Annotated in this window: 48 protein-coding genes (1 of these 48 only partly in view); 33 read left to right on the forward strand and 15 right to left on the reverse strand. The window is 72.7% G+C overall.

Translation table 11 applies throughout. The features are described 5' to 3' along the window. Positions 1–65 precede the first annotated feature (65 nt). From Sru01_RS07065 to Sru01_RS07080, 4 genes are all read right to left on the reverse strand, one after another. Positions 66–725: a DUF6879 family protein gene (locus tag Sru01_RS07065; protein ID WP_203983068.1), complete on the reverse strand. Its 660-nt coding sequence runs from the start codon at positions 723–725 to the stop codon at positions 66–68. A 261-nt stretch (positions 726–986) separates the two neighbouring features. After that, complete coding sequence (locus Sru01_RS07070; RefSeq protein ID WP_203983069.1) at positions 987–1,544, reverse strand: DUF1707 SHOCT-like domain-containing protein; 558 nt, start codon at positions 1,542–1,544, stop codon at positions 987–989. A gap of 25 nt (positions 1,545–1,569) precedes the next feature. Continuing rightward, complete coding sequence (locus Sru01_RS07075; protein WP_239137061.1) at positions 1,570–2,304, reverse strand: PadR family transcriptional regulator; 735 nt, start codon at positions 2,302–2,304, stop codon at positions 1,570–1,572. 156 nt (positions 2,305–2,460) lie between these two features. After that, positions 2,461–2,970 carry a CGNR zinc finger domain-containing protein gene (locus tag Sru01_RS07080; RefSeq protein WP_203983070.1) on the reverse strand — a complete coding sequence of 170 codons (510 nt, stop codon included), beginning with the start codon at positions 2,968–2,970 and terminating at the stop codon, positions 2,461–2,463. Positions 2,971–3,031: 61 nt separating this feature from the next. Between Sru01_RS07080 and Sru01_RS07085 the strand changes: the two genes are divergently transcribed. The 5 genes from Sru01_RS07085 to Sru01_RS07105 all read left to right on the forward strand — a co-directional run bounded on the left by Sru01_RS07085 (position 3,032) and on the right by Sru01_RS07105 (position 10,813). Then, on the forward strand, positions 3,032–4,396 hold the full coding sequence (locus tag Sru01_RS07085) for an MFS transporter (RefSeq protein WP_203983071.1): 1,365 nt from the start codon (positions 3,032–3,034) through the stop codon (positions 4,394–4,396). Between the two features lie 193 nt (positions 4,397–4,589). Next, positions 4,590–5,321 (forward strand): metal-dependent hydrolase, encoded by a 732-nt coding sequence (locus Sru01_RS07090; protein ID WP_203983072.1) that lies wholly within the window; start codon positions 4,590–4,592, stop codon positions 5,319–5,321. A gap of 220 nt (positions 5,322–5,541) precedes the next feature. Next, positions 5,542–8,337 (forward strand): aconitate hydratase, encoded by a 2,796-nt coding sequence (locus tag Sru01_RS07095; protein WP_275412143.1) that lies wholly within the window; start codon positions 5,542–5,544, stop codon positions 8,335–8,337. A 403-nt stretch (positions 8,338–8,740) separates the two neighbouring features. After that, the gene (locus tag Sru01_RS07100; protein WP_203983074.1) at positions 8,741–9,925 is read left to right on the forward strand and encodes a cytochrome P450; all 1,185 of its coding nucleotides are present in this window, start codon (positions 8,741–8,743) and stop codon (positions 9,923–9,925) included. A 162-nt stretch (positions 9,926–10,087) separates the two neighbouring features. Beyond that, positions 10,088–10,813, forward strand: coding sequence for a sulfite exporter TauE/SafE family protein (locus Sru01_RS07105; protein WP_203983075.1), 726 nt, complete (start codon positions 10,088–10,090; stop codon positions 10,811–10,813). Between the two features lie 77 nt (positions 10,814–10,890). On the opposite strand, the gene Sru01_RS07110 is transcribed toward Sru01_RS07105, so the two are convergent. Beyond that, complete coding sequence (locus tag Sru01_RS07110) at positions 10,891–11,799, reverse strand: LysR family transcriptional regulator (protein WP_203983076.1); 909 nt, start codon at positions 11,797–11,799, stop codon at positions 10,891–10,893. 113 nt (positions 11,800–11,912) lie between these two features. On the opposite strand from Sru01_RS07110, the gene Sru01_RS07115 reads away from it, so the two are divergent. From Sru01_RS07115 to Sru01_RS07135, 5 genes are all read left to right on the forward strand, one after another. Next, the gene (locus Sru01_RS07115) at positions 11,913–13,289 is read left to right on the forward strand and encodes an FAD-binding oxidoreductase (RefSeq protein WP_203983077.1); all 1,377 of its coding nucleotides are present in this window, start codon (positions 11,913–11,915) and stop codon (positions 13,287–13,289) included. Between the two features lie 231 nt (positions 13,290–13,520). Continuing rightward, a complete protein-coding gene (locus Sru01_RS07120; protein ID WP_203983078.1) occupies positions 13,521–14,636 on the forward strand; it encodes a sugar ABC transporter substrate-binding protein in 1,116 nt (371 codons plus the stop codon). 84 nt (positions 14,637–14,720) lie between these two features. Further along, positions 14,721–15,497: an ATP-binding cassette domain-containing protein gene (locus Sru01_RS07125; RefSeq protein ID WP_203983079.1), complete on the forward strand. Its 777-nt coding sequence runs from the start codon at positions 14,721–14,723 to the stop codon at positions 15,495–15,497. Beyond that, the gene (locus Sru01_RS07130; protein WP_203983080.1) at positions 15,494–16,747 is read left to right on the forward strand and encodes a sugar ABC transporter permease; all 1,254 of its coding nucleotides are present in this window, start codon (positions 15,494–15,496) and stop codon (positions 16,745–16,747) included. The genes Sru01_RS07125 and Sru01_RS07130 overlap by 4 nt, the downstream gene beginning before the upstream one ends. A gap of 91 nt (positions 16,748–16,838) precedes the next feature. Continuing rightward, positions 16,839–18,041: an ROK family transcriptional regulator gene (locus Sru01_RS07135; protein ID WP_203983081.1), complete on the forward strand. Its 1,203-nt coding sequence runs from the start codon at positions 16,839–16,841 to the stop codon at positions 18,039–18,041. Between the two features lie 169 nt (positions 18,042–18,210). On the opposite strand, the gene Sru01_RS07140 is transcribed toward Sru01_RS07135, so the two are convergent. Further along, complete coding sequence (locus Sru01_RS07140; RefSeq protein ID WP_203983082.1) at positions 18,211–19,029, reverse strand: neutral zinc metallopeptidase; 819 nt, start codon at positions 19,027–19,029, stop codon at positions 18,211–18,213. A gap of 94 nt (positions 19,030–19,123) precedes the next feature. Then, positions 19,124–19,921, reverse strand: coding sequence for a neutral zinc metallopeptidase (locus tag Sru01_RS07145; protein WP_203983083.1), 798 nt, complete (start codon positions 19,919–19,921; stop codon positions 19,124–19,126). 159 nt (positions 19,922–20,080) lie between these two features. Between Sru01_RS07145 and dxs the strand changes: the two genes are divergently transcribed. From dxs to Sru01_RS07160, 3 genes are all read left to right on the forward strand, one after another. After that, a complete protein-coding gene (gene dxs, locus Sru01_RS07150; RefSeq protein ID WP_373869497.1) occupies positions 20,081–22,036 on the forward strand; it encodes a 1-deoxy-D-xylulose-5-phosphate synthase in 1,956 nt (651 codons plus the stop codon). Between the two features lie 200 nt (positions 22,037–22,236). Beyond that, entirely contained in the window at positions 22,237–23,712 is a 1,476-nt protein-coding gene (locus Sru01_RS07155; protein ID WP_203983084.1) for an amino acid permease, read from the forward strand. A gap of 91 nt (positions 23,713–23,803) precedes the next feature. Then, positions 23,804–24,835: a LacI family DNA-binding transcriptional regulator gene (locus Sru01_RS07160; RefSeq protein WP_203983085.1), complete on the forward strand. Its 1,032-nt coding sequence runs from the start codon at positions 23,804–23,806 to the stop codon at positions 24,833–24,835. A 20-nt stretch (positions 24,836–24,855) separates the two neighbouring features. On the opposite strand, the gene Sru01_RS07165 is transcribed toward Sru01_RS07160, so the two are convergent. Both Sru01_RS07165 and Sru01_RS07170 read right to left on the reverse strand, forming a co-directional pair. Then, positions 24,856–26,127, reverse strand: coding sequence for an HRDC domain-containing protein (locus Sru01_RS07165; RefSeq protein WP_239137063.1), 1,272 nt, complete (start codon positions 26,125–26,127; stop codon positions 24,856–24,858). Next, positions 26,124–26,726: a DUF3000 domain-containing protein gene (locus Sru01_RS07170; RefSeq protein ID WP_203983086.1), complete on the reverse strand. Its 603-nt coding sequence runs from the start codon at positions 26,724–26,726 to the stop codon at positions 26,124–26,126. The genes Sru01_RS07165 and Sru01_RS07170 overlap by 4 nt, the downstream gene beginning before the upstream one ends. A gap of 698 nt (positions 26,727–27,424) precedes the next feature. Between Sru01_RS07170 and hemE the strand changes: the two genes are divergently transcribed. After that, entirely contained in the window at positions 27,425–28,462 is a 1,038-nt protein-coding gene (gene hemE, locus Sru01_RS07175) for a uroporphyrinogen decarboxylase (protein ID WP_203983087.1), read from the forward strand. A 202-nt stretch (positions 28,463–28,664) separates the two neighbouring features. Here the strand turns inward: hemE and Sru01_RS07180 are convergent, their stop codons facing one another. Continuing rightward, positions 28,665–29,879, reverse strand: coding sequence for a DUF4349 domain-containing protein (locus Sru01_RS07180; protein ID WP_203983088.1), 1,215 nt, complete (start codon positions 29,877–29,879; stop codon positions 28,665–28,667). A 299-nt stretch (positions 29,880–30,178) separates the two neighbouring features. On the opposite strand from Sru01_RS07180, the gene hemG reads away from it, so the two are divergent. The 3 genes from hemG to Sru01_RS07195 all read left to right on the forward strand — a co-directional run bounded on the left by hemG (position 30,179) and on the right by Sru01_RS07195 (position 33,245). Continuing rightward, on the forward strand, positions 30,179–31,642 hold the full coding sequence (hemG, locus tag Sru01_RS07185) for a protoporphyrinogen oxidase (RefSeq protein ID WP_203983089.1): 1,464 nt from the start codon (positions 30,179–30,181) through the stop codon (positions 31,640–31,642). Between the two features lie 103 nt (positions 31,643–31,745). Next, positions 31,746–32,453 carry a hydrogen peroxide-dependent heme synthase gene (gene hemQ / locus Sru01_RS07190; protein WP_373869498.1) on the forward strand — a complete coding sequence of 236 codons (708 nt, stop codon included), beginning with the start codon at positions 31,746–31,748 and terminating at the stop codon, positions 32,451–32,453. A gap of 234 nt (positions 32,454–32,687) precedes the next feature. Beyond that, positions 32,688–33,245, forward strand: a complete 558-nt coding sequence (locus Sru01_RS07195; protein ID WP_203983091.1) for a hypothetical protein — start codon at positions 32,688–32,690, stop codon at positions 33,243–33,245. Positions 33,246–33,251: 6 nt separating this feature from the next. Here Sru01_RS07195 and Sru01_RS07200 read toward each other — a convergent pair whose 3' ends face one another. Further along, positions 33,252–34,142, reverse strand: a complete 891-nt coding sequence (locus Sru01_RS07200; protein WP_203983092.1) for a Rossmann-fold NAD(P)-binding domain-containing protein — start codon at positions 34,140–34,142, stop codon at positions 33,252–33,254. A gap of 70 nt (positions 34,143–34,212) precedes the next feature. On the opposite strand from Sru01_RS07200, the gene Sru01_RS07205 reads away from it, so the two are divergent. Continuing rightward, positions 34,213–35,205 carry a GlxA family transcriptional regulator gene (locus Sru01_RS07205; protein WP_203983093.1) on the forward strand — a complete coding sequence of 331 codons (993 nt, stop codon included), beginning with the start codon at positions 34,213–34,215 and terminating at the stop codon, positions 35,203–35,205. A 162-nt stretch (positions 35,206–35,367) separates the two neighbouring features. Here the strand turns inward: Sru01_RS07205 and Sru01_RS07210 are convergent, their stop codons facing one another. Next, the gene (locus Sru01_RS07210) at positions 35,368–35,574 is read right to left on the reverse strand and encodes a hypothetical protein (RefSeq protein WP_203983094.1); all 207 of its coding nucleotides are present in this window, start codon (positions 35,572–35,574) and stop codon (positions 35,368–35,370) included. Between the two features lie 113 nt (positions 35,575–35,687). After that, a complete protein-coding gene (msrB, locus tag Sru01_RS07215; protein WP_203983095.1) occupies positions 35,688–36,089 on the reverse strand; it encodes a peptide-methionine (R)-S-oxide reductase MsrB in 402 nt (133 codons plus the stop codon). 381 nt (positions 36,090–36,470) lie between these two features. Between msrB and ligD the strand changes: the two genes are divergently transcribed. After that, a complete protein-coding gene (ligD, locus tag Sru01_RS07220; protein ID WP_203983096.1) occupies positions 36,471–37,475 on the forward strand; it encodes a non-homologous end-joining DNA ligase in 1,005 nt (334 codons plus the stop codon). Between the two features lie 141 nt (positions 37,476–37,616). After that, entirely contained in the window at positions 37,617–38,069 is a 453-nt protein-coding gene (locus Sru01_RS07225; RefSeq protein WP_203983097.1) for a hypothetical protein, read from the forward strand. A gap of 96 nt (positions 38,070–38,165) precedes the next feature. Here the strand turns inward: Sru01_RS07225 and Sru01_RS07230 are convergent, their stop codons facing one another. Next, positions 38,166–39,509 (reverse strand): aminotransferase class I/II-fold pyridoxal phosphate-dependent enzyme, encoded by a 1,344-nt coding sequence (locus Sru01_RS07230; protein ID WP_203983098.1) that lies wholly within the window; start codon positions 39,507–39,509, stop codon positions 38,166–38,168. 121 nt (positions 39,510–39,630) lie between these two features. Between Sru01_RS07230 and Sru01_RS07235 the strand changes: the two genes are divergently transcribed. From Sru01_RS07235 to Sru01_RS07270, 8 genes are all read left to right on the forward strand, one after another. Next, entirely contained in the window at positions 39,631–40,446 is an 816-nt protein-coding gene (locus tag Sru01_RS07235) for a transporter substrate-binding domain-containing protein (RefSeq protein ID WP_203983099.1), read from the forward strand. Between the two features lie 10 nt (positions 40,447–40,456). Continuing rightward, entirely contained in the window at positions 40,457–41,185 is a 729-nt protein-coding gene (locus Sru01_RS07240) for an amino acid ABC transporter permease (protein WP_203983100.1), read from the forward strand. Then, a complete protein-coding gene (locus Sru01_RS07245) occupies positions 41,182–41,940 on the forward strand; it encodes an amino acid ABC transporter ATP-binding protein (RefSeq protein ID WP_203983101.1) in 759 nt (252 codons plus the stop codon). The genes Sru01_RS07240 and Sru01_RS07245 overlap by 4 nt, the downstream gene beginning before the upstream one ends. Positions 41,941–41,958: 18 nt before the next feature. Next, complete coding sequence (locus Sru01_RS07250) at positions 41,959–42,261, forward strand: antibiotic biosynthesis monooxygenase family protein (RefSeq protein WP_203983102.1); 303 nt, start codon at positions 41,959–41,961, stop codon at positions 42,259–42,261. After that, on the forward strand, positions 42,258–43,430 hold the full coding sequence (gene solA, locus Sru01_RS07255) for an N-methyl-L-tryptophan oxidase (protein ID WP_203983103.1): 1,173 nt from the start codon (positions 42,258–42,260) through the stop codon (positions 43,428–43,430). The genes Sru01_RS07250 and solA overlap by 4 nt, the downstream gene beginning before the upstream one ends. Then, on the forward strand, positions 43,430–44,791 hold the full coding sequence (lysA, locus tag Sru01_RS07260) for a diaminopimelate decarboxylase (RefSeq protein WP_239137068.1): 1,362 nt from the start codon (positions 43,430–43,432) through the stop codon (positions 44,789–44,791). Before solA ends, lysA begins: the two co-directional genes overlap by 1 nt. Positions 44,792–44,825: 34 nt before the next feature. Continuing rightward, positions 44,826–46,355: an aldehyde dehydrogenase gene (locus Sru01_RS07265; RefSeq protein ID WP_239137065.1), complete on the forward strand. Its 1,530-nt coding sequence runs from the start codon at positions 44,826–44,828 to the stop codon at positions 46,353–46,355. Positions 46,356–46,494: 139 nt separating this feature from the next. Continuing rightward, positions 46,495–47,259, forward strand: coding sequence for a class I SAM-dependent methyltransferase (locus Sru01_RS07270; RefSeq protein ID WP_203983105.1), 765 nt, complete (start codon positions 46,495–46,497; stop codon positions 47,257–47,259). Between the two features lie 5 nt (positions 47,260–47,264). Here Sru01_RS07270 and Sru01_RS07275 read toward each other — a convergent pair whose 3' ends face one another. Further along, a complete protein-coding gene (locus tag Sru01_RS07275; RefSeq protein WP_203983106.1) occupies positions 47,265–47,747 on the reverse strand; it encodes an ATP-binding protein in 483 nt (160 codons plus the stop codon). A gap of 205 nt (positions 47,748–47,952) precedes the next feature. On the opposite strand from Sru01_RS07275, the gene Sru01_RS07280 reads away from it, so the two are divergent. From Sru01_RS07280 to Sru01_RS07300, 5 genes are all read left to right on the forward strand, one after another. Beyond that, the gene (locus Sru01_RS07280; RefSeq protein WP_203983107.1) at positions 47,953–48,780 is read left to right on the forward strand and encodes a helix-turn-helix domain-containing protein; all 828 of its coding nucleotides are present in this window, start codon (positions 47,953–47,955) and stop codon (positions 48,778–48,780) included. After that, entirely contained in the window at positions 48,771–48,971 is a 201-nt protein-coding gene (locus tag Sru01_RS07285; RefSeq protein ID WP_203983108.1) for a DUF397 domain-containing protein, read from the forward strand. Before Sru01_RS07280 ends, Sru01_RS07285 begins: the two co-directional genes overlap by 10 nt. A 5-nt stretch (positions 48,972–48,976) precedes the next feature. Further along, positions 48,977–49,216: a DUF397 domain-containing protein gene (locus Sru01_RS07290; RefSeq protein WP_203983109.1), complete on the forward strand. Its 240-nt coding sequence runs from the start codon at positions 48,977–48,979 to the stop codon at positions 49,214–49,216. 14 nt (positions 49,217–49,230) lie between these two features. After that, positions 49,231–49,425 carry a DUF397 domain-containing protein gene (locus tag Sru01_RS07295; RefSeq protein WP_203983110.1) on the forward strand — a complete coding sequence of 65 codons (195 nt, stop codon included), beginning with the start codon at positions 49,231–49,233 and terminating at the stop codon, positions 49,423–49,425. Between the two features lie 707 nt (positions 49,426–50,132). Next, positions 50,133–57,363: the 5' portion of a LamG-like jellyroll fold domain-containing protein gene (locus tag Sru01_RS07300; RefSeq protein ID WP_203983111.1), read on the forward strand. Its footprint extends 74 nt past the window's final position; only the first 7,231 of its 7,305 coding nucleotides appear in the window; its start codon is at positions 50,133–50,135; the stop codon falls past the right edge of the window.

The raw sequence follows: 57,363 nt of genomic DNA on the forward strand, positions 1-57,363 counted from the left end.
GGGTGCACGAGCCGGTCTTCGCGGTCCTCGCCCTGGAGTCCGAGCCGGTGGACCCGCGGCTGTGATCAGGCCGGCCGCCGCCCGGCGGCGGCGCGGACGGCCGGCGGCGGGAGCGGCTCGACGGCGCGGCGGACGTAGGCCGCCAGGTCCTCGCCCTGGGCGTACAGCGCGGCCAGTGCCGCGCGGCAGCCGGCGACCGTGCCGGGGTCGGTGATCCGGCGGCCGCCCAGGTGCGCCCCCCGCCGGTCGTAGCGCACCTCGTACATGAGAGGGGAGGCGAAGACCAGCAGCTCGGGGAGCGGCCCTGCCTCTTCCAGCGGGCCGATCGCGGTGGCGGGCAGCACCCGGGCCCGCTCGCCGGCCGCCACCCGGGCGGCCAGCACGTGCAGCTCCCACTGCAGGTAGGGGGTGAGCGGCTCGGCGACGATCCGGACCCGGCGGAACTCGGCGTACCCGGCGTACTCGGCGGCCAGCGAGCCGCGCCGCTCGTCGATCAGCCGCAGGGAACGTTCCCAGTCGCCCTCGGCCATCGCCACCCAGCTCGGCTCGTACGGTTCGTGGAACTCCTGCGCCCGTTCCAGCTTCCACACCACGCCCGAGGCGTTCTGGTAGGCGGCCTGGAACTCCCGGCCGTACTCCTCGCGGCCCAGCAGCGCCGCCGGGGCCCGCCGCACCTCCCGCAGCACGCCGGCGGCCGGCTGGTCACCCGTCGTCGTCAGGGCCATTCGGTACTCCCTCGTCGTCCGGTGGCGCGGGCGCCCCGGGGCGGAGCCGGGACCCGGTGGCACCGGCCGATCGCGGACCGTGCTCGCCGGCACGCGCGGCGAGCGGCGAGCCGGGACCGGGGATCACGCCGGTCGGCACGAACAGAGGGATCATGAAACGGCCGACCGGGACCGTCAAGGCCCAAAAGCCGGGCGTGCCCGCCCCGATGCGGGGCGGGCGGGCGGCCGTCAGCGCCGCGTCAGTGCCATGGCAGTGCCGCGTCAGCGCGCGTCAGCGCGCGTCAGTGCCGGTTCGGTGCCGGTTCGGTGCCGGTGGCCGTGCTGGAGATGGCGGCGGCGGGGATGGCGGGGGCCGTGGTGCCGGTGGCGGACGCGGCCGAGCACGGCGGTCACGATCCAGGCCAGGAACGCCAGCTTCAACAGGACGAACACCGGGACCGGCGACCCGGTCACCACCGCGGCCAGCAGGGCGGCGGCCAGCACGAAGGCCGCCACCGGCGACGGCCGCCGCGGTCCGGGCCGGACCGGGAACGGGCGGGGGCCCACCTGGAACGGGTGCGGGCCCTGCCACACCGGACCCTGCCACACCGGGCCGGGCGGCGGCGTCCGGCCGCCCGCCCGGGGCCCGCCCGGCGGGGCCGGGGCGCCGGGCAGGTCGGCCGTCACCCGCCGCAGCTCGCCGGCGGTGCGGGCGGCCAGGGCGGCGTCCAGCCGCTCGCCGAGCTCCTCGTGGGTGAGCCGGCCCTGCGCGAAGTGCTCGCGCAGGTCGGCCATCACCGCGTCGCGTTCGGCGTCGCCGACGCGCAGATCGTCGGTCATCGGCTCCTCCTCCGAAAGGCCGGGGTCACTCGTCCCCGGGGTCGCCGTCGGCCAGAATCTGGTACAGCTTGCGGCGGGTCTCCGTCAGGATCTGGCCGGCCTGGCGCAGCTGCGCGTCGGTGCCGGTCTGCGCGATCTGGAACAGCGCCGCGGCGGCCTGGCGGGTGAGGTCGAAGAGCTCGTGCACGCCGTCGTCCACGTCCGGGCGCATCTCCTCCCAGGGCGCGCGCACCTCGTCGGGGTGCTCGGCCACGTAGGCGCGGCCGGCGTCGGTGAGGCGGAAGGTCTTGCGGCCGTCGGTCTCCTCGGCGCGCACCAGCCCTTCGTCGGTGAGCTGCTGGAGGGCGGGGTACACCGCGCCGGGGCTGGGCTTCCAGCCGCCCTGGCTCCGCTGGGCGATCTCCTGGATGACCTGGTAGCCGTTGCGCGGCTCCTCGGCGAGCAGCGCGAGGATCGCCGCCCGGACGTCGCCGCGCTTGGCCTTGCGGCCGCCGCGGCCGAACGGGCCGAACGGGCCGCCGCGCCCGAAACCGGGACCGAACGGCCCGCGCGCGAAGTCCCAGGGGAAGGCGCCGGGGCCGCCGCGCCCGCGCCCGCGGCGCTGGCCCGGGGCGTCGTGCTCGCCGGGCGGGCCGGGCCGGCCGCGGTGGTGGGGTCCCTGGTGCCAGGCGGCGGACATCGCGGCGAGCGTGGCCAGGCCGCGCCGCAGCGCCCGGGGGTCGCCCCAGGGGCCGGCGTGCAGGGGATGCGCGTGGGTCATGGCACTCCTCCGGTCGGCTGCGAGCGATCGTTTCCTGACCGCTCTCGATGTCTCAACGATATATCGAGAACATTCGAAGAGCAATCCCCGGTTTCGAGACGGCCGGTGATCTCCCGGCCTGCCATCGCCTCCGCCGGGGGGCTGGACCTGTGCCGGTCAGGCCTGCCTGCGGGTGGCGTAGGCGCGGACCTTGGCGCGGTTGCCGCAGACCCGCATGGAGCACCAGCGGCGGGTGCGGCTGCGGGTGGCGTCCCAGAACACCCAGCCGCACTCGTGGTTCGGGCACTGCTTGAGGCGCGGCCAGTCGCCGCCCGCCGCCACGGCGACCCAGGCCGCGGCGATCTCGCCCACGGTGTCCGTCGCGGCCAGCGGGGTCCCGGTGTCCAGCCGTACCGGCAGCGGGAGGGCGTCCAGCACGGCGTGCGCCCGGTCCAGGGCGGCCGCGTCCACCTCGCCGCCGTTGGTGGCGAGCAGGCGTGCGCGCAGTCCGGCGCGCAGCGCCAGGGCCTGCTCGTGCTCCCGGCGGCCGGTCGGCCGGTCCGGGCGGCGGGCGGCGAGCCAGGCGCGCCAGCCCTCATAGGACGCGATGGAGTCGGTGCCCTCCTCGATGTCCACGGTGTTGGCGAAGTCGAGGAGCAGGGCGGCCGGCGCCGGCGGTTCGGTCACTCTTCCATCAAACCAGAAAGCCGGTTAGGCTCACACCATCTAACAGGATAGGTGGTTAAAAATGGCACAGGATGTCGCGACGGCCGGACGGGCGGCGCTGGACGGCGGGCCGGCACCGCGGCCCGCGGACGGGCCCGGAGCCGGCCGCAACGAGATCGTGCTGGTGACCTTCACCGCGGTCACCAACCTCGCCGACGGCGTCCTGAAGGTCGCGCTCCCGCTGCTCGCGGTGGGGCTGACCGGCTCGCCCGGCCTGGTGGCGGGGGTGGCGCTGACCCTCACGCTGCCGTGGCTGCTGTGCTCGCTGCCGGTCGGCGTGCTGGTGGACCGGTGGGACCGGCGCCGTCTCGCCGTGGCCGCCGGGCTGGCCCGGCTGGTGGCGGTGGGCGGGCTGCTGGCCGCCGTGCCGGCCGGGCTGCTGAGCCTGCCGCTGCTGTACGCCGCCGGCCTGGTGGTGGGGGTGGCCGATGTGGTCGGGACCACGGCGGTGAGCGCGCTGGTGCCGGCCGCGATCCCGCGGCGGCGGCGCGGCCGGGCCAACGCCTGGATCGCCGGCGCCGAGACGCTGGCCGGCGAGTTCTGCGGCCCGGCGGTCGGCGGCCTGCTGGCCGGGGCCGGGGCCGCGCTGGCGCTCGGCTCCTCGGCCGGCGGGTTCCTGCTCGGCGCAGTGCTGATCATGCTGCTCGCCGGGCGCTTCACCGGCCGCGCCGCACCGGCCGCGGACGTTCCCGTCCCGCCCGCCGGTTCGGGCGGCGGCGGGCGTGCGATGCTCGGCGAGATCAAGGAAGGTCTGGTCTTCCTGTGGCGGCAGCGCCTGCTGCGCACGATGGCGCTCACCATCTCCGTGCTCGCGGGCTGCTGGAGCGCCTGGCTGGCCCTGCTGCCCTCCTACGCGACCGGCGTGCTGGCCCTGGATCCGGCCGGCTACGGGCTGCTGATCAGCGCCATCGGCGTGGGCGGGCTGGCCGGCGCCGCGCTGACCTCCGTGGTCAACCGGCTGCTCGGCGTCCGCTGGGCGCTGTTCGCCGACCTGGTCGGCACGTTCCTCATGATGATCGTCCCGCCGGTGCTGCCGGTCGCCTGGGCGGTCGGCGCGGCGGCCTTCCTCGGCGGCATGGGCGGGACCCTGTGGACGGTCAACGCCCGCACCATCTCCCAGAACCTGGTGCCCGACCATTTGCTCGGCCGGTACGGCGCCGCCTCGCGGATGCTGAGCTGGGGCACGCTACCGCTGGCGGCCGGGGTGGCCGGGATCCTGGCCGAGCTGGCCGGCGTGCGGGCCGCCTTCGCGGTCTTCGCCGCGGCGGCGGCGCTGCTGGTGGTGCCGTTCCTGCGGGTGGTCACCCCGCGGGAACTCGCCGCGGCCACCGCGATCCCCGGACGTGACGTAAGTCACCCTCAGCCGGGAACACCGGCCGGGACCTGAGCGTTGTCACGGTCGAACGGGATCGTTCTGCGCTGGGAGGGCTGGGGGGTGCTCTCAGTGCGGGACGGTCCCGCTCTGCTTTCCCGGGGGTCGCCGGTGACCCCGCGTGTCCGGGCGACACGCCGCATCCGGCGCCGATATCTTCGCCGCTTGGCCGAGTTTTTGCCGTAGGGTCCCACTACGTGATCGACGCATGATGGGGCACACGCACGCGCTCAGCGGCGCGACGGTCTGGCTGCTGGTCGCACCGGGACTCGCCGCCCTGCCCGGCACCGGACCGTTCCCGGAATCGCTGTATCCCGCCGTGGCGGGCGTGCTGAGCCCGGGCGAGCTGATCGCCGGGGCGCTGGTCTGCGCCGGCGCGGCGATGCTGCCCGACCTGGACCACCCGCACGCCACGATCGCCCAGACGTTCGGCCCGGCCACCTGGGTGCTGAGCAAGGCGGTGAACTGGGCGAGCGGCGGGCACCGGCACGCCACGCACTCGCTGCTGTTCGCGCTGGCCGCCGGGATCGGCGCGCATCTGCTGGCCGGGGCGTACCCGGTGGCCAGGGACGTCATGGTGGTGCTGATGATCGGCCTGGCCATCCGGGCGATCGGCATCGGCGTGCCCGGCAAGGAGATCACCTCGGCGCTGGTCAACATCGGCCTGACCGCGGCGGCGTTCCTGATGTTCCGCTCGGGAGGCGTCGGCTACGCCTGGCTCGGGTTCGCCGTCGGCATCGGCTCGCTGGTCCACGTGGTCGGCGACTGCCTGACCGAGCGCGGCTGCCCGGTGCTGTGGCCGGTGAAGGGCCGCTGGGTGCTGCCGTACCGGATCGGCATCAAGACCGGCCGCAAGTTCGAGGTCCAGCTGGTCGGGCCGGTGCTGTCGGTCGTGGTGATCGGCCTGTTCGCGCTCCGGCTCACGCCGGCCGCCGGCTGAGGCGGCGGGCGCCCGCAGCCGATATTACCTGAGAGTAACTTGATGTCGAGATATGTGACCCGATATCTTGATGTCGAGAGATCTGTCGCGACGGAGGGGTTAGGACGTCCTAACGAGGCGGGCCACTTCGCCGGTGCGGCAGGATCTATGGGGCGAACCCCACTTTATGGGCGGCCCATCGTCGGTCGCGATGAGCGTGAATCAAGGGAGGCGAGTCTCCGTGTCCGCGAACAGCTTCGGCAGCCGTGACACACTCCGCGTCGGTGACGCGGCCTACGAGATCTACCGGCTGGACGCCGTCGAGGGGTCGGCACGCCTCCCGTACAGCCTGAAGATCCTTTTGGAGAACCTGCTGCGCACCGAGGACGGCGCGAACATCACCGCCGACCACATCCGCGCGCTCGGCGGCTGGGACCCCTCCGCCGCCCCCAGCGTCGAGATCCAGTTCACTCCGGCCCGGGTGATCATGCAGGACTTCACCGGCGTGCCGTGCGTGGTGGACCTGGCCACCATGCGCGAGGCGGTCGGCGACCTCGGCGGCGACCCGGCCCGGATCAACCCGCTCGCGCCGGCCGAGCTGGTCATCGACCACTCCGTCATCGTCGACCATTTCGGCGCGCCGGACTCCTTCCGGCGCAACGTCGAGCGCGAGTACGAGCGCAACCACGAGCGTTACCAGTTCCTGCGCTGGGGGCAGACGGCGTTCGACGAGTTCAAGGTCGTCCCGCCCGGCACCGGCATCGTGCACCAGGTCAACATCGAGCACCTGGCCCGGGTCGTCATGATCCGCGACGGCCGGGCCTACCCCGACACCTGCGTCGGCACCGACTCGCACACCACCATGGAGAACGGCCTCGGCGTGCTCGGCTGGGGCGTCGGCGGCATCGAGGCCGAGGCCGCGATGCTCGGCCAGCCGATCTCCATGCTCATCCCGCGCGTGGTGGGCTTCAAGCTGACCGGCGAGCTGCCCGCCGGCGCCACCGCGACCGACCTGGTGCTGCGCATCACCGAGATGCTGCGCCGGCACGGCGTCGTCGGCAAGTTCGTGGAGTTCTACGGCGAGGGCGTGGCGGCGGTCCCGCTGGCCAACCGGGCCACCATCGGCAACATGAGCCCGGAGTTCGGCTCCACCTGCGCGATCTTCCCGATCGACGAGGAGACCGTGAAGTACCTGCGGCTGACCGGCCGCACCGCCGAGCAGGTGGCGCTGGTCGAGGCGTACGCCAAGGCCCAGGGCCTGTGGCACGACCCCGCCGCCGAGCCGGAGTTCTCCGAGTACATCGAGCTCGACCTGTCCACGGTCGTGCCGTCCATCGCCGGGCCCAAGCGGCCGCAGGACCGCATCGAGCTGGCCGCGGCCAAGGACACCTGGCGACGCGACGTGCGGGTGTTCGTCCCGGACGCCAACGGGGTGGACGAGGAGGGCAAGGAGTCCTTCCCGGCCTCCGACGCCCCGGCCTCCAACCTGGGCGCCGACGGGGAGCGCGCCGAGGGCGACGAGCCGCACGCCGCCACCGCGCCCGGCGCCGAGGCGCAGGCGGGCCGGCCCAGCGCGCCGGTGCCGGTGACGCTGGCCGACGGCACCTCCTTCGAGCTCGACCACGGCGCGGTCGTGATCGCCGCGATCACCTCCTGCACCAACACCTCCAACCCGTACGTGATGATCGGCGCGGCGCTGCTGGCCCGCAACGCGGTCGACCGGGGGCTCACCCGCAAGCCGTGGGTGAAGACCTCGCTGGCCCCCGGCTCGCAGGTCGTCACCGGCTACTTCGAGCGGGCCGGCCTCACGCCGTACCTGGACAAGCTCGGGTTCAACCTGGTCGGTTACGGCTGCACCACCTGCATCGGCAACTCCGGCCCGCTGCCGGAGGAGATCTCCGCCGCCGTGCAGGACAACGACCTGGCGGTCACCGCGGTGCTGTCCGGCAACCGCAACTTCGAGGGCCGGATCAACCCCGACGTCAAGATGAACTACCTGGCCTCGCCGCCGCTGGTGGTCGCCTACGCGCTGGCCGGCAGCATGGACGTCGACCTGGACACCGAGCCGCTCGGCACCGGGTCGGACGGCGAGCCGGTGTACCTGCGCGACATCTGGCCGTCGGGCCAGGAGGTCGCCGAGGTGGTCGGCTCGTCCATCGGCGAGGAGATGTTCCGCCGGGACTACGCCGACGTGTTCACCGGTGACGACACCTGGCGGGCGCTGCCCATCCCGACCGGCGATACCTTCGAGTGGGACCCCGCCTCGACCTACGTCCGCAAGGCGCCCTACTTCGACGGCATGCCGGAGAAGCCGGAGCCGGTGACCGACATCCGCGGCGCGCGGGTGCTGGCGCTGCTCGGCGACTCGGTCACCACCGACCACATCTCGCCGGCCGGGTCGATCAAGGCCGACTCGCCCGCGGGGCGGTACCTGAAGGACAACGGCGTCGAGGTGCGGGACTTCAACTCCTACGGCTCGCGGCGCGGCAACCACGAGGTGATGATCCGCGGCACGTTCGCCAACATCCGGCTGCGCAACCAGATCGCGCCGGGCACCGAGGGCGGCTTCACCCGCGACTTCACCGCCGACGGCGGGCCGGTGTCCACGATCTACGACGCCTCGGTGAACTACCAGGCCGCCGGGGTCCCGCTGGTGGTGCTGGCCGGCAAGGAGTACGGCTCGGGCTCCTCGCGCGACTGGGCGGCCAAGGGGACCGCGCTGCTCGGGGTGCGCGCGGTGATCGCCGAGTCCTACGAGCGCATCCACCGGTCCAACCTGATCGGCATGGGGGTGCTGCCGCTGCAGTTCCCCGAGGGCGAGTCGGCCGCATCGCTCGGCCTGACCGGCGAGGAGACGTTCGACATCACCGGCGTCGAGGAGCTGAACTCCGGGACCACACCCGCGACCGTCACGGTGAAGGCGGGGGACAAGGAGTTCCAGGCGGTCGTCCGGATCGACACCCCCGGCGAGGCGGACTACTACCGGCACGGCGGCATCATGCAGTACGTGCTGCGGTCGCTGCTCGCCCGCGGCTGAGGCGGCGGCGCGTTCCACTGGACGGCCCGGCGGGTGCCCACCCGCCGGGCCGTTCGGCATTCCCGCCCGGGCCGTTCGACATTCGCGGCGGGCCGGTCCGCCCGCCGCCGCCCGCGGGAGAACGGCACGGCAACGGGGGGATGCGGGGTGCCGAGTGCGGGGAAAAGATTTACCGGCCCGCCGTGGCCGTCGGTCGACTGTCAGGAATACGGTGATATCCCGGATTCGACCGGGACTCCAGCAGACCGCCAGTGCGGGCGGCCATCCTGCTTCCGGATGCCGTGCCACCTGCGGCATCGTCGATGGCGATCCTGCACCGGAAATTGCCCTGACTTCGACAATTCCCTCATTGTCGGATATTTCGCGGCTTGTAGGGTCATGGGAAGAAAGGGGGGAGCGCGTCATGCCGCAGACCATGCCGAGCCGCGCTGCTTTCCCGCAGGCCCGGCAGGATCCGCCCGGCCCGCCACCGCGGTCGCGGCAGTGGCGCGAAGAGGACCCCGTCCGGCCGCTGGTGTACGCCGACGGCCGCGCCGGCTGGCTCGTCACCGGGGCCGCCGCCGCGCGGGCGGTGCTCGCCGACCCCCGGTTCGGCGCCGAGCCGGCCCGGCCGCACCCGCCGGCGGGTGACCGCATCACCCGGCGGCTGCTGGCCGAGGTGCCGGGCTTCTTCCGGGAGAAGGATCCGGCCGAGCACACCCGGCTGCGCCGCCTGGTCGACGGGCGGTTCACCCCGCGGCACCTGCGCGCGCTGGAGCCGCGGATCGCCGAGATCGCCCGGGACCGGCTGGACGCCATGGCCGGCGCCGGCCCGCCCGCCGACCTGGTCCGGGAGTTCACGCTGCCCGTGCCGTCCCTGGTGATCTGCGAGCTGCTCGGCGTCCCTCGCGCCGAACACGAGCGATTCCAGCGCTGCACGGCGGACCTGATCGCCCCTTCCGTCCCGCCCGAGCGGGCGCGGGCCGCGCTGGACGAGCTGATGGGCATGCTGCGCGAGCTGGTGGTCGTCCGGCGCGCCACGCCGGGTGACGACCTGATCAGCCACCTGGTGGCCACCCGGCAGCTCACCAAGGACGAGATCACCGGCATGGCGATGCTGCTGCTCGTCGCCGGGCAGGAGATCACCGCGAACATGCTGGCGCTCGGCGTCTTCACCCTGCTGCGCGACCCGGCGCGGCTCGCCGCGCTGCGCGACGACCCGTCGCCGGCCGCGCACGCGGTGGAGGAGCTGCTGCGCCATCTCACGATCGTGCACGCCGGCCCGGTACGCGCCGCGCGGGAGGACGTCGAGCTCGACGGCCACCTGATCAGGGCCGGCGAGACGGTGACCGTCTCGCTCGCGGCCGCCGGCCACTTCACCGGCCAGGACGGCCTGGACGTGCTACGCCGGCCGAGCGGCCAGATGGGCTTCGGGCACGGCGTGCACCAGGGCCTGGGCCGGCAGCTCGCCCGCACGGAGATGCGGATCGCCTATCCGATGCTGCTGCGCCGGTTTCACGGGCTGCGGCTCGTCACCGTCCCCGGGCAGGTGCCGACCCGTGACGGCATGGCCATCCTCGGGGTGCACGCCCTGCCGGTGGCCTGGTAGCGGGCGGCGCGGCCGCCCAGGGCCGAGCACCCCGGGCGGCCGGTACGAGGATGGCACGGCGCCCCGACCGATGTCCTTGCCGCAGAGCGCCCGGTCACTTGACGAAACGGGCACGGCCGCCCGGCCCGCCGCGCCGGTCCGGCGGCCCGGTACGGTCCTCTCATGCGCTCGGAGATCTTCATTCTGCTCTGTGGAGGTTTCGCGGTGTTCGTCGGCGCGGTCGTGCAGGGCGGCGCCGGATTCGGGTTGGGACTCATCGCGGCTCCGCTGATCACCGCGCTGCGGCCCGACCTCATGCCCGGGGCGATCCAGGTGGTCAACTGCGCGCTGCCCTTCTTCACCCTGGCCAGGGAATGGCGCGGCATCGACTGGCGCGGGCTGGCCTTCGGGCTGCTCGGCCGGCTGCCGGGGAGCCTGCTCGGCGCGGTGGTCGTCGTCTACGTGTCGACCTCGGTGCTCGGCGTCCTGGTCGGCGGGATGGTGCTGCTCGCGGTGGCGATCACCGCCACCGCGCCCGCCGTTCCCCGCAACCGGCTCACGCTGGCCGGCGCCGGCCTGGTGTCCGGGGTGACCGGCACGGCCACCGGCATCGGCGGGCCGCCGATGGCCCTGGTCTACCAGAACGCCAAAGGGCCGCAGGTCCGTGCCACCCTGGCCGCGTACTTCCTGCTCGCCGCCGCGCAGTCGCTCGTGCTGCTCGCCATCGTCGGCCGGCTGCCCGCCCGCTCCGTCGCCGCGGGCGCCCTGCTGCTGCCCTTCATGATCGTCGGCTTCGCCGTCTCAGGGCCGCTGCGCCGCTTCCTGGACGGCGGCCGGGTACGCGGCGCGATCCTCGTCCTGGCCACCATCGCCGCCCTCATCCTGATCGCCCAGAGCCTCCCCGCCTGAACCGCCGCCCCACCCCCCACCCCCCGCGCGCCGGCAAGCCGTTCGTACACAGCCGGCCCCTCCCAGGCCGGTTCCGGCTAAAGAGCGCCCGAACCCGCGCGCGGAGCGCGCAGAGTAAGCACGGCGAGCTGGAGGAGGGCGCGGGCGGCGGGGGTGATCGGGCCCTCGGACCGCCAGGTGAGGGCGATCCGCCCGCGCATCTCCGGGCCGGTCACGACGATCGGCCGCAGCTCGCCGGCGTGCGCGGCGGCCACCGACTCGGGCAGCACCGCCACGCCGAGCCCCTGCCCGGCGAGCCGGGCCACCATCTCGGGGTCCCCCGCCTCGAACGCGACCCGCGGCCGGAACCCGGCGGCGGCGCAGGCCTCCTCCAGGCACCAGCGCAGCCCGGTGCCGGGCGGCAGGCTGATCAGCGCCTGGTCGCGCAGCCCGGCCACCGTGATGGTGGTGACGCCCGCCAGCGGGCCGTCCGGCGCCACCGCGGCGACCACGCGCTCGTCGGTGACGTCGTGGGTGGACAGGCCGGCCGGGGTGGCCGGGGTGAGCGCGGCGAACGCCAGGTCCAGCAGGCCGGCGCGCAGGTCGTCGACGAGCGCGGCGGAGGTGGCCTCGCGCAGGGTGACCTCCACCGCGGGGTGCGCCTTGTGGAACCCGGCGAGCAGGCCCGGCAGGTCCAGGGCCGGGCAGGAGGGGATCGTACCGATCGCGACCTGGCCGCGCAGCAGGCCGGTCATCTCGTCGACGGCCAGCCGGGCACCCGCGGCGGCCTCGAGCGCCGCCCGGGCGTAGGGCAGCACGGCCGCGCCCACCTTGGTGAGCCCGGTTCCGCGCGCGGACCGGTCGAGCAGTTCCTGGCCCAGCTCGCGCTCCAGCCGGCGGATCTGCGCGCTGATGCCCGGCTGGCTCACGTGCAGCCGGGCGGCCGCCCGGGTGAAGCTCCGCTCCTCGGCGACGGCGACGAAATACTCCAGCTGCCGCATCTCCATAATCATCGATTATAGCTGATAGAAGATCTATCTCTTCGACTTATCGAATCAGGCTCGGCAGGATGGGGACCCGCGGCCGGGAGCGGCCCGGCCGGCACCGAAGGGAGACGATCATGAAGAACGCCGGGACCGGACCGTCCGCCGGTCGTCCGCCGCACCGGCCGGCCGTCCGCGGGCCGGTGCTGGAGCCGGGGGCGGAGGGCTACGACGCCGGACGGTCTGGTTTCCAGACCGCCGTACGCCACCGGCCGGACCTGGTCGTCGGCGCCACGGGGGCCGGCGACGTCCAGGCGGCGGTGGAGTTCGCCGCGGCCAGATCCTGGGCGGTGACCGTCCAGGCGACCGGGCACGGCGCCGCGGTGCCGGCGGCCGGCGGGCTGCTCATCGACACCCGGCGGATGGCCGAGGTGCGGGTGGACCCGGCCGGGCGCACTGCCTGGCTGGCGGCCGGCACGCGCTGGGCGGCCGTCGTCCGCGAGGCCGCGCGGTACGGCCTCGCCCCGCTGAGCGGCGCGGCGCCCGGCGTCGGCGCGGTCGGCTACACGCTCGGCGGCGGCATCGGCCTGCTCGCCCGCCGCTACGGCTACGCCGCGGACCACGTCACCGGCATCGACGCCGTCACCGCCGACGGCCGGCTCCGGCACCTGGGGCCCGACGGCGAACCCGAGCTGTTCTGGGCGCTGCGCGGCGGCGGGGGCGGTCTCGCCGTGGTGACCGGCATGCGGATCCGGCTGATGCCGGTGGAGCGGATCTTCGGTGGCGGCCTGTACTTCGCCGCGGACGAGCCCGCCCACGCGGCGGAGCTCTTCCGCGGCTACCTGGACTGGACCGGCGGCCTGCCGGACCGGCTGACCTCGTCGGCCGCGCTGATCCCGATGCCGGACGTCTCCGGGGTGCCGGAGCCGATCCGCGGCCGCCGGGTGCTGCACGTGCGGGTGGCCTACGACGGTGGCGCCGTCGAGGGGGAGCGGCTGGCCGCCCCGCTGCGCGCCCTGGCGCCCGTGCTGATCGACGGTCTCGGCGAGATGTCTTACGCCGACTCCGGGTCGATCTACACCGACCCCACCGAGCCGCACGGCTATCAGGGCACCAACGTCATGCTGTCCGGGCTGGACGAGGCCGGGCTCTCGGCGGCGCTCGCGGCCACCGGGCCGGACGCGCCGGTGCCGTGCATCGTCGAGTCGCGTCACCTCGGCGGCGCGCTGTCGGTGGCACCTGAGGTGCCGAACGCCGTCGCCCACCGGGACGCCCGTCACAACCTGCGCGTCATCTCGCCGCTGGGACCGGACGGCGCGGCGGCGGCCCGGCCGGTGCACCGGCGTTTCGTCGCGGCCCTCGGGCACCTGGCGCTCGGCGCCACGCCGAACTTCCACTACGGCGCGCAGGAGCCGGCGCAGCTGCTCGCGACCCACGACCCGGCCACGCGCACCCGCCTGGCCGCCGTCAAGACCGCCTACGACCCGGCCGGCGTCCTCCGCTCCCGCGATTAAGACCACGTTTCCCGATTGTTACCGGCGACAACAAACTTCTGCGGTCAGGGGTCTGGTATCTGGGCGCGGCACGGAATACGTTGCCGCAAACAACATTCAACGCGATGGGCGGCCGCGCCCCGGCCGGACCATCGCGTACCCCTCCGGCCAGGGCTTGGCCGGCGCCCCCGTATCCGACCTTCCCGCCACCCCCGCGGTGGCCCTCCACAGCAGAAAGGACCCGGTGCACCCATGCGCAAGGGGATCCTCGGTCTGACCGCCGCCGCGGCGGCCCTCACCCTCGGACTCGCCGCCTGCGGGCAGGACGAGCCCGCGGACACCGGCGCCCAGGGCGGTTCGTCGTCCGCTCCGGCCAAGGCCGCCGGCAAGATCGGCGTCATCCTCCCGGACAGCAAGTCCTCGGCCCGCTGGGAGACCGCGGACCGCAAGTACCTGGAGGAGGCGTTCAAGGCCGCCGGCGTGGACTACGACATCCAGAACGCCCAGGGCAACAAGAGCACCTTCCAGACCATCGCCGACCAGATGATCACCAACGGCGCGACCGTGCTGGTGATCGTGAACCTGGACAGCGGCACCGGCAAGGCCGTGCTCGACAAGGCCAAGTCGCAGGGCGTGGCCACCATCGACTACGACCGCCTCACCCTGGGCGGCAGCGCCTCCTACTACGTCAGTTTCGACAACACCAAGGTCGGCACCCTGCAGGGCGAGGGCCTGGTGAAGTGCCTGGCCGACAAGAAGGCCGACAAGCCGATCGTCGCCGAGCTGAACGGCTCGCCGACCGACAACAACGCCACGCTGTTCAAGGACGGCTACGACGGCGTGCTGAAGCCCAAGTACGACTCGGGCGACTTCAAGAAGGGCCCGGACCAGTCGGTGCCGGACTGGGACAACGCCAAGGCCGGCCAGATCTTCGAGCAGATGCTCACCTCCGAGCCCAAGATCGCCGGCGTGCTGGCCGCCAACGACGGCCTGGGCAACGCCGCCATCACCGTGCTGAAGAAGCAGAAGCTCAACGGCAAGGTGCCGGTGACCGGGCAGGACGCCACCGTCCAGGGCCTGCAGAACATCCTGGCCGGTGACCAGTGCATGACGGTCTACAAGGCGGTCAAGAAGGAGGCCGACGCCACCGCCGAGCTCGCCATCGCGCTGGCCAAGGGCGAGAAGCCGTCCGCGCCCGCCACGGTCAAGGACCCCGAGGGCAACCGGGACGTCCCCTCGGTGCTGCTGGAGCCGCAGGCGATCACGATCGAGAACGTCAAGGACGTCGTCGCCGACGGGTACGTGTCCAAGGACGAGCTGTGCACCGGCGACTTCGCCGACAAGTGCACCAAGGCCGGCATCCAGTAGCGAGCGGCGGCCGAGCGCCCCGCGCCGCCGCCGGCCGGTCCGGCGGCGGCTGCGGGGCGCCGCACGCGAACCCCGAGGAGCAACGTGTCATCCCAACCCGTCCTGTCGATCCGCGGGCTCGACAAGAGTTTCGGCCCCGTGCAGGTGCTGCACGACGTTTCCTTCTCCGCCTATCCGGGGGAGGTCACCGCGCTGGTCGGCGACAACGGCGCAGGCAAGTCCACGCTGGTCAAGTGCATCGGCGGCACGTATTCGATCGACGCGGGCGAGTTCCACTTCGACGGCCGGCCGGTCCAGGTGCACAGCCCCCGCGACGCGGCCGACCTGGGCATCGAGATCGTCTACCAGGACCTCGCGCTCTGCGACAACCTCGACATCGTCCAGAACATGTTCCTCGGCCGCGAGAAGCGCAGCGGCCTGGTGCTGGACGAGGCCACGATGGAGGAGATGGCGGCCCGGACGCTGCGCGACCTGTCCGTCCGCACCGTCAAGTCGATCCGCCAGCTCGTCTCCAGCCTGTCCGGCGGGCAGCGCCAGACGGTGGCCATCGCCAAGGCGGTGCTGTGGAACAGCAAGGTCGTCATCCTGGACGAGCCGACCGCCGCGCTCGGCGTCGCCCAGACCGCGCAGGTGCTGGAGCTGGTGCGCCGGCTGGCCGACAACGGGCTGGCGGTGGTCCTCATCTCCCACAACATGAACGACGTCTTCGCCGTGGCCGACCGGATCGCGGCGCTCTACCTGGGCCGGATGGCGGCCGAGGTCAAGGCGGCCGACGTCACCCACTCGCAGGTCGTCGAGCTCATCACCTCGGGGCGCAGCGGCGAGCTGGGCCTGAAGAACGGCAACGGAGTCACGGCATGAGCAGCACGGCGGTCCCCGAGAAGGTGGCGCTCACCCCGCCCACCACCGTCCGCGGCAACGTCCGCGGCTACCTGGAACGGCTCCGCGGCGGCGACCTGGGCGCGATGCCGGCGGTCTTCGGGCTGGTCGTGCTGTGCTTGGTGTTCGCGGTCATGCGCCCGGTCTTCCTGTCCGCCACCAACTTCGCGAACCTGTTCACCCAGGGCGCCGCGGTCACCGTGATCGCGATGGGCCTGGTGTTCGTGCTGCTGCTCGGCGAGATCGACCTGTCGGCCGGCTACACCAGCGGCGTGTGCGCGGCCGTGCTGGCGGTGGTGCTCGCCAACTACGGCCTGCCCTGGTACGTCGCCGTCGGGGCCGCGATGCTCACCGGCGTGGTGATCGGGACGGTGCTCGGGACGCTCGTCACCAAGCTCGGCATCCCCTCTTTCGTCGTCACGCTGGCCGCCTTCCTCGCCTTCCAGGGGCTGCTGCTGGTGCTGGTCAAGGAGGGCACCAACATCTCGGTGCGCGACCAGACCATCATCGCCATCGAGAACAGCTACCTCCCGCCCGCGCTGGGCTGGGCGTTCTTCGCGGTGTGCGTGCTCGGTTACGCCGCCGTGCAGGTCGTCCGGGCGCGGCGCCGGGCCGGCCGGGGCCTGGCCGCCGATCCGGCCGCGGTCATCGCGTTCCGGGTCGGGCTGCTGGTGGTGCTCGGCGGGCTCGCCGTCTACGTGCTCAACCTGGAGCGCAGCCGCAACGCGCTGATCGTGTCGCTCAAGGGCGTGCCGATCGTGGTGCCCATCGTGGTGGCGCTGCTCATCCTGTGGACGTTCGTGCTGCGCCGTACCGCCTACGGCCGGCACATCTACGCGGTGGGCGGTAACGCCGAGGCGGCCCGGCGGGCCGGCATCAACGTCGACCGCATCAAGATCAGCGCGTTCGTGCTCAGCTCGGGCATGGCGTCCATCGGCGGTGTCATCGCGGCCTCCCAGGCCAGCTCGGTGGACCCCAACACCGGCGGCAGCGACGTGCTGCTGTTCGCGGTGGGCGCGGCGGTGATCGGCGGCACCAGCCTGTTCGGCGGCAAGGGCCGGATGCTGGACGCGGTGCTCGGCGGCGCGGTGGTCGCGGTGATCAACAACGGCATGGGCCTGCTCGGCTACAGCGCCAGTGTGAAGTACATCGTGACCGGCTCGGTGCTGCTGCTGGCGGCCGGGGTGGACGCCCTCTCGCGCAAGCGCGCCGCCGCCTCCGGGCTAAGGTGATCAGCGGCCCGCGGGCCCGGGGAGACATCCAGGGTCCGCGGGCGCTCGGCCACGTTCCCCCCGTCGACGAGGAAGCCAGAGGGTCATCATGATGCGCGCGGGCCCCTCGCAGGAGGAGATCCGGCGCCACAATCTCGGGGTCCTGTTGCGGCACGTCCACCTGGGCGGGCCCACCTCGCGGGCCGAGCTCACCACCCGGATGGGGCTCAACCGCAGCACCATCATGGCGCTCACCGCGGACCTGACCGCGGCCGGCCTGGTGCGCGAGGAGCTGCCGCGGGTCACCGGCCGGGCGGGACGCCCCTCGCTGGTCGTGCGCCCGGAGTCGGCGCGGGTGTACGTGCTGGCGTTCGACATCGGCGTCGACCGGCTGGTCGCCGCCCGGGTCGGCCTCGGCGGGGTCATCCTGGACCGCCGGGAGGCAGCCCGCGAGCGCGGCGCCTTCGACCTTCCCGAGGTGGCCGGCCGGCTGGCGGCGTTCACCGGCGAGATGCTGGCCGCGACCCGCGGCGACACGCTGTGCGTCGGCGTCGGGGTGTCGTTCTCCGGCGGCGTCCGCGGCGCGGACGGCGTGGTCCGCTTCAGCCCGAACATGGGCGTCTCCGACCTGCCGCTCGGCCCGGAGCTGGCCCGCCGCCTCGGCCTGGACATCCCGGTCGCGGTGGGCAACGACGCCAATCTCGGGGCGCTGGCCGAGCAGTCGCGCGGGGTGGGCGTCGGCACCCGCGACCTGGTCTACCTGCACGGGGACGTGGGCATCGGCGGCGGGGTGATCGTCGACGGCCGGTTGCTCGGCGGGCACGGCGGCTACGGCGGCGAGGTCGGCCACATGGTCGTCAACGCCGGCGGCCGGCCGTGCCCCTGCGGCGCGCGCGGCTGCCTGGAGGCGGAGGTGGGGGAGCGGGCGCTGCTGGAGGCGGCCGGCCGGTTCGGCCGGCAGGTCGGCCGGGACGCGGTGCGGGCCGTGGTGGACGCGGCGGGCCGGGGTGACTTCGTCGCGCAGGAGGCGCTGGCCCGGGTGGGCGACTGGCTGGGGATCGGGGTGGCCAGCCTGGTGAACATCTTCAACCCCGAGGTCGTCGTCTTCGGCGGCACGCTGCGCGAGATCTTCCTGGGCGCGGCGGCCCAGGTGCGCAGCCGGATCACCACCGACGCGCTGCCCGCCGCCAGGGAGGGCCTGCGCCTGCGCACCCCGGCCCTCGGCGAGGACGCCACGCTGGCCGGCGCGGCCGAGCTGGCCTTCGCCCAGGTGCTGGCCGACCCGCTGGACGCCCTGGCCCGCGTCGGCGGTTGAGGGGACCCCGGCCTTGCCGGGCACCGATCTCCAGGTGCTGCCGAGGTGGACGCCGGACAGGCGGTCGGCCCGCGGGTCGGATCGGCGATACCGCTCGGCCAGAGATCTTTGGCGGTGACGTCCTGCGGACGCGGCCGGCCGGGGACGGCGGCGCTCGGCGGCGCGGTGATCAGGCGGGGGCGGTGGCGACGCGGGAGGCGCCGGCCGACCAGGTGTTGCACGCGTCCGGCGCGGCGGCCCGGAAGCCGCGGTCGAGCCAGGTGGCGATGTTACGGCCCTTGCCGTGGTCGCGGACCTTGCTGTTCTCGTCGCCGCTCTCCCGGGTGGCGTCCAGCAGGTAGCGCCAGTCGTCGGAGGTGCGGTCCAGCGAGTTCCAGATGCTCCCCATGAAGGCGCCCGCGAAGCACTCGGCCTGCAGTTCCAGCCGCCGGTACTGCTCGTACAGCTCGCTCTTGTTCCGGTACCGCAGCCGATTGAAGGCGCGCTCGATGCCGGCCAGGTTCTGCACGTGGTGGCCGTACTCGTGGGCGATCACGTCCATCAGGAAAAGGTCCGCCGCCTCCCGGGTGATGTGCTTGTCGAGCAGTATCACGATCTTGCGGTAGGACGGGCAGTACAGCCCCTGGGCGTTCTTCGGCCATTTCTCGCCGCACACCCGCTGGGGGCGGGAGATGAACTGCAGGCGCGGCGCGGAGAACGGCAGCCGCGCCTTCTTCAGTGCCGCGGCCCAGGACGTGCCGAGGCAGTCGAAGAGCGGGAGCACGTACTGCCTGGCCGAGGCCGCGCTGCCCTCCCGGACCGGGCGCTCGGGGCAGGCCAGCCGGGGCAGCCGGCCGGTGCCGTAGAGGGCGTTGCCGGTGAGGGCCGCCGCGTTCCTGATCGGGTGGGCGGCGGCCGCCCGCGCCGGGGGCGCGGCCGGTGCCGCGGCGAGAAAAGTGCTCGCCAGCAGGACGGCGGACGCCGCGAGAGAGGGTTTCAGCGCGCTCACAGCAGAGCACAGTAGCCGCTATATCCGCGGAAAGAACGACAAATGCATAAATGCCGGTTCGGCCGCCAATGCAATGATCAATAGCGTGAAACGATCACGCCACCGACGCCGCCGTCGCGGTCCAGGTGTTGCACGCCCCGGCCGAGCCGCCGTGGAAACCCCGGCTCAGCCACGCCGCGATGTTGCGGCCCTTGCCGTGGTCGCGGACCGCCGACGTCTCGTCGCCGCTCGCCCGGTCGGCGGCCAGCAGGCCCCGCCAGTCGGCCGGCGTCCGCCGCAGCGACGGCCAGACGCTGCGCAGGAACGCACCGGCCAGGCACTCGGCCTGCAGTTCGTGCCGGCGGCTCTGCTCGTAGTACTCCGACCGGCCGCGGCTGGGCAGCCGGCCGAGCGCCTGCCAGATCCCCGCCATGTTCTGCACGTGATGGCCGTACTCGTGCGCGATCACGTCGGTGAAGTACAGGTCGCGCGGATGCGCCAGCACGTCCCGGTCCAGCAGGAACACGATCTCGCGGGTCGCGTTGCAGTACACCGCCTGCACGTCCTTGTCCCACGCCCGGCCGCACGTCCGCTCCGGCCGGGTGACGAATCGCACACCCGGCGCGGCGAACGGCATTCGCGCGGCGGCGAACCGGGCGGCCCACGCCCGGTCCAGGCAGGCGAAGAGCGGTTTCAGGTGGCGGGCCACCGACCCCGGGACACCTCGGGAGACCGCCGGCTGCGGGCAGGCCGCGCGGGGTAGCGCCCCGGCCGCGTACAGCGGGTTGCGGGTGAGGGCGCCGGAGTCGCGCACCGGATACCCCTGGACGGCCCCGGCCGCCGGCCCGGCCAGCGGCGCGGCCAGCAGCGCGCCGCTGAGCAGGCAGAGTGCGACGATCGAGGGGGTTCGCATGGTTTTGTGAGGGTACGCGAGCCCGCGGTCCTCCGTAAAACCCATCTAGTGTGGAGAAACCGTGAAGGTTGCCCGGCCCAGCACCGACCGGCCCGCAGGAGTGGCACGCTGGGCTCAATACACTCGGGCTGTCGACGAACAGGCGGAGGAGATGATTCCGTGAGCGAGCGGAGCCGGCGAGTCAGCGAACCGGACCGAGGAGGGCCCGGTCTGCTCGCCTCCGTGACCGGACCGGAAGATGTCAGGAACCTCGACCCGGACGAGCTGCCGGCACTGGCGGCCGAGATCCGCGAGCTGCTGGTGGCCGCGACCGCGCGCGGCGGCGGTCACCTCGGACCGAACCTCGGCGTGGTGGAGCTGACCATCGCCATGCACCGCGTCTTCGACTCCCCGCGCGACCGCATCGTCTGGGACACCGGCCACCAGGCCTACGTCCACAAGATGCTCACCGGGCGGGCCGGTGACTTCACCACCCTCCGCCAGGAAGGCGGCCTGTCCGGCTACCCCAGCCAGGCCGAGTCCCCGCACGACGTGGTGGAGAACTCCCACGCCTCGACCGCGCTGTCCTACGCCGACGGCCTGGCCAAGGCCTACCGGCTGCGCGGCGAGAGCGACCGCACCGTCGTCGCGGTGATCGGCGACGGCGCGCTGACCGGCGGCATGGCCTGGGAGGCGCTCAACAACATCGCCGGCCACGCCAAGGACCCCGACCTGCCGCTGGTCATCGTGGTCAACGACAACGGCCGCTCCTACTCGCCGACCATCGGCGGGCTCGCCTCCCACCTGGCCTCGCTGCGCATGACGCAGAACTACGAGCACATGCTGGAGTTCGTCAAGCAGAACCTCGGCCGGGTGCCGGTGGTCGGCGGGCCGCTGTACGAGACGCTGCACGGCGTCAAGAAGGGCATCAAGGACGTCCTGGCCCCCCAGGTCATGTTCGAGGACCTCGGGCTGAAGTACGTCGGCCCGATCGACGGCCACGACGAGCCGGCCGTGGAGGCGGCGCTGCGCCGGGCGCGCGACTTCGGCGGGCCGGTCATCGTGCACGTGCTGACCGTCAAGGGCAGCGGCTACTCGCCGGCGGAGAACCACGACGAGGACTGCTTCCACTCGCCCGGCGCCTTCGACCCGCTGACCGGCGAGGAGCGGCCCAAGCCGCACGGCTGGACCAACGTCTTCGGCCAGGAGCTGGTCCGGCTGGGCGCCGAGCGCCGCGACCTGGTGGCGATCACCGCCGCCATGCTGCACCCGACCGGCCTGGCCCCGTTCGCCGCCGCCTACCCCGACCGCGTCTTCGACGTCGGCATCGCCGAGCAGCACGCGCTGACCAGCGCGGCCGGTCTCGCCCTGGGCGGCCTGCACCCGGTGGTCGCGGTGTACGCGACCTTCCTCAACCGGGCCTTCGACCAGCTGCTGATGGACGTCGCGCTGCACCGCCTGCCCGTCACGGTCGTGCTGGACCGGGCCGGCGTCACCGGCGACGACGGGGCCAGCCACAACGGCATGTGGGACATGTCGATCCTGCAGGTGGTCCCCGGCCTGTCGATCGCCGCGCCGCGCGACGGCGCCCGGCTGCGCGAGCTGCTCGGCGAGGCCGTCGCGGTCGAGGACGGCCCGACCGTGGTCCGCTATCCCAAGGGCGCGCTCGGCCCGGACATCGAGGCGACCGGCCGGCTCGGCGGCATGGACGTGCTGCGCGAGGGCGGCCCGGACGCCGACGTGCTGATGGTCGCGGCCGGCCCGATGGCCGAGCAGTGCCTGGAGGCCGCCGCGCTGCTCGACGCGCACGGCATCAGCGCCACCGTCGTGGACCCGCGCTGGGTCAAGCCGCTGGACCAGGCCCTGGTGACGGCGGCGCGCGGCCGCCGGCTGGTCGCGGTGGTCGAGGACAACGGGCGGGTCGGCGGGGTGGGCGACGCGGTGGCCCGGCTGCTGCGCGACGCCGACGTCGATGTGCCGGTGCGCACCTTCGGCATCCCGCAGCGGTTCCTCGACCACGCCAAGCGGCCGAAGATCCTCGCCGAGATCGGCCTCACCGGGCAGGGCCTGGCCCGGCAGATCACCGAGAAGATCGCCAGCGGCACGGCCGAGCTGGCCGACCAGCCCACCGCCTGACCTGTGGCCGCGGGTCCGCCCGGCCGGGCGGACCCGCCGGCCGGTGATGGGCCACGCCCACCGGCCGGCCTCCGCCGCCCGCCGGCCGTCCGGGTCAGGGTAAAGGACAGGAATGTTCATCGCCGCCCCGGGTAGGGCATCTGAGCTGCGATTTCCCGGCGTTCGCCGGGTCGTGACCCAGGAGTGGCAAGGGGCGGCGGATGTCGATTTTCCACACCAAGTCGGTTGAACAGTCGATCGAGGACAGCGAGGAGTCCGAACATCGCCTCCGGCGGAATCTGAGCGCGCTGGACCTGATCGTCTTCGGCGTCGGGGTCGTCGTCGGCACCGGCATCTTCGTGCTCACCGGCGAGGTGGCCAAGGACACCGCCGGCCCGGCGGTGGCACTGTCCTTCGTGATCGCCGGCGTGGTCTGCGGCCTGGCCGCCCTGTGCTACGCCGAGTTCGCCTCCACCGTGCCGGTCGCCGGCTCGGCGTACACCTTCTCCTACGCCACGATCGGCGAGTTCCCCGCCTGGATCGTCGGCTGGGACCTGATGCTGGAGCTGGCGCTCGGCGCCGCCGTGGTCGCGGTCGGCTGGTCGGGGTACTTCTCCGAGCTGCTCGGATCGCTCGGCATCAAGCTGCCGCCCACGCTGGCCGGGGAGGACGCCACCGTCAACATCCCGGCCATCGTGATCGTGCTGCTGCTCACCGCGGTGCTGGTGGCCGGGATCAAGCTGTCGGCCCGGGTCAACCTGGTGGTGGTCACCATCAAGGTCGCGGTCATCCTGCTGGTCATCGTGGCCGGGCTGTTCTTCGTGAAGGGCGCCAACTACCAGCCGTTCATCCCGCCGGCCAAGGCGACCGAGGCGGTCGGCGGCCTGCAGGCGCCGCTGATCCAGTCGCTGTTCGGCTTCACCCCGACGGCCTTCGGGGTGATGGGCGTGTTCGCCGGCGCGGCCATCGTGTTCTTCGCCTTCATCGGCTTCGACGTGGTGGCCACCGCCGCCGAGGAGACCCGCCGCCCGCAGCGCGACCTGCCGATCGGCATCATCGGCTCGCTCGCCGTCTGCACCGTCCTTTACGTGGCGGTCTCGCTGGTGGTCGTCGGCATGCAGCGCTACGACCGGCTCAGCTCGTCGGCGCCGCTGGCCGCCGCGTTCAGCGCCCTCGGGCAGAACTGGCTGGCCACGGTGATCAGCATCGGCGCGCTGGCCGGCCTCACCACCGTGGTGATGATCCTGATGCTCGGCCAGAGCCGGATCTTCTTCGCGATGAGCCGGGACAACCTGCTGCCGCGCGGCCTGGCCGCGGTGCACCCGAAGTTCGGCACCCCGTACCGCATCACGATCATCATCGGCGTGGTGACCGCGCTGCTCGCCGGGTTCATCCCGCTGTCGGCGCTGGCGGAACTCGTCAACATCGGGACGCTGTTCGCCTTCATCCTGGTCTCCATCGGGGTCGTCATCCTGCGGCGCACCCGGCCGGACCTGCCGCGCGCCTTCCGCACGCCGCTGGTCCCGCTGGTGCCGGCCCTGGCGGTGCTGGCCTCGCTCTACCTCATGCTGAACCTGCCGGTGGAGACCTGGCTGCGCTTCCTGGTCTGGATGGCCATCGGCGTGGCGCTCTACTTCCTGTACGGCCGGCGGCACAGCCGGGTGGACTCCGGCGAGCCGGCGACGCCCGCCCGGTAGCGCCGGTCGACTACCCTCCTAGCAGGGGCGGCGCCGCCGCCGGCGCGCCCCGGCGCCGGGCCGGTCCCCGGCCGGTGGGGGGAGGCAGGTCGTGACCACGCTGGAGGACGTCGCCCGGCACGCCGGGGTGTCCCTGGCGACGGCGTCGCGGGTGCTCAACGGCAGCAGCCGCCAGGTGGGCGCGATGATGCGGGCCCGGGTCGAGTCCTCGGCCCGGCTGCTCGGCTACCGGGTCGACGCCACCGCCCAGGCGCTGGCCCGCGGCGCGAGCAACGTCGTCGGGGTGGTGATCCAGGACCTCACCGACCCCTACTTCGCCGCCATCGCCGACGGGGTGGTCCGCGCCGCCGACCGCCACCACATGGTGGTGACGCTCGGCACCACCTACCGCGACCCGGAGCGCGAGATCGCGCACATCGCCACGCTGAACGCCCAGCGCGCCCGGGCGGTGCTGATCGCCGGGTCCCGGGTCGCCGACGAGCGCATGCTCGGCCGGCTGCGCGCCGAGCTGGAGGTGTACCGCGGTGCCGGCGGCCGGGTGGCCCTCATCGGCCAGGACCTGGCCGGCACCGACACGGTGGTCCCGCTGAACCGCGAAGCGGCCCGCGACCTGGCGGTGGCGCTGGCCGGGCTCGGCCACCGCCGCTTCGCGGTGCTGGCCGGGCCGCCCCGCCTCTACACCGCGACCGATCGGGCCGCCGGCTTCCGCGAGGGGCTGCTGGCGGCCGGGCTGCCGGAGCCGGTGATGGTGCCCGGCGGCTTCGACCGGGACGGCGGGCGGGTCGCGGCGCTCGAGCTGCTGGCCTCGGGCCCCGAGATCACCTGCGTGTTCGCGGTGAACGACGTGATGGCGGTGGGCGCCCTGGCGGCGCTGCGCGAGCACGGGCTGCGGGTGCCGGAGGACATCTCGCTGGCCGGGTTCGACGACATCGCCCCGCTGCGCGACCTGGTCCCCGCGCTGACCACCGTCCGGCTGCCGCTGGCCCGGATGGGGGAGCTGGCACTGGAGCTGGCCCTTTCCGAACCGGCCGCGCCGCGGCTGGTCCCGGTGGCCGGCGAGGTGGTGCTGCGCGACAGCGTCACCGCCCTCGCCGGGCCGGTCCAGCGGAACCTTACTTCGTAAAGGCGCCCGCCGGTCGCGGATCAGTCCACGACCTGCTGCCGGGCCTCCTCGCCGACCTCTTCCCGGACCGCGAGCCGCACCAGCGCCTTGGACAGGGCGTTGGCGGTCAGCGCGATCTGCCATTCGCGCGCGCCGAGCCCGCGCAGCCGCGCCGCGACGCTCGGCTCGCCGAGATCGGCGGGCGGCTCCCAGGTCAGCCGGCGGACGGCCTCGGGCTGCAGCAGGTTCTCGGTCGGCATCCGGTGCTCGTCGGCGATGGCCGCGACCGCCGCCCGCGCCGCGGCCAGCCGCTTGGCGGCGGCCGGGTCGCGGTCGGCCCAGCGGTTGGCCGGCGGCGGGCCGTCGCCCGGGCCGCTGGGCTGGGGCAGCTGGGACTCGGGCAGTACCCGGGCCCGGGAGATCGCGGCCAGCCAGGCGCGCAGGTGGCGCCGGGCGCTGCGCCCGGTGAACGGCGCGATGTCGGTCAGCGCCTTGGTGGTCCGCGGCTGCTCCAGTGCGGCGGCCACGATCGCCTTGTCCGGCAGCACCCGGCCCGGCGCCTGGTCGGACTCGCGGGCCAGCTGGTCGCGCAGCTGCCACAGCTCCCGCACCACGGCCAGGCCGCGCAGCGAGCGGACCCGGTGGATGTCGGAGGTGCGCCGCCAGGGGTCGGTGCGCGGTGGCGCCGGCGGCGCGGCGAGGATCGCGGCGAACTCCTCGCGCGCCCAGTCGAGCTTGCCGCTGGCGCTCAGCTCCTCGTGCAGCCGGTCGCGCAGCTCGACCAGCACCTCCACGTCCAGCGCCGCGTAGCGTAGCCAGTCCTCCGGCAGCGGGCGCTGCGACCAGTCGGCGGCCGAGTGTCCCTTCTCCAGGCGCAGGCCGAGGACGTTCTCCACCATGGTGCCGAGGCCCACCCGCTCGTAGCCGAGCAGTCGGCCGGCCAGTTCGGTGTCGAACAGCCGGCGCGGGACGAAGCCGACCTCGGCGAGGCAGGCGAGGTCCTGGGTCGCGGCGTGCAGGACGATTTCGGCGTCGGCCAGCGCGGCGTCCAGGCCGGACAGGTCGGGGCAGGCGATGGGGTCGATCAGCGCGCTGCCGGCGCCGGCCCGGCGCAGCTGGATGAGATAGGCGCGGCCGCTGTAGCGGTAACCGGAGGCGCGTTCGGCGTCGACGGCCACCGGACCCTCGCCCGCGGCGAACGCGCGAACGGCCGCCGCGAGCGCGGCGGGGTCCTCGATGACCGGCGGGATGCCTTCACGGGGCTCCAGAAGCGGCACGATCTCGGGTGCGGGGATGATTTCTTCGTCGGTCACGTCCTGAAGGACTCCGGGTCTTCGCGACGTGCGGCCCGCGGCGGGAGGGTCGCGACGTCGGGTGGCAGGGGTGGAATGCCCGCCGCGAGGCACATGAGGTCGCACCAGGCGCTGACGTGCGCCGTCAGGTCCTCCTCCAGCGGGGACCAGGAGGCGCGCAGCTCCAGTTCGGTGCTGACCGGGTCGTCGGTCTTGTTGCCGAAGCCCTCCGACACCGCGCGGGTGACGGTGCCGCCGGCCGCGGCGTAGCGGGCCTGGTGGGACTCCAGGGCCTCGGTGAGCCAGCTCCACGCGACCGGCCCGAGCAGGGGATCGGAGGTGATCTCCGGCTCCATGTCGGCGCGCACGTAGGCGACCAGGCGGAACGGGCCGTCCCAGCCGCGCTGGCCGTCCGGGTCGAAGAGCATGATCAGGCGGCCGACCGCGAGCTCGTCGTCGTCGCGGTACACCGATCCGCCCACCGCGCCGGAGTAGGGGGCCAGCCGCTGCGGCGCCGGGATGTCCTCCAGCTCGACCTCGGGCCGGATCTCGGCCGGACGCAGGCTCGCCAGCGCCCGGCGGAAGGCGTCGGGCGCGGGCGGCGCGTCACCGATGGTCATGATGGCAGGGTAGGCCGGAGCGGATGATGTCGGAAGTAGGGGGGTATGTCCCCTTGGCGCTGATGCGAGGCAATCCGTCACCACCGCCGTGCCGCGCGGGTCGGCCCGGGGAGTGTCCGACCGGCGACGATGGGTTTCCGCTCGGACGACCGTCCGCCGGCGCGGAACGCGCAGCGCAAGGCGCGGTGCTCGGTGGAACTCCACATCGCGGTCATCGCGGGCCTTTCTTCGGGTCCCAGGATCGAGAGTCCGGTACGGACGCGGTGCGCGCCGCCTGCTCGGCGTTCCCCGTTCCGCGCACCTTGTCCGTGAAGTCGGGGGCTGGTCCGACGTTGACACGTCACAGCGACATTTCCCCGCAACGTGCTCGGCGTGTCCCGAAAGTGGTGACAGAATCCACGCCACGCGGTGGTCTGGCGAACATTTGAGCGGGCCACGACCTGATCGCGGGCCGTCCGTGTCCCTCACTCTACCTGCGCTTTGGGCCTGGTTGACGGCTCTGATCATGACTCTTCCGGCAGGCTGTGCCCGGCAATTCCGGCAATCAGTCAATAAAGCACATAAATCACCTATAAGTTGAGCAAAGTTTTATTTCTTCGGCCGGGGGCCGCCCGGCCGCCGGCCCCGGGCGGAGGTCACCGGCACCGGGGCCGCCGGGCACCGGCGTGACCGGTGCCCGGCCGTGGCACCCTGGAGGGGTGAATCCCGCGACCGCCGAGTCCCCGTTCATCCGCGCCTGCCGTCGCCGGCCGGTGCCGCACACCCCCGTGTGGTACATGCGCCAGGCGGGGCGCTCGCTGCCCGAGTACCGCGCGGTCCGCGCCGACGTGCCGATGCTGGCCGCCTGCGCCACCCCCGATTTGATCGTGGAGATCACGATGCAGCCGGTGCGCCGGTACGGCGTGGACGCGGCGATCTTCTTCAGCGACATCGTGGTGCCGCTCAAGGCCATCGGCGTCGACCTGGACATCAAGCCGGGCGTCGGCCCGGTGGTCGCCGCGCCGATCCGCGACGAGGCCGGCCTGGCCGCGCTGCGCCCGCTGGAGGCCGACGACGTCCCCTACGTCACCGAGGCGGTGGGCGCGCTGGCCAAGGAACTCGGCCCGACGCCGCTGATCGGCTTCGCCGGCGCTCCGTTCACCCTGGCGTCGTACCTGATCGAGGGCGGCCCGTCCAAGAACCACGACCGCACCAAGGCCATGATGTACGGCGAGCCGGCCCGCTGGCACGCCCTCATGGATCGGCTGGCCGACATCACGCTGGCCTTCCTGCGGGTCCAGGTGCAGGCCGGCGCCTCGGCCGTCCAGCTGTTCGACTCCTGGGTCGGCGCGGTCGGCGCCGAGGACTACCGCGAGTTCGTGATGCCGCACAGCTCGCGCATCTTCGCGGGCCTGGCCGATCTGGACGTGCCGCGCATCCACTTCGGCGTGGGCACCGGCGAGCTGCTCGGCCTGCTCGGCGAGGCCGGCGCCGACGTGGTCGGCGTCGACTGGCGCATTCCGCTGGACGAGGCGGCCCGCCGGGTCGGCCCCGGCCGCGCCCTGCAGGGCAACCTCGACCCGGCGATCCTGCTGGCCCCCTGGGAGGTGGCCGAGCGCCGCGCGCTCGACGTGCTGGCCCGCGGCCGGGCGGCGGAGGGCCACATCTTCAACCTCGGCCACGGCGTGCTGCCATCGACCGACTCCGGCCAGCTCGCCCGCCTCACCGACCTGGTCCACCGGTCCACCACCTCCTGACCGGCCCCACCCGGCCATCCGGCCGGACCGGGTCGCTCGTCTCCCTGAGCGGCTCATCTCCCCGAGCCGCCCGGCGTATCCGGGCGGCTCGCCGGTCTCCAGCACGGACGTGGGACCGTCCGTCCGGCGACATCCTTCCTTCCGGTGGGACCGTCCGCCCGGCGGGGTCGCCGCGCCGCCACGACCGGCCGGATCCGGCGGGTCACCGGTCCGGGGTGGGCGGCTCCTCGGCCGCCGGATCGAGCGGGGCGACCCGGCGGTCGCCGGGCGGCCGCTCGCCGGTCGCCTGCTCGGCCCGGCCGGCGCGCTCGTCCGGCCGCGCCCGGCGCTCGGCTTCGCCCGGGCCGGCGCCCGAAGTCGCCGGAGCCGCCGAAGTCGCCGAAGTCGCCGGAGTCGTGGGGGTCGACGCGGCGGCCGGGGCGGCCGGCCCCACGGACGCAGGCGGGCCGGCGCCGTCCCGCACGTCCCGGCCGGCCGGCCGGTGGCGGCGCAGCAGCCGGCGGACCGGCCAGGACAGCATCCACAGCAGCGCGGCCACCACCAGCCAGGGGAGCAGCGCGCCGGCCACCGCCAGCACCGCGCGGCCGGTGGTCACCAGGGCCTGCCAGCCGGACTTCAGGCCGCCGAAGAAGCCGGGCGGGGGGTCCTCCTTAGGCTTCGGCACCGGCTTGCGCTCGCCCGCCAGCTCGACGGTGAGGGTGGCCGCGCCGGTCTGCGCGGCGAGCGACTTCTGCCGGGCCTGCAGCGACTCCAGGTCGGACTCCCGGGTGGCGATCTCCCGCTCGACCGAGAGCACCTCGCCGATGGTCTTGGCCCGGGACAACAGCTCGCGGAGCTGCCCGAGCGTGGCGCGGGCCGAGGCCAGGCGGCTCTCCACATCGGCCACCTGCTCGGTGACGTCCTCGGTGCTCTGCCGCAGCGAGATCCGCTTGCCGAGCTCGCGGCCGAGCCGGTCCAGCACGCCGGGATAGCCGGCCGGCGGGATCTTGAAGACCAGCGTCGCGCCGCCCGCCGGGCCGGACGCGGTGGACTCCTCGCGATCCAGCCGGCCGCCCGCCGCGGTGACGATCCGCTTGGCCTGGTCGGCCGCCGCGGTGACGTCCTTCACCCGCAGCCGCAGCTGCCCGGTGTAGATGATCGCCCGATCCGGCGCCGCCACCTCCGCGGGCTCGGCGGCGGTCTTGGCGGTCGCGGACCCGTCCGCGCCCCGCCGGTCCGCGCTTGAACCGGACCCGCCCGCGGCGTTCTGCGAGGCCAACCCGGGGGCGGCCTGCGTCCGGGCGGCCTCCGGCAGGGCGGGCGCCACCGCGCTGGAACCGGTGTCCATCGTCTCGCCCCCGCCGCAGCCGGACAGCGCCAGAAGGGCAGCCGCCAAGGACACCGTCGCCAGCGGCCGGCCGTGCCATGATCTGCTCATACCCTCATGACGAGACCGCCGGCCGGACGGTTTGATCCGGAGCGTCACGAAGCCATCACGTTCCCGTGGCGGGCCGGACACCTGACATCGCCGTACCCCGGCCCGCGCGGTGGCCTCGGCCGTGCCCGGATGATCGGCGGCGTGGCGCCCCTCGGGACCCGGGGTACGGCGGTGATCGGCCGGGGTGGTGCCCGGGGTACGGCGGCGATCGGCCGGGGTGGTGCCCGGGGTACGGCGGTGATCGGCCGGGGTGGTGCCCGGGGGCCGGACCGGTACCAGGGGCGGGTAACGTCGGGCACATGGAAGGGACTCGGCCGCACGTCGTGGTGATCGGCGGCGGCATCGCCGGGCTGGCCGCGGCGTGGCACCTGGGGCGCGCCGCCGACCCCCCGCGGGTGACCGTGCTGGAGGGCGCCGCCCGCGTCGGCGGAAAGCTGCACGTCTCGGAGATCGCCGGCATCCCCCTGGACGAGGGCGCCGAGGCGATGCTCGCCCGCCGCCCGGAGGGCACCGAGCTGGCCCGCGCGGTCGGGCTGGGCGACGACCTGGTGCACCCCCGCGCGGCCGGCGCGTCGATCTACAGCCGCGGCGCGCTGCGGCCGATGCCCAAGGCGAACGTGATGGGCGTACCCGCCGATGTCGGCGAGCTCGCCCGGTCGGGCATCCTGTCCCCGGCGGGGCTGGCCCGGGTGCCGCTGGACCTGGTCCTGCCCGCGACCCTGGTCGCCTCGGACGTCTCGGTGGCCGCCTACATCCGGGCCCGGCTGGGCGGCGAGGTGGTCGACCGGCTGGTGGAGCCGCTGCTCGGCGGCGTCTACGCCGGGCGGGCGGAGTCGCTGTCGCTGGACGCGACCTTGCCCCGGGTGGCCACCGCCGCGCGCGCCGAGCGCTCGCTGCTGCGCGCCGCCCAGGAGATCCGCGCCGAGGCGCCCGCCGGCGCGGGTCCGGTGTTCACCACCGTGCGGCAGGGCATGGGCGCGCTGCCCGCCGCGGTCGCCGCGGCGTCCGGCGCCGAGGTGCGCACCGGGGTCATGGTGCGCGAGCTGCGGCGCACGCCGCACGGGTGGCGGCTGGTGACCGGCCCGGCGCGGGCACCGGAGACGGTCGAGGCGGACGCGGTGGTCGTCGCGGTGCCGGCGCCCGCGGCGGCCCGCCTGCTGTCGGCCGAGGTGCCGAAGGCCGCCGCCGAGCTGGCGCGCGTCGAGTACGCGAGCATGGCCATCGTCACCCTCGCCTACCCGCGGGCCGCGTTCCCTGTCCCGCCGGAGGGCAGCGGCTACCTGGTCCCGCCGGTGGAGGGCCGGCCGGTCAAGGCGGTGACGTTCAGCTCGGTCAAGTGGCCGCACCTGTCCGGCGCCGGCCCCGGCCTGCTGGTCCTGCGCTGCTCGATCGGCCGGCTGGGCGAGGAGCACCTGCTGCAGCGGGACGACGACGAGCTGGTCGCGCTGGCCATGGCGGAGATGGCGCAGGTCGCCGGGGTGCGCGGCCTGCCGGTGGCGAGCAGGGTGACCCGCTGGGGCGGTGCCCTGCCGCAGTACGAGGTGGGCCACCTGGACCGGGTGGCCCGCGTGCGCGCCGCGGTGGCCGTGCAGCCGGGGCTCGCGGTGTGCGGCGCCACCTACGAAGGGCTGGGCGTCCCGGCGTGCGTGGCGACCGCGCGGACCGCCGCGGGCCGGATCATCGCGCACCTGCGCGAGCACGCCGGGCAGGCGGCTGGGGGAGAATGGCAGGAACGGGACCGGCGGGCGGCGGGCGCCGGCTGAGCCCGCCCGGCCGCGCCCCCGGACGGGGCCCCGCGCGGGCGCGCGGCGATGACGACGGATGACGACGGACGTTGACGGGTCGACGGAAGGCGAGTGCGTTTCAGTGACGGACAGCGAGAGCAGGACGCGGCCGAAGGCGCGCGACCTCAACCAGGTGATCCGCTACACGATGTGGTCGGTGTTCCGGGTGCGCGACGCGCTGCCCGGTGACCGGCAGGAGGCGGCGCACGAGGTCGAGGCCGTGCTCTCGCAGGCCGCGCAGAAGGACGTGGTCACCCGCGGCCTCTACGAGGTCGCGGGGTTCCGGGCCGACGCCGACTACATGTTCTGGTGGCACGCCCCGACCCCGGAGGACTGCCAGGAGGTCTACGGCCGCTTCCGGCGCACCGCGCTCGGCCGGGCCAGCGAACCGGTGTGGTCGGCGATGGCGCTGCACCGCCCGGCGGAGTTCAACAAGTCGCACATCCCGGCGTTCCTGGCCGAGGAGGAGCCGCGCGGCTTCGTCTGCGTGTACCCGTTCGTGCGGTCCCTGGAGTGGTACCTGCTGGAGGACGCCGAGCGGCGGGCCATGCTCGCCGAGCACGGCCGGCTGGCGCGCGACTACCCCGACGTGCGGGCCAACACCGTCTCGTCCTTCGCGCTGAACGACTACGAGTGGATCCTGGCGTTCGAGGCGGACGAGCTGTACCGCATCGTCGACCTGATGCGGCACCTGCGCGCGTCGGAGGCCCGCCGGCACACCCGGCTGGAGGTGCCGTTCTACACCGGCACCCGCAAGCCGGTCGGCGAGCTGCTGGCCGCCCTGCCCTGACGCGGGCGCCGGCCGGCGCCCAGCGGTGCGGCCGGCCGCCGATCTTCCTGCCGGATCTCGCCGGTCAGGTCTTGCGGGAACGCTCCGGGTTGGTCGATCGTTTGCCATACTCGGAACGAATCTCGGGTCGACGTGAGGCAGAGGGTGAACAGGGGCAGCGACGCGCCACGGTCCCGGCGCGCGGGAAGTCACCGGCGGCGCCGGTCCCGCCGGGTCACGGTCTTCGAAGGAGCGGTGGCGTTCGCCGCCGTCACGGTGACGGCACTGGCCGCCGGTACGGCGGTCACCCGGGCGGGGGAGACGCCGGCCGCGACCGGGGCCGCCGCCCTGTCACCGCCGGCCGCGACCGGGGCCGCCGCGGCGACGCCGGGCGGCGGCGCCCGCCCGGCCGCGGCCGACGCCCGCGCGAGCAAGCCCGCCAAGGCGCGCAAGGCGTCCAAGGCGCGGGATCGGGCGCGCACCGCGTCCGGGCCGTCCAAGCACACCGACGCCACCGCGGTCGGCTACTTCCAGGAGCGGGTCACCGCCAAGGCGGCCAAGCGGGTCACCGACATCCGCACCGTCGGCAACTACCTGCGGATCTACACCGACCTGCCGGACACCGCGCACAACTCCAAGGCGGCGCTGGAGCTGTGCAAGCGCGGCAAGGAGTACCTGGTGGAGGAGAAGGGCGAGCGCAGCCCGGTGGTGTTCGTGCAGGCCGAGTACGGCCAGAACGGCAACCCGGTGCTGGCCAACATCCTCGGCCCCGGCGACCACTCCTGCCGGCTCACCTATCCGAAGCCGAAGTAGGCGGCCTCAGAGCATCTCGGCCAGCACCTGGTCCACCGGGGTGGCCCCGACGCCGAGCACGGCCTCGGTCTCGGAGTGGTCCGACAGCTGCGGCACGCCGGGCATGAACAGCGTCTCGTGCAGCTCCCCCCAGAAGGGGGCGGTCAGGGCCAGCAACGCCACCTCCCGCCCGGACAGCTGCTCGATCCGCGGCGCGGGCGCGCCGGCCAGCCCGGCCAGCCGGCCGGCCAGCTCGCGCAGCGACGGGGTGACCACCGGCGCGTGCCAGGCCCGGCCGAAGGCCCGTTCGTCGCGGGCCGCCGCGACCAGGGTGCGTGCGGTGTCGCCGATCGACGAGTAACTGTGCGGGAGGTCCACCTCCTGCGGGACCAGGGCCGGCGCGCCGGCCAGCACCGGCCGCACCACCATGAGCGTGAAGACGGAGACGGCGCCGGCGCCGTAGAACTGCCCGGCTCGCACCTCGGTCACCGGCACCCCGGCGGCGGCCGCCTGCTCCCAGACCGCCGCGCGCACCCGTCCCTTGGGGCCGGCGGCCTTCAGCGGCAGCCCCGGGTGCAGCGGACCGTCCACCGGACCGTACCCGTACAGGTTGCCGAGCATGACGTATCGGGCGCCGGTGCGCCGTACCGCGGCGAGCAGCGAGGCGGCCAGCGGCGGGAAGTCCTGCGGCCAGCGGTCGTAGGCGGGCGCGGCGCAGTTGATCAGGGTGACCGCGCCGGTCAGCAACTCGGTGAGCCGGTCGGTGTCGGTGGCGTCGGCGGCCACCTTCTCCACCAGCGGGTGGTCCGGTCCGCCGCCGGTGCGGCTGACGATCCGGACACGCTCGCCGCCGGCGGCGAGCAGCAGGGCGGTCCGCGCCGCGGTGGCGCCTCGCCCGGTGATCACGTGAAGGGTCATGCGTCGACCCTGCCGCCCGGCGCGGCGCCGCGGCAGTAGGCTGAACGCCGACAATCCGGAGGATCTGGCCATGCATCGTGTCGCCGTCGTGGTGGTGCCGCCGGTGCTGAGTTTCGACGTCGCCATCCCGCACATGGTGTTCGGCGGTGCCCGGATCGCGGGCGCGGGTGATGACCCGCCCGGCGGCGGCGTGGCCGATCGTCTCGGCGGCTCGCCCGGATACCTGGTGGAGGCCTGCACCGCCGAGCCGGGCACGGTCACCGCGGCCGACGGTCCCGGTCTGCTGGTCCCGCGCGGCCTGGACGCGGCCGGTGACGCCGACACCGTGATGGTCGTCGGCAGCGGCGGCGGGCCGGCCGACCCGGCCACGCTGGCGGCGCTGCGCGCGGCGGCCGCGGCGGGCGCGCGGCTGGCGTCGCTGTGCACCGGGGCGTTCGTCCTGGCGCAGGCCGGGCTGCTGGACGGCCGCCGGGCCACCACGCACTGGGACCTGGCCGCTGAGCTGGCCGCGCGCCACCCGGCGGTCCGGGTACAGCCGGACACGCTCTTCGTGGACGACGGCGGGGTGCTGACCTCGGCCGGGGCCGGCGCGGCGATCGACCTGTGCCTGCACCTGGTGCGGCTGGACTACGGGGCCGCGGTGGCGAGCGCCGCCGCCCGGGCGGTGGTGGCCGCGCCGGCCCGGCCGGGTGGGCAGCCCCAAGTGGTGGCGGCACCGACGCCGCCGGAGCGCGGCACCTCCCTGGCCGCCACCAGAGGCTGGGCGCTGGAGCGGCTGGAGCTGCCGCTGAGTCTGGCAGACCTCGCCGGGCACGCCGGGGTGAGCGTCCGCACGCTGATCCGCCGCTTCCACGCGGAGACCGGGACCAGCCCGCTGCGCTGGCTGCTGCACCAGCGGATCGGCCGGGCGCGCGAGCTGCTGGAGACCACCGGCCTGCCGATGGACCAGGTGGCCGCGCGCAGCGGCCTGGGCGGCGCCGACTCGCTGCGCAGGCACCTGGTCGCCGCGCTCGGGGTCACCCCGAGCGCCTACCGCGCGCGCTTCACCCGCCACACCGCCTGACCAGGTGCCCGCCGGCCGCCGGCCCGCTCCGCCGAACCGTAACGGTCGCCCGCGCCATCAGCCGGGCCGCCTTCCGGGTGGCGTCGCGACGGTGTGGCCCCCCGGTACCGGCCCATGATGTCGCTCAACGGTGCGGCGCCCGGCGCCCCGCGCGGTCTCCGGTCAGGCCGCGGTGCCGTGCCGGCCGGCCGCGCCGCCGCTGGCCGCCCGGTCGTCCCGGCGGGTGGCGGGGGGTGCCGGGGCGGTGTCGTCACGGGCCACCGGCGGGTGGTCGCGGACCCGGGTGCGGGTGCGCCCGCACACCGCGCACCGCTGGGTGATCACGTACCCGATCGTCTCGATGGTCTCCCATCTGTGGCGTAAGTGCATCGGGGCTCCTCGCGGCCGGAACGAGCACGCCGGGCGCGCGGCCCGGGCACCACGCTCCTACCCGGCGGCATCGGGAACATGCCGTCCGTGACGCGGCGGGTGCGGTGGGTAATCTACCCGGCGGGGAGCAGGCGCAGCGACACGGAGTTGATGCAGTACCGGTCGTCGGTCGGCGTCGGGTAGCCCTCGCCGTGGAAGACGTGCCCGAGGTGGGAGTCGCAGCGGGCGCACCGCACCTCGGTGCGCGACACGCCCAGCGAGTTGTCCTCCACCAGCACGACCGCCTCCGACTGCGACGGCTCGAAGAACGACGGCCAGCCGCAGTGCGACTCGAACTTGGTCTCCGACCGGAACAGCTCGGCCCCGCAGGCCCGGCAGGCGTAGACGCCGACGGTCTTGGTGTCGACGTACTCGCCGGTGAACGCGCGCTCGGTGCCGGCCCGGCGCAGCACCCGGAACTCCTCGGGGGACAGCTGAACCCGCCACTCGTCGTCGCTCTTGACCACCTTGTCCATGCCTCCACCCTACGCGTGGCGCCGGCGGCGGTGACTTTTCCGGCGAGGCATCCTTTCGGCGGGCTTTCGGCGTCTTTATCGGCGGAGGGTTGATCACCTCCGCCAAGGGGAGACCGCCGGCCCGTCCCCGTGGGCGATGCCCGCGGCTGCGCCGGGCATCGCCGTACGGCCGGGGAGGCCGCCGCGCGGGTGGCAGTAGTCAGCGCCCGCGCCGGCGTGCGCGTGGCAGGCGGTCATGCGGTCCGTCCCGTGCGAGCATCCGGCCGGCCGCTGAGGTGCTCCGGGACGGACCGTCCCGTTCTCTGGCGGATTCTGCTTGTTCCGGCATGTCCCGGCAGCTCCGGACCGGTTTCGTCGGTGCCGCCGGGTACGGTCGGAGACATGGCGTCGCCGTTCATCGAGCTGAATGTCGGGGACCGGGTGGTGAAGGTGACCAACCCGGACAAGATCTATTTCCCGGAGATCAAGGCGACCAAGCGTGAGCTGGTCGAATACTACGTCTCCGTGGGCGAGGGGGCGTTGCGCGCGCTGCGCGACCGGCCCACCTACCTCAAGCGGCATCCCGACGGGGTGACCTCGGAGGCCATCTACCAGAAGCGCGTCCCGCCCAAGCACCCCGACTGGCTGGAGACGGTCACCGTCCGCTTCCCCAGCGGGCGCAGCGCCGACGCGCTGCGGGTGACCGAGGTGGCCGCCATCGCCTACTGCGCGAACCTCGGCACCATCGACTTCCACCCCTGGCCGACCCGGGCCGGCGACGTGGAGCACCCCGACGAGCTGCGCATCGACCTCGACCCGCAGCCCGGCACCGGCTTCGAGCAGGCCAGGCAGACCGCGTTCGAGGTGCACGAGCTGCTGATGGAGCTCGGCATGCGCGGGTTCCCCAAGACCTCCGGCACCCGGGGCATCCACATCTACGTGCGCATCGAGCCGCGCTGGTCGTTCACCGAGGTGCGGCAGGCCGCCATCGCGTTCGCCCGCCAGATCGAGCGCCGCCGGCCGGATCTGACCACCACGGCGTGGTGGAAGGAGGAGCGGGGGGAGAAGGTGTTCATCGACTACAACCAGAACGCCCGCGACCGCACCATCGCCAGCGCCTACTCGGTGCGCGCCCGCCCGCACGCCCCGGTGTCCACCCCGGTCACCTGGCAGGAGCTGGCCGAGGTCGACCCGCGCGACTTCGACATCCGCACCGTCCCGCCGCGGTTCGCCGAGCTGGGCGACGTGCACCGCGAGATCGACGACCGGGCCTTCGGCATCGAGCCGCTGCTGGCGTGGTACGAGCAGGACGGCCGCGGCGACATGCCTTATCCGCCGAACTATCCGAAGATGCCCGGCGAGCCCAAGCGCGTCCAGCCCAGCAAGGCCCGCCCCGGCGCCGACTGACCGCGCGCTCCGGCCTCCGGTCCCAGCGGAACGGACCGGACCCCCAGGATCGCGGACGAACGCCGGTCCGCCATGCCCGCCTGGACGCTCCGGGAAGGTGGGCTGGTGTTCGCAACGTCCGCGATCGGAAACGGAGCGATCATGATCAACAGGATCATGGCGGCATTCGCCGCGTTACTGGCGGGTTCGGTGCTGTGCGTCACCCCGGCGTCGGCCGGGGTCGCCGCGTTCGACCCGAACCCCACCATCGGCGGTAACGGCCAGGCCGTTCCGGCACCGCACTACGCGACGGGGGCCCGCGGCGTCAGTGCCCCCTCCTACCTGCCGGGCTGCCCGTACCAGCGGGTCTGCATCGCGGTGCTCGACTACCAGGACAGCAAGATCAACACCTGGAAGATCTACGACCTGTATCAGTGCGGAGACTACTCGTTCTACGACTGGCACGGCCGCGGCTGGATCCGCAACAACCAGTCCGGCAACGCGGTGGCGATCCGGTTGAACTCCAGCTGGAGCCTGATCAAGCCGACGCATCCGGTGGACAACCGCTGGCTGGACGTGGACTGGGAGCCCGCCTACCACTTCCGCCCCTGCTGATCCGCACCCTTCGCCGTCCCGCGCCCCTGAGAAGACGACGATCGGGGTGGCGACAGTGGCGACGGTGGCGCAGCCGGTCGCCGGCGGCCGGCCGCGTCAGCCGCTGCGGGCGGTACGGGGGCGCAGTGCGTACGCGATGTCGTCGGCCAGCCGGGGGACCTCGGCGACGTCCAGCGTGGAGGTCGTCACTCGCAGCCCGGGCGCGGACCGCATCCGGTAGGCGCCGCCCGGGCTGACCACCCAGCCCCGGTGCGACAGGTCGAGCGCGGTCGCGCCCTCCTCGGTGACCGGCACCCACACGTTGAGGCCGGTCATTCCGTGGGCCTCGATGCCCCGAGCGCTTAATTCGGTGAGCAGCGCGGTGCGGCGCGCCTCATAGGCGTCTCCCGCTCGGCGGAGCCGCTCCTGCACGGCCGGGTCCCGCAGGAGGTGGACGACGGTGCGCTGCAGGACGTGCGATACCCAGCCCGGGCCGAGCGCCTGCCGGCCGAACACCCGGGCGAACAGGTGCGGCTCGGCGGCGACGACGGCGAGGCGCAGGTCGGGTCCGAGGGACTTGGCCATCGATCGGGCCACCGCCCACCGCCGCACCCGGCCCGCGAGGGTGACGCGCGGCGGTTCCACCAGCGACAGGTGGTGGTCCTCGATCACCACCAGGTCCGGCCACTCGGCGAGCACCGCCGACAGCTCGCGGGCCCGCCGTTCGGTGAGGCACGAGCCGAAGGGGTTCTGGGCGCTCGGGGTGTGGATCAGGGCGGTGGCGCCCTGCCGCAGCGCGGCGTCCAGCGCCGCCGGCCGCAGGCCTTCGTCGTCGACCGCGACCGGCAAGGGCTGCAGCCCGGCCGCGCGCAGCAGGTCGAACACGTCCGGGTAGCCCGGGTCCTCGACGACCACCCGGTCGCCGGGCCGGCAGCTCACCAGCAGCGCCCGTTCGACCAGGTCGAGCGCGCCACTGGTGACGCCGACGTGGTCGGCGTCGATCTGGATCCCGAGGTCGCCGAACCCCGGGAGGACGAGATCGCGCAGCTCCGCGTCGATGGTGGGCTGCCCGTAGAGGCGGGGGGTGGCGCTCTCCTCGGCGACCGCGCGCAGCGCAGCCCGCGCGGCGGGGAGCAGGGCGCGGTCCGGGCCACCGTGGCCGAGGTCGACGCCTCGCGGCGCGGGAGGGGGTACCGCGCGAGCGGCGGTCGCCAGCTTCAGCGGCGGCACCGGGGCGATGACGCTGGTGCGGCGTTCGTTGGTGACGATCACCCCGCGCTGCCGTAGTTCCGCCACCGCGCCGACCACGGTGGTGGCGCTGACCCCGAGGTGGCGGGCGAGCATCCGGACGGAGGGCAGCGGCTGGCCCGGCGCCAGCGTGCCGAGGCTGACCGCCCGCTCGACGCTGAGCACCAGCTCCTTCTTGCTGCTCCCGGTGATGACGTCCTGCCATACCGCCACAGTTCCTCCTCGATGGCGAAAAGTCTGGACTCATCATGCTCGGTGTATTGACCTGCAACCACCCCGATGCTTCTATGAGCGGTACAGATTACCAACTGTACCAGTACAGAGGAGATTCGCCATGCAGCGAATCGCAGCCCTGATCGGCATGGCCGCCCTCACCGCCGCCCTCGCCGGCTGCGGCCAGGGTGAGAGCAGCCCGAGCGCGAAGGACACCGGAACGACGACCGAGGCCACGACCAAGGAGGCCGGCCGGTTGCTGGTCGGGGCCGACATCCCCTACGTGCCGTTCGCCTTCGGCGATCCCCCCAAGTACGAGGGCATGGACATGGACCTCGTCCACGAGGTCGGCGCCCGGCTCGGCCTCACCGTCACCATCCAGAAGACGCCGTTCGACACGATCTTCCGGGACGTCGCCCAGGGCCGCTTCGACATGGTCGCCGCCTCCGTGCTGATCACCGAAGAGCGCAGGAAGAAGGTCGCCTTCTCGGTGCCCTACTTCAACGCCGACCAGTCGGTCATGGTCAAGAAGGGCTCCGGCATCACCGGCGTGGCCGACCTCGCGGGCAAGCGTCTGGGCGCCGTCCTGGCCGGCACCGGCGAGAAGTGGGCGAAGGCGAACGTCAGGACCGACACCATCCGCACCTACGACATGGTCGACGACGCCTTCAAGGCGCTGGCGGCCGGGCAGATCGACGCGGTCATCAACGACTTCCCCTCCTCGAAGTTCGCCGTGCGCACTTACGACCAGCTGGAGGTGGTCGAGACGATCGCGACCGGCGAGCAGTACGGGTTCGTCTTCAAGACCGGCTCACCGCTGCGCGGCAAGGTCGACGAGGCCCTCCTGGCGATGAAGCGGGACGGCGCTTACGACCGGGTCTACCGTAAGTGGTTCGAGGACGCGCCACCGGCGAACCTGCTCGCCGGGAACGGCTGACCGCCCGCCTATGGACGTCTTCCTCGAGCAGTACTTCGACATCACCGTCATGTCGGAGTCCTTCGACAAGGTCCTCCTCGGATTCTGGATGACGATCCAGCTCTCCCTGATCGCGGGCGCGCTGTCCATGGTGTGGGGGCTGGTCCTGGCGCTCTGCCGGACGTCCCGGTCCTGGATGATGCTCCCGCTGCGGGTCGCCGCCGTCACCTACATCGACGTGTTCCGCGGCATCCCCCTGCTGCTCGTCGTGCTGCTGATCTCCGGCAGCCTGCCGTTCATCCCCGGGCTCCCCGAATGGATCCGCGCCCCGGAGTTGTTCGGCCGGCCCGATGTCTACTGGTTCGGCGTCGCCGCGCTGACCCTCACCTACGGCGCCTACCTCGCGGAGGTGTACCGGGCCGGCCTCGACGCCGTCCCGCCCGGCCAGACGGAGGCGGCGCGCTCCCTCGGGATGAGCCACCGGCGGGCCCTGCGCCACGTCGTGCTCCCGCAGGCGGTCCGCACGGTGGTGCCTCCGCTGCTCAACGACTTCATCGCCCTGATGAAGGACACCTCGCTGGTCCAGGTCATCGGCATCGTCGATGTGGTGCGCGCGGGACGCGAGGTACAGGGTGAGACGTTCAACAGCTCCGCGCTCACGCTCGGCGCCCTGATGTTCCTGGTGGTCACCCTGCCGCTCGCCCGGCTGGTGGACCGCTACCTCAGGGGACGGCAGCCCGTGCGGAAGGCCCTGGCATGACCGGCGAGGCCCAGAATGCGAGCAAACTCACGGTCACCGACCTGCACAAGCGTTTCGGGGCCCTCGAAGTCCTCCGGGGCGTCGACCTCGTCGTCCCGGCCGGCGCGGTGATCTCGATCATCGGGCCGAGCGGCTCCGGCAAGTCGACCCTGCTGCGCTGCGTCAACCGGCTGGAGGAGGCCGACGCCGGCGAGATCGCCCTGGACGGCATGCCGATCACCCGGCTGCGCGGCAGGGACCTGGACGCGGTACGCCGCCGGATCGGCATGGTCTTCCAGCAGTTCAACCTCTTCCCGCACCGGACGGTGCTCGACAACCTCACCATGGCCCAGCGGGTGGTCTCCGGTGTGCCGCGCCGGGCGGCCGAAGACAGGGCGCGCTCGCTGCTCGACCGGGTCGGCCTGGCGGAGAAGGCGCACGAACTGCCGGGCCGGCTCTCCGGCGGCCAGCAGCAGCGGGTCGCGATCGCCCGGGCCCTGGCGATGGACCCCGAGGTCATGCTGTTCGACGAGGTCACCAGCGCGCTCGACCCCGAGCTCGTCACCGACGTGCTCGACGTCATGCGCCGCCTGGCCGAGGGCGGCATGACCATGGTGGTCGTCACCCACGAGATGTCCTTCGCCAGGGACGTCTCGGACGAGGTGCTGTTCATGGACCAAGGCGTCGTCGTGGAGCGCGGCGACCCGGCCACGGTCTTCACCGCCCCGGCACACGAACGCACCCGGCGGTTCCTCGACCGGGTGCTCCACCCCTGAACGATGCGAAGGACGAAGATGATCGCCCGTATCTGGCACGGCACCACCCCCATCGAGAGGTCCCGCGACTACCTGCGGCTCATGCGCGAGGTCGCGATCCCGGATTACCGGTCGACGCCCGGCAACCGGGACGCGCGGGTGCTGTACCGCGAGGACGGGGACGTCGCCCACTTCGTCACTCTGACGTTCTGGGAGTCGGAGGAGGCGATCGCCGCGTTCGCCGGTGACGACGTCACCCTCGCCAAGTACTACGACTTCGACGCCGAATACCTGCTGGCGAAGGAGCACCGCGTCACCCACCACCAGGTGTACGACGGATGAGTGCGGCAGGTGACCGGGTCGACCTGCTGGTGGTGGGCGGTGGCGTGACAGGGGCCGCCACCGCCGCCGCCGCGGCCCGGCGCGGGCTGCGGACCGTCCTGGCCGAACGCTTCACCCTCGGGAACCCGCATGGCAGCTCCCACGGCCCCTCCCGGATCATCCGGCTCGCCTACGAAGGCGCCGGCTACGTCACGCTCGCGCGCGAGGCCTACGTCCGGTGGCGGGCGCTGGAACGCGAGCGCGGGGCGCGCCTGCTGCTCCCGACCGGCGGGCTCGACTTCGGCCTGGCCGGCACGCCGTCCCTGCGGCGCACCGCGGCGACCATGGAGTCGTGCGGCGTCGCCTTCGAGCGGTTGCCGGCCGCCGAGCTGGCCGCGCGGTTCCCGCAGCTCCGGCTGGATCCGGGGATGGCAGGCCTCTACCAGCCGGACGCGGGCGTGCTCGACGCCGACGCCTGCGTGCGCGCCCTGGCCGGCGACGCGCGGGCGCACGGCGCCGAGATCCGCGAGCACGCGCGTGTCCGCCTGCTGCGCGCCGGGCCGGGCGGGGTGGGCGCCGAGGTGAACGGCACCGACCTGCAGGCCGGCGCGGCCGTTCTCGCGGCGGGCTCGTGGACGGGTTCGCTGCTCGCTGAGATGGGGCGGCCGCTCCCGTTGGTGGTGACCCGCGAACAGGTCGCGTACTTCGCCGCGCCCGGCGCCGGCTACCGGCCGGGGACCTTCCCGGTGACCATCGAGCACCGGGCGGGCCGCCCGCCGATGATCTCGATGTTCCCGCGGCTGTCGCCCGAGGGCGGTGTCAAGCTCATGCTCGACCGCAACGGCCCCGAGATCGACGCCGACGACCTGGCCGGCACCGTGGACGAGCGGGCGCTCGCGGCGCTCACCGCCCACGCCCGCCACCGCCTGCCCGGCCTCGGGCCCGTGCTGGCGGCCGAGACCTGCCGCTACACCATGGCCCCCGACGAGGACTTCGTCCTCGACCTGGTCCCCGGCCTGCCTCGCGTCGGTGTCGCCTCGGCGTGCTCCGGTCACGGCTTCAAGTTCGGCCCCGTACTCGGGGAGATCATGGTCGATCTCATCACGGCGGGCACCACGGCCCGGCCCGTCGCCCCGTTCCGCCTCGACCGACCCGCCCTGGTCGCCGGACGCCCCTGGAGCCCGGCGTGATGCCCCCGCCGTGGCCCGACACCGCCGAGGTGGATCCCGCGGGTGACCTGAGGCTGGCCGGGGTGTCGCTGGGCGCCGTCGCCGAGGAGCACGGCACACCGGTGTACGTGCTCGACGCGGCGACCTTCGTGCGGCGCGCCGGCGCCTACCGCGATGCGCTGGCCGCGCACCACGCCGGCCCGTCGGAGGTGCACTACGCCGGCAAGGCCTATCTCAGCGTCGCGGTCGCGCAGCTCGCGTTGCGGGAGGGCCTGCATCTGGACGCGGTGTCCGTCGGCGAGGTCCGCGTGGGCCGGCATGCCGGCGTCCCAGGCGATCGCATCCACCTGCACGGCAACGCCAAGACGGCGGCGGAGCTGCGCGAGGCCCGGCGCCTGGGCGTGGGCACCGTGATCGTCGACAGCCTGGACGAGCTGCGCACGCTCGCCGAACTGGCCCGGGACGGGGTCCCGCAGGCGGTGATGCTGCGCCTTTCGCCGGGCGTCGCGGCCGACACCCATCCGCACATCTCCACCGGCCACGCCGGTTCCAAGTTCGGGATTCCGCTGTCCCTGCTGCCCGACGCCGCCCGCCTCCTGGCCGCCGCACCGGCGCTGCGGTACGTAGGACTGCACTGCCACATCGGCTCGCAGATCACCGACCTGCGTCCCTACCGCGCCGCCGTGCGGGTGTTGCTCGACGCCGCCGGCGACCTGCGCCGGTGGCACGGGTGGACCACCCGCACCCTCAGTCCTGGCGGCGGCCTCGGGATCGCCGCCACCGCCGGCGAACCGGAGCCCGCCATCGAAGCCCACGTCCAGGCCGTTGCCGCCGAGGTGGCCGCCGGATGCGAGCGGCGCGGGCTGCCGCAGCCCAAGCTGGTGCTCGAACCCGGCCGGTCCATCGTCGGGCCCGCCATGGTGGCCCTGTACCGGGTGGTCGCCGCCAAGCCGCTGGACGCGCGAGACGGCGAGGCCACCGCCTACCTGCACCTCGACGGGGGCATGGGGGACAACGTCCGTCCCGCGATGTACGGGGCGCGGCTGGCCGCCCTCCCGGTCTCGGGCACCTGCCGGCCGCACCGGCTGGTCGCGCACCTGTCCGGACGCTACTGCGAATCCGGCGACATCCTCGCCCGCGACGTCCACCTCCCCGAGGTGCGCGCGGGCGAGGTCCTGGCGGTGCCCGCCGCCGGCGCGTACACGCTGTCCATGGCGTCAAGCTACAACCACGTCCCCCGCCCGCCGGTGGTGCTCGTCTTCGACGGGCACGCGCGGCTGGTGACCAGGCGGGAGTCCCACGACGACCTCATCGCCCGCGACGCCGCGCTGCCCGAACCCCTGGCGGCCGGCCTGCCCGTTCCCGGCGGACCCCGCCGGTGACCCGCCGCCCTTCCTCGAATCAGGAGTGTGAAGCATGCTGCTCGACCGAGACGCCGCCGAGATCGGTGCGATGGCCGAAGCGCTGCGACCCGAGACCCGCGCCTTCATCGACGGCGAGTACCGGACCGGCTCGCTGGGAGAGTCCTTCACCACCGAGAACCCGGCGACCGGCGAGGCCATCGCGAAGGTCGTGCTGTGCACCGGCGAGGACGTCGACGCGGCCGTCACCTCGGCGCGGACCGCGTTCGAGGACGGGCGCTGGTCCGGCCGCTCGCCCCGGGACCGCGGCCGGGTCCTGCTGCGCCTGGCCGAGCTCATCGACGAGCACCGCGAGGAACTGGCGCTGCTCGAATGCCTGGACACCGGCAAGCCGATCCGCGACGCCTACACCGCCGACATCACCAAGTCGGCCGCGATGACCCGCTGGTACGCCGAGGCGGCGGACAAGCTCTACGACGAGGTGGCGCCGACCCGGCCCGACGTGCTCGCGGTGGTGCGCCGCGAGCCGCTCGGCGTCGTCGGGTGCGTCACCCCGTGGAACTTCCCGCTGTACCAGGCCGCCTACAAGCTCGGCCCGGTGCTGGTGTCCGGCAACAGCCTGATCATCAAGCCGGCCGAGCAGACCCCGCTGACGACCATCAGGCTCGCCGCGCTCGCCCTTGAGGCGGGCGTCCCGCCCGGGGTGCTCAACGTGGTCCCCGGTGACGGCCCGATCACCGGGGCCGCGCTCGGCCGTCACCCCGACGTCGATTGCCTCGCCTTCACCGGGTCGACCGCGACCGCGCGTCGCTTCCTCGCCTACTCCGCCGAGTCCAACGCCAAGAAGGTCTGCGTGGAGGCGGGCGGCAAGTCCCCGCACATCGTCTTCCCGGACGCGGGGGACCTCGACGAGGTGGCCGAGGCCGTGGTGTGGGGGATCTTCTACCACCAGGGGCAGGTGTGCAGCGCGGGCAGCCGGCTGTTCGTGCACCGGGCGATCGCCGGCGAGCTGCTGGACCGCGTCGTGCTGCTCGCCGAGGCCCTGCGGGTCGGCGACCCGCTGGATCCCGGCACGCAGGTGGGCGCGCTGATCAGCGACCGGCAGCGGCGGCGGGTCATGGACTACATCGAGCGGGGGCGGGCGGAGGGCGCCCGCCTGCTCACCGGCGGCCACGGGACTCGCGCCGGCACCGGGGGCCACTTCATCGCCCCCACCGTCTTCGACCAGGTCCGCAACGACATGACCATCGCGCGAGAGGAGATCTTCGGTCCGGTCCTCGCCGTGCTGCCCTTCGACGACATCGACGAGGTGGTGCGCCTGGCCAACGACACCGCCTACGGCCTCGGTGCCGGGCTGTGGACCCGCGATATCGACCTGGCGCTCGGGGTGGCCGCCCGGCTGCGGGCGGGACAGGTATGGGTGAACAACTACGACGGCAGCGACTGGTCGGTGCCGTGGGGCGGATTCAAGCAGTCCGGCACCGCCCGCGACAAGTCGCTGCACGCGATCGACGAGTACACCGCCCCGAAGGCCACCTGGATCCAGACGCGCCCGCCGGCCCCGTTCACCCTGGTCACCCGGTAGGCCACGACCCCGCTCCTCCCGCGCCCGGCGTCCATGGCGCCGTCACCTACGCGACGTCCTCGCCGAACTCCGACCGGCCGCCGCTCCTCCGGCACACCGGGGGTATCGTCGAGTTCGCTCTTCACTGGGAGGCTTCGGAATGTTCTCCGCGGTAGCCGGCTACGACCGCTTCATGGGGCGCTTCGCCGCGCCGCTCGCCCCGGCCTTCGCCGACTTCGCCGAGATCAGGCCGGGGCAGCGGGTGCTCGACGTCGGCTGCGGCCCCGGCGCCCTTCTCGGCGAGCTGGCCGGCAGGCTGGGCGAAGGGTGCGCCGTCGGGGTGGAGCCCTCGGAGAGCTTCGCCGCGGCCGCGCGCGAGCGCCATCCGGCCACCCGGGTCGAGATCGGCACCGCCGAGGCACTGCCTTTCCCTGACCGCTCGTTCGACGCCGCGCTCGCGCAGCTGGTCGTCCACTTCATGAGCGACCCGGTCGCCGGGCTGCGGGAGATGGCGAGGGTGACGCGATCAGGCGGGGTGGTGGCCGCGTGCGTCTGGGACCACGCGGGCCGCACCGGGCCGCTGGAGCTGTTCTGGTCGGCGGTGCGCGAGTTCGATCCGGAGGTGGACGACGAGTCCGGCCGGGTGGGGACCCGCGAAGGCCAGCTGCGCGAGCTGTTCGTCGAGGCCGGTCTGGCCGGCGCGGAAGAGACGGCGCTCACGGTCGCCGTCGAGTACACCGGGTTCGACGACTGGTGGGAGATGTTCACCCTGGGCGTCGCCCCGGCGGGCGTCCATGTCGCCGGCCTCGCGGCGGAAAAGCGGGAGGCCCTCCGGATCCGCTGCGCGGAGAAGTTCGCCGAGCGGGACTCCCGCGTCATCACCGGGCGCGCCTGGGCCGCCCGGTGCCGCGTCGGCGGATCCTAGGACCTTCAGAGACCGTCGGAGGTGTGACCGGCGGCAGGACAGGCGAGGGCGCACCAGACGACCTTCCCGCCGGTGACGGGCAGGCGGTGCCCCCAGCCGGCCGCCAGCACGCTCACCAGGAAGAGGCCGCGTCCCCCTTCATCGTCCAGGGCGGCGGGACGCAGGCGCGGCGGGTCAGGGCTGGGGTCCCCGACTTCGAGGACGACCGCTCCCGGGGTCCGGTGCACATCGACCCATATATAGTCCAGGAAATCGGCGGTGTGCTGGGTTCCGTAATCCCGGGCGCCGGGCATGGTCGCGCGGTTCATTCCCCGGGTCGCCGTGACGGCGTTCGCCGCCAGTTCCGATACGAGCAGTTCCGCGGTCTCGACGAGCACGCCCAGGTTCCATTTCCGCAGCATCGTATGGACGTGGACCCGCGCGTGACGCACGGCGTCCGGGCGGGCGGGAATCTCCAGATAACCGTCCCGCATTCTCTTCCCGGTCATCCGGGCACCTCCAGGATCCGTTGCTCTCACCCGGTCCTCGGTGGGGACGTGTGTCCATCACCCTGAGGACTCCGATTCACCTCACCATGCTGTGCCTGATCGGCTACGTTCAGTAGCGGATCTGTCGGACAGAGGTGATACATCTCCGGTGGCACATCGGTGGGTCTTGTGGGATCACGGCGGGCGGTGGCGGAGGGAGTACGGCATGGGACGGCCGGTGGACATCGATCCGGAGGCCTCGGGCGCGGCTAGGTTCGCTTACGAGCTGCGCCGGCACCGGCGCCGGGCCGGCCTCACCCAGGAGCAGCTCGGCCGCCGCATCGGCTTCTCCGAGAGCCTGATCGGCATGGTGGAGACGCAGCGGCGCGTACCCACCGAGGACTTCGCCCGCCGATGCGACAAGGCGCTCGGCCTGGACGGCATGCTCGACCGGCTCCACCAGGACACCTGGCCGCCGCTGCCTCCCGTCCCGGAGCATTTCCGCGACTGGGCGGCCGAGGAACGCCGCGCCACGGCCCTACGCCTGTGGGATCCCCTCCTTATCCCCGGCCTGTTCCAGACCGAGGCATACGCCCGTACGCTGTTCGACGAGGAGCCGGGTATCACCGGGGAACAGATCGACCAGCGGCTGCAAGGCCGCATGCGGCGAAAGAACACCCTCACGCGGGACGATGCTCCGATGATCTGGTCGCTTATCGACGAAGGCGTGCTGCATCGCCCGATAGGCACTCGGATGATCATGAGGGAACAACTCGAACACCTGCTGGACATCAGCCGGAGACCTCGGGTCGCGATCCAGATGGTGCCGTACGGTGCCCGGGCCTCGGCGGGACTGCTCGGAGCATTTGGAATAGCGGAAATGCGCGGATCGGCTTATACCGTATATGTAGAGACTCAGCCTCGTGGTCGAACGGTCGACGAGCGTGTGATGATCGCCGAACTCCTGACCCGGTATGACGCCATCCGGAGCGAGGCCAACTCCACGTTCCTGTCCCAGAAAATGATCGAGGAAGCGGTGCGGAGATGGACCTAGGTCAGACCTGCTGGCGCAAGTCGAGCTACTCAGGCGGGGACGGGGGCATGTGCGTAGAGGTCGCCCTCGGTCTGCCCGGCATCGTGGCCGTACGCGACTCCAAGTCCCCCGCGCAGCCGCCGCTGGCCACTCCGAGTGAGGAATGGCGCAACTTCCTGCATGCCGTCCGCCGGGGCGGGTTCTCCGGTTGACCCGGATGACCGCCACAGGAAGCGGTGCGGAGATCGATCTAAGCCAGGCCCTATGGCGCAGGTCGAGCCGATCCGGAGACGACGGCGGTATGTGCGTCGAGGCCGCGGTGAACCTGCCCGGCGCTGTGGCCGTTCGCGACTCCAAATCCCCGATGCGGGCACCGCTGATCACACTGCCTCAGGAGTGGCGCACCTTCCTGAACGCTGTCCGTGAGGAGGGCCTTCACAACTGTCCGCCTGCTTGATCATAAAGGCGCCGATGGACCTGAGCCGAACCGTCTGGCGGAGATCAAGCCACTCGGGCGGGGGCGGGGGCATGTGCCTTGAGGTTGCGATCGACCTGCCTGACGTTGTAGCTGTGCGCGATTCCAAAGTTCGTGTGCAGGCGCCGGCGGGCACAGCGGCGCGCGAGTGGCAGGTCTTACTGCGCACCATCCGTCAGGGTGAGTTTTAGGGCATCGGTAAACCGGCCAGAGTGCCGAATATGGCTATTACTCATTGTCAATGCGTAACCACGCATTGTCTCTATCTCTCTCGAGATCCGATTGACCTGCGGATTCGCGGATGGCTGCGCTGAGATGATCGCAGCAACACGTGATCAATAGATCACTCAGCGGAGTGTGATCTGGAACACGTTGATCTCCTACCTGTGGATTGAATACGTTCCAAGCGATCACTACGGGGTTCACTTCCGTCGGTCGACTTTGTCGAACGTCTCCATGGCGGCGCCCTTCTTCCGTTCTCGGACCAAAGAAAGGGCGGCGCATGCGTCGTTCGGTGTCACGCGCTCGTTTCGGTGCGCTCACTCTCACCGTTTTGACCTCGCTCATGCTGATAACGGGGGTCGGTGCCTCGACGGCGCTCATCGCCCAGGCCGCGGCGCACACCCCCGCACTGTTCGACGGAGTGGCCGCCCTCGGTGGATCGGCCGACCTGGATGTGCACCGGCCCGTCCAGGAGATCGGTTCGGCAGCCGGGCGTCCGCATCTCGTGCCGGCGGACGCCACCAGGGCGAAAGAGGCGGGCTCGGGCGTATCCCGGCCGGTTAAGCCACCGGAGGGTGCACTGCCACTGGACACCCGGCATCGGCTGTCAGGCAAGCCCGCGGAAGGGGGCCTCAAGCCGCCGCCTTCTCCGGCACGCGAAGCCGGCCCCGCAGGCGTGAGCGTTGACCGCGACCTGGCCGCGTCGCGCTCCGATTCGACGGCGCAGGCCGTGACGAGCACCGGCCTTTCCGACTGCTACTACCCGAACTGGTCGCTGGTCCGCCAGTACGCGTACGGCGACGTGGTCTCCTACTACAACGTCACCCAGGGCATGACCGAGCCGCACGACTTCGTGGCAACGCGGACTCCCTACGGCGCACCGTTGGGGTCGACCGCGTGGTACGACCTTGGGCCTTGTTACGTGATTCCGGAGCACCAGCCCCAGCCGCCCGCCTTCGTCGGTTTCTGGCCGGAGGACGACGGGCTGGCCGGCTCGCTGACGCCGACCCTCGGCGCGCTGGCCGCCTCGGAGACCGACGCGCAGGTGGGGTACTGGTTCCAGATCTGCTCGGGACCTTCCGGCCCGGAGGGCGAGTGGGACTGGTGTGAGGACAGCGAATGGACGACCACCGGTGCCTGGGTGGTGCCGGCCGGGAAGTTGAAGTGGGGACAGAGCTACTGGTGGTCCGTCGTCGCCGAGGATGTCGACAACGGAAAGAGCTCCTACTCGCCGTGGACCAAGCTGACCGTCGTCCCCGAACAGCCGGCGATCAACTCGCTGCTCGGTACCGGTATCGACGGCCGGGCGTTCAACCAGGTGGTCGGCAACTTCACCGAGCAGGCCACCGATGCCGCGGTCGCCGCGGTCGGCCCGCCCCTGGCCGTCACCCGCACCTATAACAGCCTCGACCCCCGCGCGGACGGTATGTTCGGCGCGGGATGGAGCACGCGATGGGACATGCGGCTCGTCGAGGAGCCCCAGACGAAGACCGTATTGATCACCTACCCCGACGGCAGCCAGGCACGGTTCGGTGCGATCGGCAACGGGGACTACGCACCGCCGCAAGGATCGTACGCCACGCTGGCGACCCGTGCCGAGGGCGGCTGGCGCCTGATGGACAAATCAGCTACCTCCTACCTGTTCGACGCGCAGGGCCGGGTCACGAAGGTCACCGACAACCGGGGGCGTGGCCAGGATCTGGTCTATGGCGCTGACAGCCGGCTGGCCAAGGTGACGTCGACCGGCGGCAGGTCCCTCTACTTCACCTGGAGCGGCGGCCACGCGACGGCGGTCTCAACCGATCCGGTGAGCGGCAGCCCGTTTAGCTGGTCCTACACCTACGACGGCGACAAGCTGGTCAAGGTCTGCGGCCCGGGCTCCGCCACGGCCTGTGCCGCCTACACCTACGCCGATGCCTCCCGCTACAGCACCAGCGTGCTCAACTCGCTGCCGACCGGGTACTGGCGGCTGGGGGAGGCGAGCGGTGCCAAGAACTCCAAGCTCGCTGACGCGGTGGGCTGGAATCTCGGCAAGCAGGACGCCAACTTCAGCAGTGGCACCTTCAACGCGGCCACCGGCGTGTCCGGGGCGCTCGGCGGTTCCGCCGACACCGCGGTGAGATTCGCCGGCACATCGGCCTCCAGTTCGTACGTCTGGCTTCCGGAGGCGTCGATCAGTGGCTCCGCCGGCTACCTGACGGCCGAGACCTGGTTCAAGACGACCGGGTCCGGCGTGGTGTTCGGGCAGAGTGATACCGCCTCGGGGACACCGTCGGACTTCACCCCGACGGTGTACGTGGGCACCGACGGTAAGCTCCGCGCCCAGTTCTGGAACGGCACGGCCAATCCGATCACCACCGGCGCGGCGGTGAACAACGGTCAGTGGCACCACGTGGCGCTCACCGGCGACGGCGCCGGCCAGACCCTCTACCTGGACGGCGAGCCGGTGGGCACCCGTAACGGTGCCATCGACCACCGCGGCCAGCGGTACACCCGCCTCGGTAGCGGCTACACGTCGGCGTCCTGGCCGGCGTCCACCTCTTCCGTGCAGGTCTTCCCGTTCAAAGGTGACCTCGACGAGGTGGCGATCTACCATCGTTCGCTGCCGGCCGCCGAGGTCCGCGCGCACTACCAGGCCGGTTCCATCGCTCCACAGCTGAGCCGGTCCACGCTCCCGTCCGGCCGGATCCAGGCCGACAACACCTACCTCCCTGACGGGGGCCGGCTCCAGACCCACACCGACACCAACGGCGGTCTCTGGAAGGTCGGCGCGCTGCAGTATGCCGCGGACGAACTCGGTGATCCGCTGGCATCCGTCACGGTGACCGACCCGCACAACGCCACGCTCAAGTCCACGCACGACGGCCTGCGCGGCCTGCGGACGACCGGCCGGACCGATGAACTGGGCAAGACCACCTCGTTCGAGTACGACACCGGCGGGTACCTGGCCAAAATCACCGATGCGAACGCCAACACGACGGAGTTGACGCATGATGAGCGCGGCAACCAGCTCAGCGTGACCACCTGCCGTTCCGCGAGCAGCTGCCAGACGGCGTACGCGTCGTACTACCTCAGCGGCTCCGACCGGTTCGACCCGCGCAATGATCAGCTCACCGCCTATCGGGATGCGCGGTCCGCCAGCAGTACCGGCAACACCTACGCGACGAAGCTGGAGTACAACACCTTCGGCGAGAAGACCAAGGTGACGACCCCCGCCACCTCCGACTTCCCGAACGGGCGCTCCACCACGTACTCCTACACCGACGGCACCGAGGCGGCCAGCGGTGGCGGCATGACCCCGGCCGGCCTGCTGAAGACCACGACCGATCCCAAGGGCGAGCACCGCGACTACGCCTACACCGCGTCGGGTGACCTCGCCCGGGACACGTCTCCGACCGGCCTTGTCACGGGCTACACCTACGACGCCATCGGCCGCAGGGCCGGCAGCACCGAGATCTCCGCCGCGCAGCAGGGGAGCGGTGTGGCGACCAGCTACGGTTACGACGCGACGGGGCGCCTTGCCACGGTGACGGGCCCCGGAGTCAAGAACGAGATCAGTGGCGCGGTGCACACGACCCAGACGCGGTACACCTACGACGCCGACGGCAACCGGACCGGCGAGACCCTGGCCGACATCACCGGCGGCGACCCGGCCCGCACGAAGACCTACGAGTACGACACCTACGGCCGGATGGAGAAGGTCACCGGCCCGGAGGGAGAGGTCGTCCAGACCTCCTACGACCACATGGGCCGGGCGGTCAGCACCACCGACGCCGCCGGTGCGACGTACGCCTACGCGTACACGGCGCGCGGCGAATCGGAATCCGTCACGTTGAAGGGCTGGACCGGCAGCCCCACCGATCCGAAGCCCGCCGCGGACGTGATCGTGCGGTCGAACGCCTACGACCCCGCCGGGCGTCTGGCCTCGCAGACCGACGCCATGGGCCGGACCACGCGCTTCACCTACTTCAACGACGACTCTCCTGCCGACGTGATCGCCGACCAGGTCAAGCTCAACGCGTCCGCGACGCCGGTCAACGTCGTGCTGACGTCCTCGACCTACGACGCCGCCGGCAACCTGACCCGTCAGGTAACCGGCGGGGGCAAGACCCGCGTCGACCACGTCTACGACGCCGCGGGACGCCTCACCTCCAGCACCCTCGACCCCGCCGCGCTGAACCGCAAGACCGCCTACACCTACGACGCCAACACCAACGTCACCCAGACGGTCCTGACCGGAGCCGGGACGACCCGCGCGGAGAGCACCTCCTTCCGCTACGAGACCGGCGGGCGGCTCATCGAGCAGACGGTGGAGAACGGCGCCACCGACCTCACCACGTCGTGGACGGTCGACGACCGGGGACTGATCCGGGAGATCGTCGACCCGCGCGGCAACGCGACCGGCGCGACCCGCGCCGACTACACCACCTCGGTCGACTACGACGCGCTCGGCCGGCCGGTGCAGGTCCAGGGCCCGCCGGTGAAGGTCGAGCGGGGCGGAGCCGCGGCGACCACCGAGCGGCCCACCGCGCGGATGGGTTACAACACCGCCGGCGAGGAGACGCACAAGACCGGACCGGAGAACCGCGCCACCGTGACCGCCTACGACAAGGCGGGCCGGGTCGCCTCCGTCACCGGTTCGCCGTACACGCCGCCGGGCGGGACGCAGGTCACGCCGCGGACATCATTCGGATACGACGCCGCCGGACGCGTCACCTCGGTGACCGACCCCCGGGGGAATGTCACCGACACCACCTACGATGTGCTCGGCCGCAAGGTGCGTGTCACCGACCCGGCGGCCACGGCGGGCGCGCCCAGGGGGAACTGGGACTTCACCTATACCCTGACCGGCGAGGAGCTCTCGGCCACCGACCCGACCGGCGCCCGCACCGAGGCGACCTACGACGGCTTAGGCCGCCAGGTCACCGCGACGCAGATCGAGCGCCGGCCGGCCGCGGCCGCGTACACGACCGTCATGGAGTACGACACCGCGGGCAGGCAGACGGCGGTGAAACGGCCCGCGGGCAACCGGACCCAGCTGACCGTCAACGCCGCCGGCGAGGTCGTCACGCAGACCGACGCCCTCAACCACGCAGACGCCTTCGCCTACGACCCGGCCGGTCGCACCGTTAAGATCACCGACGCGCTGGGCAACAGCACCGCCACCGAGTACGACCTGGCCGGCCGCAAGACCACGGCCAAGGACCTCAACGCGTCCGGCACGGTGTTGCGCACCTTCGGGTTCGCCTACGACGCGGCCGGAAACCTGACCACCCAGACCAGCCCGGAAGGCCACGCCACCCGGCGCACCTTCGACGCCGCCGACCGGCTCGTCCAGTTGGTGGAGTCGGTGGCGGCCGGCAAGGACATCACCACGTCGTTCGGCTACAACGCGGCGAGCGAGCGTACGCGGACCACCGACGGGCGGGGGAGCACGTTCCTGACGACCTACAACTCGCTGGGATTGGTGGAGTCACGGATCGAGCCGTCGACGCCGGCTCATCCCGGTCTCGCTGACCGCACCTGGACCGCGAGCTACGACCAGGCCGGCAACCCGGTGAGCGTGCTGCAGCCCGGTGGCGTCCAGATCACCAACGCCTACGACAACCTCAACCGCCTGATCGGCGAGGCGGGCTCCGGGGCGGAGGTCACCACCCAGGGCACCGCCTTCGGCTATGACCTGGCCGGCCGGCGGACCAGCGCCGGTGACCTCGCCTTCACCTACAACGACCGCGGGCTGCTGCTCAGCACCGCGAAGGCGGGGACGCCGGGGACGCTGTCGACCTTCGCCTACGACGCCAACCAGCGGCCGGCGCAGCGCACCGACGCGGCGGGCACCGCCACGCTGACCTGGGACGATGCCGATCGGCTGAAGACGCTCAGCGATCCGCTGACCGCCACCACCCTGACCTACGGGTACGACAACGCCGACCGGCTCACCGGTATCACCTACGGCACCGGGCCCAAGCGCACCTATACCTACGACCCGATGGACCGGCTGACCGGCGACAGCCTCAAGTCGGCGGGCAACGCGGCGATGGCGTCGATCACCTACGGATACGACCGTGACGACAACCTCACCACCAAGACCACCAGCGGGACCGCGGGCGCCGGGACCAACACCTACACCTACGACTTCGCCAACCGGCTGACGTCCTGGACCGCGCCCGGCGGCGCCGTGACCGACTACGCCTGGGACGACTCCGGTAACCGGGTCAAGGCCGGGGACCAGACCTTCACCTACGACGAGCGCAACCGCCTGCTGTCCGGCGGCGGCTCCACCTACACCTACACACCGCGCGGCACCCTGGCCACCCAGACCATCGGCGCCACCAGCAAGAACCTCCGGTTCGACGCGTTCGATCGGATGATCAGCGACGGTGAGGCCACCTACACCTACGACGCGCTGGACCGGGTGACCAGCCGTATCCACGGCACCGTCGTCAGTCGCTACCTGTACGGAGATCTGGCCAATGACATCGTCGCCACCACCGACGCGGCCGGCACCACCCAGGCCAGGTACAGCAGGGGTGTCGACGGCGACCTGATCGGCATCTCCGACGGCACCGGCCCCCGGCTGGCCTTCACCGACCAGCATGGCGACCTCGTCGGTACCTTTGGCGCCACCGCCACCGCGCTGGCCGACTCCGTCGCCTACGCCCCCTTCGGTGAGGAGATCACCCGGGCCGGCGCCCGCCACGAACTCGGTTACCAGGGCGAGCTGACCGACGCCGACTCCGGCAAGGTCAACATGCACGCCCGCTGGTACCAGCCCGGCACCGCGACCTTCGCCAGCCGGGACACTGCCTCCCTGGCACCCGACCCTTCCATCCAGGCCAACCGGTACGGTTATGTCCACGGCTCACCGCTGACCGGTACCGACCCCAGCGGCCACACCCGTACCGGCATCTACTGCGTGACCTGCCCGCCCGACCCGCCGGTCATCATGCCCGGCTACATGTGCACCACCAAGGGCATCTGCGTCATGCCCGACGTCGAACAACGCTGGTGGAACGACTACATCAACTCGCCCGGCTTCGAGTACTACAACAACCCCCTCCTGTCCGACGAAGAGGTCAAGCGCCTCGGCTACAAATTCATGCCCAACGGGCGTCCGGTCGACCAGCCGAACTTCTGGTTCGCTGACGAAAAAGTTCAGAATGCATACATGGAGCACTGGTCCCCCACGCTCGGCGACCGAGAACTCAACTTCAACTGGGCGGCGGTAGGCGGCCTAGAAAGTATGCGAACCATGATGCATGCCATAAAGGCGCGAAGCTCGGACCCGCGCATTCCCTCGTGCGCCCGGGGGTGGACGCACAATGGGCCTCCCAGGTGTAAGGATTTCCCCAACCTTAATCTTTATATGAATCTATTGGAGTACTACGGATACATTCAAAAAGCGGCTAGCAAGTACGGCGTGGATAAGAACGCCTTAACGGCCCTTATAATTTATGAGAACATGGGGGCTGAGACGAAGGCGGGAAAGGTAGGAGCCTGGGGTGTTTACTATGCCCGCAAGGCCCAGGGGAAGGGTGCTACTGCCGGCCTCGGAATCACGCAGATGGAAATATACAAAGCGCGAGAAATGTTTAAGCGGTATCATCCGGACAAAGCGAATCTAAGTGACGATGAGATAGCGAAAATTCTCATCGATCAGCCAGGACTGGCCATCGATCTTGCGGCGGCCTATCTGAGCTACCTGAAATGGAAGATAACTATAAACGACCATGGCGCCAAGCGTCATATTAATGACTGGGAGGCCACTCTGGCCTACTGTGGATGTTCGGGGGTCGTTTGGAGGAAGGGCAAGTTGGACTTCGACAGGTTCCAAGACTGGCTGGAGGATAAGCGGTCGATCCCTGCTGATCTGGTCAAGCGACGCGACGCTCTCTATGGGCCACTCC

Origin of the sequence: Sphaerisporangium rufum, assembly GCF_016863395.1 — a bacterium.
GTDB classification, from domain to species: domain Bacteria; phylum Actinomycetota; class Actinomycetes; order Streptosporangiales; family Streptosporangiaceae; genus Sphaerisporangium; species Sphaerisporangium rufum.

Excerpts from the sequence above, each read along its gene's own strand:
- Sru01_RS07240 (WP_203983100.1), top strand. The coding sequence starts at position 40,457 with ATGGACGTCTTCCTCGAGCAGTACTTCGACATCACCGTCATGTCGGAG.
- Sru01_RS07065 (WP_203983068.1), bottom strand. The coding sequence starts at position 725 with ATGGCCCTGACGACGACGGGTGACCAGCCGGCCGCCGGCGTGCTGCGG.
- Sru01_RS07155 (WP_203983084.1), top strand. The coding sequence starts at position 22,237 with ATGTCGATTTTCCACACCAAGTCGGTTGAACAGTCGATCGAGGACAGC.
- Sru01_RS07275 (WP_203983106.1), bottom strand. The coding sequence starts at position 47,747 with ATGACCGGGAAGAGAATGCGGGACGGTTATCTGGAGATTCCCGCCCGC.
- Sru01_RS07235 (WP_203983099.1), top strand. The coding sequence starts at position 39,631 with ATGCAGCGAATCGCAGCCCTGATCGGCATGGCCGCCCTCACCGCCGCC.
- Sru01_RS07075 (WP_239137061.1), bottom strand. The coding sequence starts at position 2,304 with ATGACCCACGCGCATCCCCTGCACGCCGGCCCCTGGGGCGACCCCCGG.
- Sru01_RS07135 (WP_203983081.1), top strand. The coding sequence starts at position 16,839 with ATGCGCGCGGGCCCCTCGCAGGAGGAGATCCGGCGCCACAATCTCGGG.
- Sru01_RS07110 (WP_203983076.1), bottom strand. The coding sequence starts at position 11,799 with ATGGAGATGCGGCAGCTGGAGTATTTCGTCGCCGTCGCCGAGGAGCGG.
- Sru01_RS07105 (WP_203983075.1), top strand. The coding sequence starts at position 10,088 with ATGCGCTCGGAGATCTTCATTCTGCTCTGTGGAGGTTTCGCGGTGTTC.
- Sru01_RS07090 (WP_203983072.1), top strand. The coding sequence starts at position 4,590 with ATGATGGGGCACACGCACGCGCTCAGCGGCGCGACGGTCTGGCTGCTG.
- Sru01_RS07265 (WP_239137065.1), top strand. The coding sequence starts at position 44,826 with ATGCTGCTCGACCGAGACGCCGCCGAGATCGGTGCGATGGCCGAAGCG.
- Sru01_RS07200 (WP_203983092.1), bottom strand. The coding sequence starts at position 34,142 with ATGACCCTTCACGTGATCACCGGGCGAGGCGCCACCGCGGCGCGGACC.
- solA (WP_203983103.1), top strand. The coding sequence starts at position 42,258 with ATGAGTGCGGCAGGTGACCGGGTCGACCTGCTGGTGGTGGGCGGTGGC.
- Sru01_RS07210 (WP_203983094.1), bottom strand. The coding sequence starts at position 35,574 with ATGCACTTACGCCACAGATGGGAGACCATCGAGACGATCGGGTACGTG.
- Sru01_RS07145 (WP_203983083.1), bottom strand. The coding sequence starts at position 19,921 with ATGCGAACCCCCTCGATCGTCGCACTCTGCCTGCTCAGCGGCGCGCTG.
- Sru01_RS07280 (WP_203983107.1), top strand. The coding sequence starts at position 47,953 with ATGGGACGGCCGGTGGACATCGATCCGGAGGCCTCGGGCGCGGCTAGG.
- Sru01_RS07170 (WP_203983086.1), bottom strand. The coding sequence starts at position 26,726 with ATGACCATCGGTGACGCGCCGCCCGCGCCCGACGCCTTCCGCCGGGCG.
- Sru01_RS07130 (WP_203983080.1), top strand. The coding sequence starts at position 15,494 with ATGAGCAGCACGGCGGTCCCCGAGAAGGTGGCGCTCACCCCGCCCACC.
- Sru01_RS07245 (WP_203983101.1), top strand. The coding sequence starts at position 41,182 with ATGACCGGCGAGGCCCAGAATGCGAGCAAACTCACGGTCACCGACCTG.
- Sru01_RS07100 (WP_203983074.1), top strand. The coding sequence starts at position 8,741 with ATGCCGCAGACCATGCCGAGCCGCGCTGCTTTCCCGCAGGCCCGGCAG.
- Sru01_RS07115 (WP_203983077.1), top strand. The coding sequence starts at position 11,913 with ATGAAGAACGCCGGGACCGGACCGTCCGCCGGTCGTCCGCCGCACCGG.
- Sru01_RS07295 (WP_203983110.1), top strand. The coding sequence starts at position 49,231 with ATGGACCTGAGCCGAACCGTCTGGCGGAGATCAAGCCACTCGGGCGGG.
- Sru01_RS07205 (WP_203983093.1), top strand. The coding sequence starts at position 34,213 with ATGCATCGTGTCGCCGTCGTGGTGGTGCCGCCGGTGCTGAGTTTCGAC.
- ligD (WP_203983096.1), top strand. The coding sequence starts at position 36,471 with ATGGCGTCGCCGTTCATCGAGCTGAATGTCGGGGACCGGGTGGTGAAG.
- lysA (WP_239137068.1), top strand. The coding sequence starts at position 43,430 with ATGCCCCCGCCGTGGCCCGACACCGCCGAGGTGGATCCCGCGGGTGAC.
- hemG (WP_203983089.1), top strand. The coding sequence starts at position 30,179 with ATGGAAGGGACTCGGCCGCACGTCGTGGTGATCGGCGGCGGCATCGCC.
- Sru01_RS07285 (WP_203983108.1), top strand. The coding sequence starts at position 48,771 with ATGGACCTAGGTCAGACCTGCTGGCGCAAGTCGAGCTACTCAGGCGGG.
- msrB (WP_203983095.1), bottom strand. The coding sequence starts at position 36,089 with ATGGACAAGGTGGTCAAGAGCGACGACGAGTGGCGGGTTCAGCTGTCC.
- Sru01_RS07085 (WP_203983071.1), top strand. The coding sequence starts at position 3,032 with ATGGCACAGGATGTCGCGACGGCCGGACGGGCGGCGCTGGACGGCGGG.
- Sru01_RS07270 (WP_203983105.1), top strand. The coding sequence starts at position 46,495 with ATGTTCTCCGCGGTAGCCGGCTACGACCGCTTCATGGGGCGCTTCGCC.
- Sru01_RS07070 (WP_203983069.1), bottom strand. The coding sequence starts at position 1,544 with ATGACCGACGATCTGCGCGTCGGCGACGCCGAACGCGACGCGGTGATG.
- Sru01_RS07250 (WP_203983102.1), top strand. The coding sequence starts at position 41,959 with ATGATCGCCCGTATCTGGCACGGCACCACCCCCATCGAGAGGTCCCGC.
- Sru01_RS07290 (WP_203983109.1), top strand. The coding sequence starts at position 48,977 with ATGACCGCCACAGGAAGCGGTGCGGAGATCGATCTAAGCCAGGCCCTA.
- Sru01_RS07120 (WP_203983078.1), top strand. The coding sequence starts at position 13,521 with ATGCGCAAGGGGATCCTCGGTCTGACCGCCGCCGCGGCGGCCCTCACC.
- Sru01_RS07180 (WP_203983088.1), bottom strand. The coding sequence starts at position 29,879 with ATGAGCAGATCATGGCACGGCCGGCCGCTGGCGACGGTGTCCTTGGCG.
- Sru01_RS07225 (WP_203983097.1), top strand. The coding sequence starts at position 37,617 with ATGATCAACAGGATCATGGCGGCATTCGCCGCGTTACTGGCGGGTTCG.